At 40.9% G+C, this 57,521-nt stretch carries 56 protein-coding genes and 3 pseudogenes (2 of these 59 running past the window's edge); 25 read left to right on the top strand and 34 right to left on the bottom strand.

Features of this window, described 5'->3' with window-relative positions; genetic code table 11:
• The 5 genes and pseudogenes from NSTCB13_RS31195 to NSTCB13_RS31175 all read left to right on the top strand — a co-directional run.
• Nucleotides 1-239 carry the 3' portion of a hypothetical protein gene (locus NSTCB13_RS31195; RefSeq protein WP_445626649.1) on the top strand. Its footprint begins 1 nt before the window's first position, so 239 of the gene's 240 nt are visible here — the last part of the coding sequence; only part of the start codon is in view: it crosses the left edge, with 2 bases visible at nt 1-2; the stop codon is at nt 237-239.
• On the top strand, nt 220-405 hold the full coding sequence (locus NSTCB13_RS31190; protein ID WP_448274901.1) for a hypothetical protein: 186 nt from the start codon (nt 220-222) through the stop codon (nt 403-405). The genes NSTCB13_RS31195 and NSTCB13_RS31190 overlap by 20 nt, the downstream gene beginning before the upstream one ends.
• Entirely contained in the window at nt 402-803 is a 402-nt protein-coding gene (locus NSTCB13_RS31185; RefSeq protein ID WP_448274899.1) for a Calx-beta domain-containing protein, read from the top strand. Before NSTCB13_RS31190 ends, NSTCB13_RS31185 begins: the two co-directional genes overlap by 4 nt.
• A gap of 67 nt (nt 804-870) precedes the next feature.
• Nucleotides 871-1,230 carry a ParA family protein gene (locus NSTCB13_RS31180; RefSeq protein ID WP_448274898.1) on the top strand — a complete coding sequence of 120 codons (360 nt, stop codon included), beginning with the start codon at nt 871-873 and terminating at the stop codon, nt 1,228-1,230.
• Between the two features lie 55 nt (nt 1,231-1,285).
• A pseudogene (locus tag NSTCB13_RS31175) lies at nt 1,286-1,453 on the top strand (hypothetical protein); the annotation flags it as partial.
• 42 nt (nt 1,454-1,495) lie between these two features.
• On the opposite strand, the gene NSTCB13_RS31170 reads toward NSTCB13_RS31175, so the two are convergent.
• The 10 genes and pseudogenes from NSTCB13_RS31170 to NSTCB13_RS31125 all read right to left on the bottom strand — a co-directional run bounded on the left by NSTCB13_RS31170 (nt 1,496) and on the right by NSTCB13_RS31125 (nt 10,446).
• Nucleotides 1,496-1,687: a hypothetical protein gene (locus tag NSTCB13_RS31170; protein WP_448274896.1), complete on the bottom strand. Its 192-nt coding sequence runs from the start codon at nt 1,685-1,687 to the stop codon at nt 1,496-1,498.
• Nucleotides 1,671-1,790, bottom strand: a pseudogene (locus tag NSTCB13_RS31165) (reverse transcriptase N-terminal domain-containing protein); the annotation flags it as partial. The gene NSTCB13_RS31170 and the pseudogene NSTCB13_RS31165, both read right to left, overlap by 17 nt.
• 415 nt (nt 1,791-2,205) lie before the next feature.
• Nucleotides 2,206-3,258 carry a saccharopine dehydrogenase family protein gene (locus NSTCB13_RS31160; protein WP_448266460.1) on the bottom strand — a complete coding sequence of 351 codons (1,053 nt, stop codon included), beginning with the start codon at nt 3,256-3,258 and terminating at the stop codon, nt 2,206-2,208.
• A 19-nt stretch (nt 3,259-3,277) separates the two neighbouring features.
• The gene (locus NSTCB13_RS31155; protein WP_445626652.1) at nt 3,278-3,583 is read right to left on the bottom strand and encodes a putative quinol monooxygenase; all 306 of its coding nucleotides are present in this window, start codon (nt 3,581-3,583) and stop codon (nt 3,278-3,280) included.
• Between the two features lie 276 nt (nt 3,584-3,859).
• On the bottom strand, nt 3,860-5,500 hold the full coding sequence (locus NSTCB13_RS31150; RefSeq protein WP_448274895.1) for a lipoxygenase family protein: 1,641 nt from the start codon (nt 5,498-5,500) through the stop codon (nt 3,860-3,862).
• A 72-nt stretch (nt 5,501-5,572) separates the two neighbouring features.
• Nucleotides 5,573-7,006, bottom strand: a complete 1,434-nt coding sequence (locus tag NSTCB13_RS31145) for a c-type cytochrome (RefSeq protein WP_448274893.1) — start codon at nt 7,004-7,006, stop codon at nt 5,573-5,575.
• 88 nt (nt 7,007-7,094) lie between these two features.
• Nucleotides 7,095-7,505 (bottom strand): hypothetical protein, encoded by a 411-nt coding sequence (locus NSTCB13_RS31140; RefSeq protein WP_289798300.1) that lies wholly within the window; start codon nt 7,503-7,505, stop codon nt 7,095-7,097.
• A gap of 12 nt (nt 7,506-7,517) precedes the next feature.
• Nucleotides 7,518-7,889 (bottom strand): c-type cytochrome, encoded by a 372-nt coding sequence (locus tag NSTCB13_RS31135; protein WP_448274891.1) that lies wholly within the window; start codon nt 7,887-7,889, stop codon nt 7,518-7,520.
• Between the two features lie 19 nt (nt 7,890-7,908).
• Nucleotides 7,909-8,985 (bottom strand): cytochrome c, encoded by a 1,077-nt coding sequence (locus tag NSTCB13_RS31130; RefSeq protein ID WP_448274889.1) that lies wholly within the window; start codon nt 8,983-8,985, stop codon nt 7,909-7,911.
• Nucleotides 8,986-9,051: 66 nt separating this feature from the next.
• Nucleotides 9,052-10,446 (bottom strand): NADH:flavin oxidoreductase, encoded by a 1,395-nt coding sequence (locus NSTCB13_RS31125; RefSeq protein ID WP_445626657.1) that lies wholly within the window; start codon nt 10,444-10,446, stop codon nt 9,052-9,054.
• A 673-nt stretch (nt 10,447-11,119) separates the two neighbouring features.
• Between NSTCB13_RS31125 and NSTCB13_RS31120 the strand changes: the two genes are divergently transcribed.
• From NSTCB13_RS31120 to NSTCB13_RS31105, 4 genes are all read left to right on the top strand, one after another.
• On the top strand, nt 11,120-13,129 hold the full coding sequence (locus NSTCB13_RS31120) for a hypothetical protein (RefSeq protein WP_448274887.1): 2,010 nt from the start codon (nt 11,120-11,122) through the stop codon (nt 13,127-13,129).
• A 159-nt stretch (nt 13,130-13,288) separates the two neighbouring features.
• Nucleotides 13,289-14,302, top strand: a complete 1,014-nt coding sequence (locus tag NSTCB13_RS31115; protein ID WP_448274885.1) for an esterase/lipase family protein — start codon at nt 13,289-13,291, stop codon at nt 14,300-14,302.
• A 1-nt stretch (nt 14,303) separates the two neighbouring features.
• Nucleotides 14,304-14,762 carry a hypothetical protein gene (locus NSTCB13_RS31110; RefSeq protein ID WP_448274884.1) on the top strand — a complete coding sequence of 153 codons (459 nt, stop codon included), beginning with the start codon at nt 14,304-14,306 and terminating at the stop codon, nt 14,760-14,762.
• 122 nt (nt 14,763-14,884) lie between these two features.
• On the top strand, nt 14,885-15,676 hold the full coding sequence (locus NSTCB13_RS31105) for an SDR family NAD(P)-dependent oxidoreductase (RefSeq protein WP_445626660.1): 792 nt from the start codon (nt 14,885-14,887) through the stop codon (nt 15,674-15,676).
• A gap of 229 nt (nt 15,677-15,905) precedes the next feature.
• Here the strand turns inward: NSTCB13_RS31105 and radC are convergent, their stop codons facing one another.
• On the bottom strand, nt 15,906-16,637 hold the full coding sequence (gene radC / locus NSTCB13_RS31100; RefSeq protein WP_181928965.1) for a RadC family protein: 732 nt from the start codon (nt 16,635-16,637) through the stop codon (nt 15,906-15,908).
• A 224-nt stretch (nt 16,638-16,861) separates the two neighbouring features.
• On the opposite strand from radC, the gene NSTCB13_RS31095 reads away from it, so the two are divergent.
• Together NSTCB13_RS31095 and NSTCB13_RS31090 are read left to right on the top strand one after the other, a co-directional pair.
• On the top strand, nt 16,862-17,278 hold the full coding sequence (locus tag NSTCB13_RS31095; RefSeq protein WP_445626661.1) for a toll/interleukin-1 receptor domain-containing protein: 417 nt from the start codon (nt 16,862-16,864) through the stop codon (nt 17,276-17,278).
• 21 nt (nt 17,279-17,299) lie between these two features.
• On the top strand, nt 17,300-17,713 hold the full coding sequence (locus tag NSTCB13_RS31090) for a toll/interleukin-1 receptor domain-containing protein (protein WP_445626662.1): 414 nt from the start codon (nt 17,300-17,302) through the stop codon (nt 17,711-17,713).
• A gap of 294 nt (nt 17,714-18,007) precedes the next feature.
• Here the strand turns inward: NSTCB13_RS31090 and NSTCB13_RS31085 are convergent, their stop codons facing one another.
• Both NSTCB13_RS31085 and NSTCB13_RS31080 read right to left on the bottom strand, forming a co-directional pair.
• Entirely contained in the window at nt 18,008-18,946 is a 939-nt protein-coding gene (locus tag NSTCB13_RS31085) for a phosphoribulokinase (RefSeq protein ID WP_445632137.1), read from the bottom strand.
• 371 nt (nt 18,947-19,317) lie between these two features.
• Nucleotides 19,318-19,752 carry a CoA-binding protein gene (locus NSTCB13_RS31080; protein WP_445626663.1) on the bottom strand — a complete coding sequence of 145 codons (435 nt, stop codon included), beginning with the start codon at nt 19,750-19,752 and terminating at the stop codon, nt 19,318-19,320.
• A 448-nt stretch (nt 19,753-20,200) separates the two neighbouring features.
• On the opposite strand from NSTCB13_RS31080, the gene NSTCB13_RS31075 reads away from it, so the two are divergent.
• Nucleotides 20,201-20,863 (top strand): class I SAM-dependent methyltransferase, encoded by a 663-nt coding sequence (locus NSTCB13_RS31075; RefSeq protein ID WP_448274882.1) that lies wholly within the window; start codon nt 20,201-20,203, stop codon nt 20,861-20,863.
• Nucleotides 20,864-20,987: 124 nt separating this feature from the next.
• On the opposite strand, the gene aroA is transcribed toward NSTCB13_RS31075, so the two are convergent.
• Entirely contained in the window at nt 20,988-22,268 is a 1,281-nt protein-coding gene (aroA, locus tag NSTCB13_RS31070; RefSeq protein WP_448274881.1) for a 3-phosphoshikimate 1-carboxyvinyltransferase, read from the bottom strand.
• Nucleotides 22,269-22,462: 194 nt separating this feature from the next.
• On the opposite strand from aroA, the gene obgE reads away from it, so the two are divergent.
• Nucleotides 22,463-23,491 carry a GTPase ObgE gene (obgE, locus tag NSTCB13_RS31065; RefSeq protein WP_448274879.1) on the top strand — a complete coding sequence of 343 codons (1,029 nt, stop codon included), beginning with the start codon at nt 22,463-22,465 and terminating at the stop codon, nt 23,489-23,491.
• A 48-nt stretch (nt 23,492-23,539) separates the two neighbouring features.
• On the opposite strand, the gene NSTCB13_RS31060 is transcribed toward obgE, so the two are convergent.
• The 4 genes from NSTCB13_RS31060 to NSTCB13_RS31045 all read right to left on the bottom strand — a co-directional run bounded on the left by NSTCB13_RS31060 (nt 23,540) and on the right by NSTCB13_RS31045 (nt 25,808).
• Nucleotides 23,540-23,680 (bottom strand): hypothetical protein, encoded by a 141-nt coding sequence (locus NSTCB13_RS31060; protein ID WP_448274877.1) that lies wholly within the window; start codon nt 23,678-23,680, stop codon nt 23,540-23,542.
• An 82-nt stretch (nt 23,681-23,762) separates the two neighbouring features.
• Entirely contained in the window at nt 23,763-24,188 is a 426-nt protein-coding gene (locus NSTCB13_RS31055) for a hypothetical protein (protein WP_448274876.1), read from the bottom strand.
• A 216-nt stretch (nt 24,189-24,404) separates the two neighbouring features.
• Nucleotides 24,405-25,643: an acyl-CoA dehydrogenase family protein gene (locus NSTCB13_RS31050; protein ID WP_448274874.1), complete on the bottom strand. Its 1,239-nt coding sequence runs from the start codon at nt 25,641-25,643 to the stop codon at nt 24,405-24,407.
• Between the two features lie 6 nt (nt 25,644-25,649).
• Nucleotides 25,650-25,808 carry a hypothetical protein gene (locus NSTCB13_RS31045; protein WP_448274873.1) on the bottom strand — a complete coding sequence of 53 codons (159 nt, stop codon included), beginning with the start codon at nt 25,806-25,808 and terminating at the stop codon, nt 25,650-25,652.
• A 719-nt stretch (nt 25,809-26,527) separates the two neighbouring features.
• On the opposite strand from NSTCB13_RS31045, the gene NSTCB13_RS31040 reads away from it, so the two are divergent.
• From NSTCB13_RS31040 to NSTCB13_RS31030, 3 genes are all read left to right on the top strand, one after another.
• Nucleotides 26,528-27,283, top strand: coding sequence for a DNA-binding response regulator (locus tag NSTCB13_RS31040; protein WP_448274871.1), 756 nt, complete (start codon nt 26,528-26,530; stop codon nt 27,281-27,283).
• Nucleotides 27,284-27,296: 13 nt separating this feature from the next.
• Nucleotides 27,297-29,252, top strand: a complete 1,956-nt coding sequence (locus NSTCB13_RS31035) for a CHASE2 domain-containing protein (RefSeq protein WP_448274869.1) — start codon at nt 27,297-27,299, stop codon at nt 29,250-29,252.
• Nucleotides 29,253-29,328: 76 nt separating this feature from the next.
• On the top strand, nt 29,329-30,087 hold the full coding sequence (locus tag NSTCB13_RS31030) for a DUF928 domain-containing protein (RefSeq protein WP_448274868.1): 759 nt from the start codon (nt 29,329-29,331) through the stop codon (nt 30,085-30,087).
• Between the two features lie 77 nt (nt 30,088-30,164).
• On the opposite strand, the gene NSTCB13_RS31025 is transcribed toward NSTCB13_RS31030, so the two are convergent.
• The 3 genes from NSTCB13_RS31025 to NSTCB13_RS31015 form a co-directional block, all read right to left on the bottom strand.
• Complete coding sequence (locus NSTCB13_RS31025) at nt 30,165-32,873, bottom strand: CHAT domain-containing protein (protein ID WP_448274866.1); 2,709 nt, start codon at nt 32,871-32,873, stop codon at nt 30,165-30,167.
• Nucleotides 32,874-33,133: 260 nt separating this feature from the next.
• On the bottom strand, nt 33,134-33,358 hold the full coding sequence (locus NSTCB13_RS31020) for a hypothetical protein (RefSeq protein WP_445626679.1): 225 nt from the start codon (nt 33,356-33,358) through the stop codon (nt 33,134-33,136).
• Nucleotides 33,359-33,909: 551 nt separating this feature from the next.
• The gene (locus NSTCB13_RS31015) at nt 33,910-34,215 is read right to left on the bottom strand and encodes a hypothetical protein (protein ID WP_448274865.1); all 306 of its coding nucleotides are present in this window, start codon (nt 34,213-34,215) and stop codon (nt 33,910-33,912) included.
• A gap of 387 nt (nt 34,216-34,602) precedes the next feature.
• On the opposite strand from NSTCB13_RS31015, the gene NSTCB13_RS31010 reads away from it, so the two are divergent.
• Nucleotides 34,603-37,458 (top strand): two-partner secretion domain-containing protein, encoded by a 2,856-nt coding sequence (locus NSTCB13_RS31010; RefSeq protein ID WP_448274863.1) that lies wholly within the window; start codon nt 34,603-34,605, stop codon nt 37,456-37,458.
• Between the two features lie 61 nt (nt 37,459-37,519).
• A complete protein-coding gene (locus tag NSTCB13_RS31005; protein ID WP_448274861.1) occupies nt 37,520-38,302 on the top strand; it encodes an S-layer family protein in 783 nt (260 codons plus the stop codon).
• Nucleotides 38,303-38,464: 162 nt separating this feature from the next.
• Here the strand turns inward: NSTCB13_RS31005 and NSTCB13_RS31000 are convergent, their stop codons facing one another.
• Together NSTCB13_RS31000 and NSTCB13_RS30995 are read right to left on the bottom strand one after the other, a co-directional pair.
• A complete protein-coding gene (locus NSTCB13_RS31000) occupies nt 38,465-38,905 on the bottom strand; it encodes a hypothetical protein (protein WP_445626682.1) in 441 nt (146 codons plus the stop codon).
• A gap of 374 nt (nt 38,906-39,279) precedes the next feature.
• Nucleotides 39,280-40,995, bottom strand: coding sequence for a ShlB/FhaC/HecB family hemolysin secretion/activation protein (locus NSTCB13_RS30995; RefSeq protein WP_448274859.1), 1,716 nt, complete (start codon nt 40,993-40,995; stop codon nt 39,280-39,282).
• Between the two features lie 266 nt (nt 40,996-41,261).
• On the opposite strand from NSTCB13_RS30995, the gene NSTCB13_RS30990 reads away from it, so the two are divergent.
• The 3 genes from NSTCB13_RS30990 to NSTCB13_RS30980 are packed head-to-tail and all read left to right on the top strand — an operon-like array spanning nt 41,262 to nt 42,952.
• Nucleotides 41,262-41,867: a vWA domain-containing protein gene (locus NSTCB13_RS30990; RefSeq protein WP_448274858.1), complete on the top strand. Its 606-nt coding sequence runs from the start codon at nt 41,262-41,264 to the stop codon at nt 41,865-41,867.
• A gap of 59 nt (nt 41,868-41,926) precedes the next feature.
• Nucleotides 41,927-42,532 (top strand): vWA domain-containing protein, encoded by a 606-nt coding sequence (locus tag NSTCB13_RS30985; protein WP_104909152.1) that lies wholly within the window; start codon nt 41,927-41,929, stop codon nt 42,530-42,532.
• A 27-nt stretch (nt 42,533-42,559) separates the two neighbouring features.
• Nucleotides 42,560-42,952, top strand: coding sequence for a salt stress protein, Slr1339 family (locus tag NSTCB13_RS30980; RefSeq protein ID WP_448274856.1), 393 nt, complete (start codon nt 42,560-42,562; stop codon nt 42,950-42,952).
• 305 nt (nt 42,953-43,257) lie between these two features.
• Here the strand turns inward: NSTCB13_RS30980 and NSTCB13_RS30975 are convergent, their stop codons facing one another.
• Both NSTCB13_RS30975 and NSTCB13_RS30970 read right to left on the bottom strand, forming a co-directional pair.
• Entirely contained in the window at nt 43,258-43,617 is a 360-nt protein-coding gene (locus tag NSTCB13_RS30975; RefSeq protein ID WP_448274855.1) for a winged helix-turn-helix transcriptional regulator, read from the bottom strand.
• A gap of 282 nt (nt 43,618-43,899) precedes the next feature.
• Nucleotides 43,900-44,645, bottom strand: a pseudogene (locus tag NSTCB13_RS30970) (ferritin-like domain-containing protein).
• A 178-nt stretch (nt 44,646-44,823) separates the two neighbouring features.
• Between NSTCB13_RS30970 and NSTCB13_RS30965 the strand changes: the two are divergent.
• Nucleotides 44,824-45,390, top strand: a complete 567-nt coding sequence (locus tag NSTCB13_RS30965) for a thermonuclease family protein (protein WP_448274853.1) — start codon at nt 44,824-44,826, stop codon at nt 45,388-45,390.
• A gap of 97 nt (nt 45,391-45,487) precedes the next feature.
• Here the strand turns inward: NSTCB13_RS30965 and NSTCB13_RS30960 are convergent, their stop codons facing one another.
• Nucleotides 45,488-46,369, bottom strand: coding sequence for a carbohydrate ABC transporter permease (locus NSTCB13_RS30960; protein WP_448274851.1), 882 nt, complete (start codon nt 46,367-46,369; stop codon nt 45,488-45,490).
• A 25-nt stretch (nt 46,370-46,394) separates the two neighbouring features.
• Between NSTCB13_RS30960 and purN the strand changes: the two genes are divergently transcribed.
• Entirely contained in the window at nt 46,395-47,054 is a 660-nt protein-coding gene (purN, locus tag NSTCB13_RS30955; protein ID WP_448266425.1) for a phosphoribosylglycinamide formyltransferase, read from the top strand.
• 45 nt (nt 47,055-47,099) lie between these two features.
• Here the strand turns inward: purN and NSTCB13_RS30950 are convergent, their stop codons facing one another.
• The 5 genes from NSTCB13_RS30950 to NSTCB13_RS30930 all read right to left on the bottom strand — a co-directional run bounded on the left by NSTCB13_RS30950 (nt 47,100) and on the right by NSTCB13_RS30930 (nt 52,675).
• On the bottom strand, nt 47,100-48,278 hold the full coding sequence (locus tag NSTCB13_RS30950; RefSeq protein WP_448274850.1) for a GAF domain-containing protein: 1,179 nt from the start codon (nt 48,276-48,278) through the stop codon (nt 47,100-47,102).
• A complete protein-coding gene (locus tag NSTCB13_RS30945; protein ID WP_448274849.1) occupies nt 48,250-49,689 on the bottom strand; it encodes a GAF domain-containing protein in 1,440 nt (479 codons plus the stop codon). The genes NSTCB13_RS30950 and NSTCB13_RS30945 overlap by 29 nt, the downstream gene beginning before the upstream one ends.
• Before the next feature lie 567 nt (nt 49,690-50,256).
• Nucleotides 50,257-50,793 carry a bifunctional pyr operon transcriptional regulator/uracil phosphoribosyltransferase PyrR gene (pyrR, locus tag NSTCB13_RS30940; RefSeq protein ID WP_445626691.1) on the bottom strand — a complete coding sequence of 179 codons (537 nt, stop codon included), beginning with the start codon at nt 50,791-50,793 and terminating at the stop codon, nt 50,257-50,259.
• Between the two features lie 108 nt (nt 50,794-50,901).
• The gene (cbiB, locus tag NSTCB13_RS30935) at nt 50,902-51,873 is read right to left on the bottom strand and encodes an adenosylcobinamide-phosphate synthase CbiB (protein WP_448275045.1); all 972 of its coding nucleotides are present in this window, start codon (nt 51,871-51,873) and stop codon (nt 50,902-50,904) included.
• A gap of 361 nt (nt 51,874-52,234) precedes the next feature.
• On the bottom strand, nt 52,235-52,675 hold the full coding sequence (locus tag NSTCB13_RS30930) for an Rrf2 family transcriptional regulator (RefSeq protein ID WP_445626693.1): 441 nt from the start codon (nt 52,673-52,675) through the stop codon (nt 52,235-52,237).
• Between the two features lie 473 nt (nt 52,676-53,148).
• Between NSTCB13_RS30930 and NSTCB13_RS30925 the strand changes: the two genes are divergently transcribed.
• Entirely contained in the window at nt 53,149-53,562 is a 414-nt protein-coding gene (locus NSTCB13_RS30925; protein ID WP_322696373.1) for an AbrB family transcriptional regulator, read from the top strand.
• A 179-nt stretch (nt 53,563-53,741) separates the two neighbouring features.
• Here the strand turns inward: NSTCB13_RS30925 and NSTCB13_RS30920 are convergent, their stop codons facing one another.
• Nucleotides 53,742-55,646, bottom strand: a complete 1,905-nt coding sequence (locus tag NSTCB13_RS30920; RefSeq protein WP_445626694.1) for a chloride channel protein — start codon at nt 55,644-55,646, stop codon at nt 53,742-53,744.
• A gap of 179 nt (nt 55,647-55,825) precedes the next feature.
• Nucleotides 55,826-55,954 (bottom strand): hypothetical protein, encoded by a 129-nt coding sequence (locus tag NSTCB13_RS30915; RefSeq protein WP_445626695.1) that lies wholly within the window; start codon nt 55,952-55,954, stop codon nt 55,826-55,828.
• Nucleotides 55,955-56,122: 168 nt separating this feature from the next.
• Between NSTCB13_RS30915 and NSTCB13_RS30910 the strand changes: the two genes are divergently transcribed.
• Entirely contained in the window at nt 56,123-56,509 is a 387-nt protein-coding gene (locus NSTCB13_RS30910; RefSeq protein ID WP_322673143.1) for a hypothetical protein, read from the top strand.
• A gap of 237 nt (nt 56,510-56,746) precedes the next feature.
• Here NSTCB13_RS30910 and NSTCB13_RS30905 read toward each other — a convergent pair whose 3' ends face one another.
• On the bottom strand, nt 56,747-57,521 hold the 3' portion of the coding sequence (locus NSTCB13_RS30905) for a hypothetical protein (protein ID WP_448274848.1). It continues 230 nt past the right edge of the window; only the last 775 of its 1,005 coding nucleotides appear in the window; its start codon lies off the right edge, out of view; it ends in the stop codon at nt 56,747-56,749.

The raw sequence follows: 57,521 nt of genomic DNA, 5'->3' as shown, positions 1-57,521 counted from the left end.
TGACTAGTTCAATTAACCAACAAATCTTACTCAAAAGCCGTCCGATTGGAGAACCGAAAGAAAGCGACTTCGCCCTTGTCGAAACACCAATTCCAGAACCAGGGGAAGGCGAAGTTCTTAATCGGACGATCTGTCTGTCCCTTGACCCTTATATGCGCGATCGCTCATACGACCGCGAGTCTTATGCTGCTCCAGTAGAACTGGGGTCTGGGGTCTGTGATGGTCGGTGGCACAGTTAGCCAAGTGATGAAATCTAACCATCCCCAATTTTCAACCGGAAATTTTGTGCTTGGTTATGACGGCTGGCAAGCCCATGGCATATCGAAAGGGCGTTGTTGCATGAATAGGGAAAATGGTAAATTTTACCTATCGCCTATGTTCTCTCGCCGCCTAGCCCAACGATGAAGACGAAAGCCCAGTATAAAGTTCGGAATTGGAACGCTTATGATGCAGCACTCAAGCAACGAGGCAGTATCACCTTCTGGGTAAATGAAGAGATCGTCGACCCTGGCAACGATACCCTCACCTACACCATCAACCTCAACACCCCAAGCGGCAAACCCGTTAGCGTTAATTACACAACAGCCGACGGTACGGCAACTGTGGGAACTGACTACACACCCAGCAACGGAATAATTTCCTTTGCTCCCGGTGAAACCAGCAAAACCATTACAGTACAAGTTTTAGGAGATGCGATCGATGAATTCGACGAAACCTTCAAAATCAACTTGAGCGATGCCACCAAGGCTTATGAGTTAAAGGGCTGTAACTTTTATATCCAAGACGATAAGCTAACTGGGTAAGAGTTGGGGGAGGTTCTTCAAATAATGCTTGTTGCATTGCTGCTCTTGTAGCTTCTGGTTGCTGTGTATGTCCAATGTAGGTCATAACTGTTTAACTCCGTTATGGATGAAAGCGATCGCTGAAGAAACTCCGCTGTATATATGGGAAAAACCTATTCATGGGATGCACCTGGTACCAACAAATATCCAATTGGCAGGTACGGAGCAAAAAATTTTTCATGACTTGATCATCGACAATCGCCAACGGCTCAAGTTTGTGCTATCAAATGTACTTGACCAGTATGATTATATTTTGATTGATTGCCCGCCTTCTCTAGGAATTCTAAGCATTATGAGCTTAGTCGCTGCTTCACACGTTATTATTCCTGTTGAAACACAATACAAGTGCTATCTCGGCACCAACCAACTGCTAGAAACGACAACATAAGAAACCCCGGAATGGAGAATTAAGTGCAGAGCAAAAAGCCGAAAATAAAGTTTTTTCTAGTAATCGGATTTTTGTTGAACATCTGATTCGACTCCTCAAGGTTTTTCGGATAGCTTCTGAGAGATTTCGACTTCATTGTGATACCTACGAACAGATAATCCAGCACTTTGGGCAGAAATTGTACCGTTATGGAGTTCAACTAAGTGACGGGCGATCGCGCTAACCGCCTATGCCTCAGACGTTGCTCGGCAGCGGACACTGCAAGTCAGATTTCAAGCTCACCTGACCAAACCTGTTGAGCCAGAAGAGCTAGTAAGGGCGATCGCAAGCTTGCTGGAATGCAACTAACTTTCTGGCTTAGGCATCCAACTAGCGATGTTCGAGCGTTTTCGCAAAATGCTAAATGTGGATATAATTGTGGCAGCTTTCGTGGACGGCTATAAGGTTGTTTTGCCATCAATTCCTGGAGTCTTTTTCCCAGCGTTAAGCTGTGATACTTGACGGATTGCCAGTAATCTCGCTGAGGTGGATTTCAGAATGCTTGTTTGCAGTTTCGTTGCAATTATTGTGGTTTGGGCCGCAATTATTGTGGTTTTGAGACCACCTCTAGTTGCAATTTATTGTGGTTTCAAATTTGCCTTGATTGCAGTTTTGATGATTTATGTTTGCAGTTCGCCACACATAATGGTAACAGTCGTAGCAATAATTGTGATGCGGGCAGTTGGTATTTACATTCTCAGCAAATTGAGTACTAGCATCACCAAATCGGAAATTTTTTACCAAAACAAACTATCCTCTGGACTGAAAAAGATATCAAACCTATTCATGAATTGCCCCAGAGCGCGTATAGTTCCAATTTGAAAAAAGAATGCAACACATAGACCATTTGTAGAGACGCGATGAATCGCGTCTTTACCCAAGGATGTGTTGCAATCATCAATTGAATTGGTATTTAGTTTCGCGTCAGTCCTAATTTTACTCGAACCCAATAACTCCCGGAATTTCAAGGACAAAATCTGCCCCATATACAGATGCAGGAGTCTGGAATCCTACCTTAACTTCGCCTTTAATTACCCGTTTGATAACTGCTACAGCCGCCAATGCCGTAAAATCGTATGCTTCCGGCCCTAAGAGTTTTGCACTTACTTGTTGACCAGTTTCATCCTCAGCAATACCAATTACTCTAACTTGCCCCTTGGCTCGTTCTGCTGCCGTTGGCCCAGTGGGTAGAGTTTTAATTAAACTTGCTAAAGCACTTTGGAATAAAGACGAGTTAAATAACCATTCCAAATACTGGCTCAACTCCATCAGGAAGCGCACGGGATTAGGAAATACGGTATAAACCTCAATATTGGGAATACCCGTAGTCTGAAACGCAGTAATAATATCAGCACGCCAAGGGTTTGTTACTGCTGTCACGGGCCCATAACCAAAATCAACTTTACGTCTTTTCGATGCTGGACGAGATGGGATGAGCTTACCTGCTTCTCGAACTACCCCGATATGATGTAAAGTTGGCAGTACTGTATTTGCAGTTCCCTGAGATACACCGCCCACTGTTTCATAGATTAAAATCAGTCGCGTTGCAACTGCTAACTTATCTTTGAGGTAAGCAGCTACACAATCAGTAGGGACAACTCCAAATCCCACACCAGGGAGAAGCATTATCCCTGCACTTTTAGCCTCAGCATTTCGTGCTTGTAGCGCCTGAAATTCAGGTACTTCGCCAGCTATGTCTAAATAGTGAGTTTTAGTTTGGAGGCAAGCATCGACAAGTGGCTTTGAGGTTTTGGAGAAAGGCCCAGAGCAGTTGATGACAGCAATTATATCCTCAAGAGAGAGAGCGAGCGATCGCGGATCGTCTAAGCCAAAAACCCGAAAGTCCAAACTTAATTCATTGGCTACAGCTGCTAGTGAACTTTGATTGCGTCCAGCTAAAATTAATTCCAGTCCGTTATTTTTAGCAGATTCAGCAATGAGTTTTCCAGCATAGCCAGTTGCACCATACAATAACACCCTTGATGTCATTCTTATCACCAGCTAGGAATTAATTGTTCGCAATCTGCTGCCATAACCTGACTTCAGGTGGTTCAACCAAAAATTGTCCTGACTTTTCGTTCAAAGCTTTAATATACGGCTGCTCTAAGTGTTGAGCCAAAATTTCTTGGCTGACCCAGTTTTCATGCAACAGAAACAAAGATGGCTCTTCAACAGATTGATGTAAATCGTAATTAATACAACCTTCTTCTGCAAGTGTAAGAGCTATTACAGGTTGAAATTCCTGTTTGAATCCCTCCTCCAAACCTGGCTTTACTTTTAATCGAGCGGTGACTGTTACTTGCTGATTTGACATTGTTATACCTCTTTTTTATGAGATTAATTCAACGGGCCGCCTTCAAGATTCTCCAATTTCAGCGAAGAAAAGTTTTGGGTCGAAGTGTCCCCAATTCCTAATTCCCAATCCAATACAGTTCGGTTAAGGTTTTTGATGAAAATTCTAGCTCGCTAAACCCCCATCTCTAAAAAAATGATTGTAGAGACGGCGATTCATCGCGTCTGATGATTGTAGAGACGGCGATTCATCGCGTCTCTTGCCTTAACCAAAAAGTATTGATTCGCAATCCCCAGTTCAAGTATTAATGCTATTAATAATTTCCGAAGGTTTGAAGTAGTTATAAGGTATGGGACGAGTTTGATTTCTAATATCTATTTGCCGTTCTATTTCATGCAAGTTCTGTTGAAATTGCACCACAATTTCCTGCGCCAAGGGATCGGCAAATTCCTCATCATAAAAACCCAATTTATCATAGTGGTACGATGTTAAAATCTCAGTCCACATCACCTGATCGGCAGCTTGTTTAAAGGGAGGAAGTATCTTCATGATAGTTTCTAAATCCACACCCTTAGTTTCTGGAATTGGGTGGTAGGCTGCATAAGGCATATTGGGTACAAAAGCCATATATTCGTACTGAGAAAAATTCAAAGCAGAGTGTAGAGGAGCGCAAGTGAATACTACCACACTGATGATTTCAATCAGTTGTTCTAGAGTCTCAATCTTGGCTGGCATTCCCTTGACTCTACCACCATCTTGAGCTACTAATTCTCTAGCCCAATTTTGCAACTCATAGTCGTCACTGATATCCTGTGAGGTTTGGTAATAGAGTTGCAAGTATTCAGCCACAAACTTTTCGACGGCATTCCAAATTAATATACCATCGTCCCGGAAAGGAAAGTGCGGTAAAATTTCTGGATCGTCTGTTTGACGACTTTTTATTAATCGAGGGAAGGTAAACTTTTCCACACTCCATTCTTCATAAACCTTTGCCACAAATCCAAGAGACTCCGCCAATGAACCTGCCATAAACTCATCAACCGGGCCTCCAGGCTGTAAAAACTGAGTGCGTCCCAAATCGTTATCAAATAGCATGAAACGGAAGTGGGGTTTTAACAGTAAAGCAATGGGATGATTTTCTGCTAGTTGCCGCGCAGTGACAATCGCGAACGGAGCCATAACTGCATGGGTATAGGCGAAATGACTACCCAATTCTTGATGGTTGCCATCAGCAATTTGAACGCAGGTTTTTGCCAAAAACCAATCTAAATGGGGGTCATCTGGTGTATAAATTACACTTTTTGCACCAGAGTCATGATTAATCTGGATAGCAACAGGTACTAGAGAACCACCATTAGGACTATCACTACTTTGCCAATAAAATAGAGCTTGTGGCTTGGGAAGGTACTTTTTAACATTCTCATAGACACCACCTTTAATATCAGATAACAAAGGATAATCTAAGAAATACAGCTTGCCTTCCTTAAGTGCCTTTTCCAAAGTCAATTCTGTACCTGCAACCTTCTGAAAATGTGCATCTGTGACAGCAAAATTCTCAGGTAATACATCAATTTTTTGGATAGCTAATGGGTTCGCTCCAGAGAGTCGTTGTTCTGCAAAACAAGAGTCTGTTTTGTAATTTTTTATGACATCGGGCTTTGGTAGTAGTGACAAAAGCTCTTCATATTCTTCCAATTCATCTAATGGATCTAAAAAGTTTCTGGCTTTGGCAGCTAGCATATTTGGTGCAAGAGTTGCCATACTTGCCAAACGTTTAGCAGTATATTCCGCCGAGAATATTTCTTTATGAGGAACTTTATCAATTACTGGTAAAGGAGCTAGATAATCGTAATTAAATTTGTACTCTTCTCGATTTTTATCTAGCCAATTGATTCGGACATTAACATCAGGGTCTTTTTGTGGTAAATATGGTTTCACGATGATCTCCAATTCGGTTTTTGAGCGATTGCTAGTAAATGATTAACGTCAGGATTTAGCAAACAAACTTCATTACAGAGTTTTCAGATACTCAATCAAAGCTTTTTTATTCTCCTCAGATAAATCAGTGCCATAAATATGTCCCTGATTTGAATTAGCAGTTACCTTGGTATCGTATTTAAAACCTATAGCTTTGGCTTCATCTCCCTCAGTAATAAAACCAACTTTTTTCGGGTCGTAGACATCATATCCCCGATAGAAAACTTGAGGGCGATTCTCTGGTTTCTCGAACAAATCTTGTAGAGATGGGACTGAACCATTATGTAAATATGGCGCTCTTAACCATAATCCATCTAGGGAAACAGATACATACCCATTAGTTTTGCGTAAGTTTTTAAAGTCCCAAGGGTAGCCATCACCAAAATGATTGTAAGTATCTGCTCCTTCTTGCGTCCACATATCTAACCGATGGCGGTCAGTTCCCACTTCTTCCACAGGAATAACAGTACCCGTTCTTTCCCCACCAAAAGCGTGACAAGATGCACAAGTATTAGCAAAAATTTGACTTCCTTTTGCAGCCACTTGCTCATCAATAGCAAATGGATATTTAGGAGGTGGTAGTTCTTGAATAAAATCTTCTACTCGTTGTAAATCAGCTACAGGAAGTGATTTTTTCGTAGCACCATCACCAATTGCTCCAGTTTGAACAGTTTCTGTTAGTGAAGTTTCTAACCCATCCCAATGAAGTGCAAACCCTTTGTGCATCTTTTGATTCCAAAGAGGCATCATATCAGAGTTGCCGATAGTGTTATCTTTAGGCAACTTTAAAGTATTGAATTTAACTGGATTAAAAGGATCGATTCGACCAGGGCCCCAGTTAGGACGGGAATCTGTCCAACTATAGTCTTCTTTTTGTTGCAGCAGTGCTTTCTTAGTTTGAGGAATTAGCACATAGCGATAAAGTAAATTTTCTAACCAGGAAAGGTTGTAATTATATTTGATTTCGTCAAGGATATAATCTGCTGTAAATCTGGGATCGCCAGCAGTTGCACTCAAAAATCGTAAATAGCCTTGTGAATCAAACTTATTAGCAGGAGCCGCAGCTACAATTGTGGGTTTATCTTTCTCTGTTCTTCTATAGGTAGCAGTATGGCAAACAGCGCAAGTTATACCGACGCGAGGGAAGCCAATGGTTTTTTTCGTAAACCCAACTGGCATTTCTTTACCCTCTTCCCATGTGATTCCCAAGGAAGTATAACCACCTGCTCCTGGTAATTTATCAGGGAATATTCGTGGTAATACCAGCCAAATCCAATAGGGAACACCTTGTGCTTCTTCTGTGCCAATAGAACCATATTTAAAGTGTTCTTCAGACGATTCATAATATGTGGGAACCTCTCGAAAAAGGTTGTACCATCCCACATACCCAACTACACCAGCTAAAAGAACCACAATTAAAACAATGCTTGTGATTACCCTACCTATTTTATTTTTGAGTATTGTCATGGCACTCTTTTGCTCCTTTGCAGAAGAATCTGTTTGTAGTGCAGGAATATATCTACACTAGACTAGGGATAAAATTAGGAGAATTGCTTCACTGGAATTGCAGCGATTGCATTTTGCTACGCATTGCTAAGGTCAGAAGAATTAGTTCCGCTAATCCAAAAAACAGGTCTACAAAGGCAATGGATAAAAATCCTTTATCTTGCCCAAAGAAAAGTACTGCACAAATGAAAAATGTTGAGCCAAAAGCTCTTGAAGGAAATATTGATATCCAAGCAGTTGCCTGATATCGGTATGGATCAAGTGCCCCAGGAATATAAAATGCACTAATAATAAACAACAGCATTCCCGCAGCACGAACCCAGATAATTGGCTCTGGTATATGCATTTTAAGGAACGTCAGCATTAATTCTGGAAAGAAGCAAGAAGGAATGACAAAAAGCATATTAACAATAATGCCAACCCAAGTAACGCGACTAAACCATTTAGCGTAATTATTCATTTTTTTCTCCTTTTAAAGCTTTTTCATGTACTCAACTAGTGCATTTTTATCTTCTGTAGGAAGATCGGTACCATATAAATGACCGCTGTTACTATTTCCAGGTTTTGTAGTATCGAACTTAAAGTATTGCTTACCGTTTTCTACACCGACATCAGATACAAAACCAACTTTTGCTCTGTCAATCACATCGTAGCCACGATAGAATTCTTTAGGTCTATTTTCTGGTGTTTCTAGTAAATCCCGTAAGGTGGGAACTGAGCCATTGTGCAAATAAGGGCCACGTAACCAAACACCATCAAGGGGCATATTTGCATAGCCATTCGTCTTGCGGAAATTTTTAAAGCGCCACGGATACCCTGTATACAGAGTATTTTGGTTAGACATCGTTTTGTAGGTATATGAGTCAAGACGATGAGGGGTCTGTACCAATTTCTTGAATTGGGACAACTTTGCCTGTATATGCACCACCAAAAGCGTGACAACTAGCACAATTGCTTCCAAAAAGCTGTTCTCCCTTCGCTGCTGTAGTTTCGTTCACTTCGTAGGGATATTTTGGTGGTGGTAGTTCCCATAACCAATCGGCAACTCTCTGAATTCGAGGCAAATCAATTGTTGTCGGTGTGACTCCAGCGCCTAAAGCTGCACTCTTATTTCGTTCATCAACGGAAGTGTTATTACCATCCCAATGTAACTGCAATCCCTCACGGGGTTTTTGATTCCAAACTGAGGGAAAATCAGAAGTACCAATCAGTTCATCCTCACGCAATTTATCCATTGGGAAATGAAATTGAATTGCTTTATAAGGATTAAAAGTATCTACTCTTCCTGGGCCCCAATCTGGTTGTTTTTCAACGAAATTAAGTCGAGATGCTTGATTAATTAGTGCATCTCTAGTTTGAGGAATTGCAATGAAGCGATAAAGTAATTTTTCAATGGGATTAAGACCACCACTAATTTTTTCAATTTCTGGCAACATCCGGTTAGCAGTAAAGCGCTCATCTACACCAACTGCCGATAAGAATTTGATATATCCCTGCAAATTAACCACATTAGCAGGCATTGCCGTGATGACTTGATGTTCGCTATTAGGAGTATTTCGCAGCGTTCCTGTATGACATACAGCACAATTCAACCCAACTCTATCGATAAAGACTCGCCGTTGCGAAAAACCTATAGGTAAATCTTTGTCAGGTTCTTTGATAAATCCCAGAGAAGTATAACCTTTTCCAGGTAATTTATCTGGGAATAATTCGGGTAAAACTTTCCAAATCCAGTAAGGGATGCCATTGACCGGTTCGCTACCGATTGAACCATATTTAAAGTGGTTTTCAATATCAGCATAATCCACTGGGGAGTTGGACAAAACAGGCCAAAGGAAAAATACTGCTACTGCTACAATACCTACAATCACAACCCAAATCCGCTGGAAGATTCCCTTGATTGAGGTTGGAAGTAGGGTAGGGTTTGTTTGTTCAGTCATGAAACACTCCCCATATTTTCGAGATTATTTGTAAGCGAAATTGTCGATGCGATCCGCATCGCTTTTTTATCTAGATAAATTTGCAAACTGAGTTTCATGAAAGACTGACATTACTTCTTCCATCATCTCCTCATAGCTATTGAAGCGATCCTGCTCGTAACAACCCAAGGGATTTTCAATGACATTTAGCAGACATTTATTGCAATAAGTACAGGGTTTATCTGCCAAGTCTTTACCTGCTTGAAAAGATTTAACTAAGTCATTATTAGCAATTAGGGTACGAGCCATTGTCACCCCATCACAATAATGTTCGCTAATTGCCTGACGAATATAAGAAGCTTGCTGTAAACCACCTGTACATAATACCGGAATATTAACGTGCTTTTTAATTTCTCTGGAATCTAGTAAGTTTCTACCTTGGTTCTCTATTAGTAGCTGCTTGATTTTAGGGTCTTTTACATCGTCACCACTAAATGCTTGAGGAGGCAATTGCTTTTTCACGCGATTCCATAAAAAACTAAACAGTGGATGCAAAAATGCTTTGCGAAATAAAATGTAGTTGCGTGTAGTTTCGACACCACTTGACAACATGGAATCATAGGTTTTAGTAATGATATCGAAATTAAAATCACCAATGGGATTGAGTGGGTGAGGAAATAAGCTACCAGTTGACACATGCACGGCATCAGCCCCAGCTTCTTCTGCCCATTGACAAACTTGGATAGAATCTTCTATGGTATTACCTGGTTTTTCCCAAAAGGTGACGGCGTTGTTATAGTCAACGGCACTAATTTTGAATTGCAGATGAAAGTCGTTGCCTACTTCTTTGCGGATTGCTCTAATTACATCTAGCAAAAACCGCGCTCGATTCTCTAATGAACCACCATATTCATCTTGACGGTCGTTAATTCCAGAACTGAGAAATTGATTAAAAAGATATCCATTAGCACTGTGCAATTCCACCCCGTCCAAACCTGCTTCACGGGCACGTCTAGCACCATCGGCAAAATATTGAATTGTTTCTTTAATCTCTGTTAGTGTCATCGCTTGACACAAAAAGCCGTGGAATGGCTCAGTTTGGCTAGTGGAACTTAAGGCTTTTTTTCCTAAGTTTTCTACACCACCAATATCTTGCTGTCGCCCTGAATGACTTAATTGCAAAATAAATTTACAGTCATATTCGTGGACTCTTTCTCCTACTTTTCGCCAAAATGGAATGCGCTCATCACAGTTAATGGTGGCGTAATTGGGCATAATTCGTCCCCGGATGGCGACTGGGACAAAGGAACTAATAATCGCTCCTACACCACCACGAGCAAACTTTTCTTCCCAGTTGATTCGGGCTTGAGTACCTGAACCATCATAGTTATCCCATCTGCCAGAAATACTAGAGCGAAATATCCGATTTTTTACTGTGAGATTACGGAATCTCAATGGCTCAAATATAATATCGTTTTCCATGTGTTTCTCTGTGTTTCTCTGTTGTTTCGGCAATAAAATTACATATCGAAATTATTCGTAGCGCTAACAGTCTCGCCAGAGAACTATTATTTCTAGTGTCTCTGGGAGAGCAGTTTTTTATGTCTACAAATCTACAGTGGAAGTTTTCGGATGGGAGCGCTAAATATTAAGTTTTTGTTACTTAAATTTACTTAACCAGTTTCAGCATGGATATTTATCCTTATTGGTTTTTACAGTTATATAAAGACTTTTGCAATTTGTAAACCTACGGTATTTACAGAGCAATTCTTAAAAAAAGTCAAAATTTCCGTCTTTTATTTTTCTTAAAAGGTTAAGGCAACCTTAAAAGTAACTAAAAGTAGCTGCTAACAATTTGTTACAAACCTAACCAAGTAGGTAGGAAATCGATATAACCATAGCAAATTGGTTATTGAAGACCATTGTAAATTTACAAATTTTTAAAGTTTTGATTGAGAAATGTATAAAAGTTTATTGATGACGTTTTACAAATTTGTGTAGTAACTTCATATATAACGAACCTCAGTAAGGTACATTAATCATCAAAATATCCCAAGACTAAATCTGGAAAATGGGAAATTGGTGATGAAGCATTAGTGTACCTCTGCAAATGTGAGGTGCAATGGAAAAGGTTTAGTTATAACCAGAGAGTTTTATGAAAAAGACAAGTCTAATTTTTAAGGGCTGTCTGCTCCTCCTATTCGTGACTGTGTTTATAGTCTGCGGCTTTTATGGAACGCCTACAGCTCTAGCCGATGAGTATAGTGAAATACCTACGTCCATAAGTACCGAGTATTCAGATACGGGTGTATCTGAATATCCTGATAACTGCGAGGGTATCGGTTATCTCCCAGAGTACACAAAGGAGAATTTGACAGATGCCGAGAAACAGGGTCGTTGCACTTGGTACTTATGGACTGGCGGTAATTCTAAGTACTATCGCGATTTAGCCAAGCGAACGCATGGTGGTGTCGATCTGTTAAAGCTGATTGACTCGCGCGTGCATGACGAGCGATTGCAACGTTATGGTGCAATTAACGATCCTGGATGTGAAAAGGCGACAGCACCAGATGAATACGGTTTGTGGCTAGATAAATGTAAAGATCCGCTCTCAACTGGCGTTATTGGGTTGCGTAAGTTCCAAAACCCCAACTTCGACTCGACAAAATGGAACCCTGTTGAATATGCCAAAACTTCACAAGTTGAGCCTCCATACGTAATCGGGCAGTCCTGCGCCATCTGTCACGTAGCATTAAATCCCCTCAATCCACCCAAAGACAAGGAACATCCAAGATGGGAAAATTTGGTACCAGCATTGGGTAATCAGTACATCAAGGAAAACAAATTATTTGGAAGCAGCGTTGCGGATAATAGTTTTATTAAGCAAGTACTTGACTCTCAAAAACCTGGTACATCTGATACTTCTCGGATTGCCACCGATCATATTAACAATCCGAATGCGATTAATGCCATTTTTAATTTAGGCGATCGCCCCAAATATCCAGAGGTAATGAACGATGGTTCAACCAAGGATGTTAATCATATTCTCAAGGATGGTGCGGACTCTACAGGAGTGGCAAATGCCTCACTACGCGTTTACGTCAACATTGGGATGTGCGGCGATTACTGGACAAGTCTCCATGAGCCTTTATTAGGCAGAACTCCCCAAAAACCTTTTGATATCGAAAAAGCGCGGAAGGAGTGCGAAGGCTGGAGACAGACAGAAGCACGCATGGCTGATGCCGAAGCATTCTTAAAAACCATCAAGCCGATGCACCTGAAAGATGCACCAGATGGTGAAAAGTTCTTGACTAAAGATGAAGAAGTTCTCAAACGTGGCAAGCTAGTTTTTGCCAGCACTTGTGCTAGTTGCCATTCCAGCAAAAAGCCACCTGCTGAAATTGCTGCTGACCCCGAACAGGCTCAAAAATGGTACGAAGAGTCTGTACTCAGTAGTAATTTCCTCGACCACAACTTCTTGTCTGATGACCAGCGTTATCCAGTTACTTTAATTGGTACTAATGCGGCGCGATCGCTAGGGACAAATGCCGCTAAGGGGCATATTTGGGATCAGTTCTCCTCGAAGACGTTCAAAGAACTGCCATCACCAGGGACTTTGACGCTGTACAACCCCTTCGATCGGGAAAAACCCATCGAATTTAAGATACCTGATGGCGGTTTGGGATATTACCGTACACCTTCACTAGTGAGCATTTGGGCAACAGCACCACTTCTTCACAACAACACACTAGGACTTTACAACGAAGATCCTTCAGTGAAAGGACGTGTAGAAGCCTATACGGATGCGATGGAAAAGCTGCTGTGGCCTGAAAAGCGTGAGGGAATTATCAGCAGAACATCTCAAGATACTAAATTAGAGCTTCCCCCAGGAGATCCGAATCCGAGATTTAAGCTTCCTGTTCCTAAAGGTACACCTGTGAATTTGCTGGCAAGCATCAATATGAGAGAAGCGATTACATCTCTCAATCTCGGCAACCTTTTTCAAGACTTGAAACCAGGTGGTGGAATTAAGGGTAAATTGGCACGTGTACTTTTAAGAGCCAACAAATCTCCTGACTTTGTAGAAGATGAGGGTCATTATTTTGGCTCAAATCTCCCAGATGAAGACAAGAAAGCCCTAATTGAGTTCGTGAAAACTTTCTAAGTACAGCTCCCATGTAATATCGTAGTGTTTTAAACGCAGAGAATTCGCTACGAATTAATAAAATGTTTGTACTAAGACAACTTGTCTTGATATTCTGCACTCGTTTCCAGGTTAAATCTGGGAACGAGAAAAAATATTGATTAAATAGCAAGGATATATATGCAGTATTTACCAATCGTCTTCGTTCGTGGATATGCAGGTACACAAAAAGACGTTGAGCAAACAGTCAACGATCCATTTTATGGATTCAATAGTGGTTCAACTCATATTCGAGTAGATGAGAAGGAAAATCCTCAGAAGTTTTTTTTCGAGAGTCCATTGCTGCGGCTAATGACCGATCATGGTTATCAACCGATTGTTGATAATCAGAATGTGAGCAATCAAATTAAAAGATTGTCCGATCGACTTCATAAAACTATTTGGATCTATCGATTTTATGATATATCTACACCTAGCTTTGGCTCCTCAAGTGTAGTCCGGCAGGAGATGGAGGAGATAGCTAAGGGTTTAAGAGACTTGATCCAGAATGTCAAAAAAACGACGGGTGCTAATAAAATTTATCTGGTTGCCCACTCAATGGGCGGCCTTGTTTGTCGCAGCTTGATTGAAAAGATTTATCCAGAACAAGGCGAGCAAGCTGCCGATAGCATTGACAAATTCTTTACCTACGCTACACCTCATGGCGGTATTTATTTTGAGGTCGGGGGTGGCTTAATTGAAAATCTCAGGGACAGATTTCAATTGAATAATTCTGATGACTTTGGCCCTCTGCGGATGTACCAGTATTTAACACCTAATATTAAGTCAACGGCTGAGTTACCCGATAACTTTCAGCTACAACAATTACAAAGTATAGATCCTGCATTTTCGCCAAGCCGCGTTTTTTCTCTAATCGGCACGAATGCACATGATTATGAAGAAGCTTTTGGTCTTTCACGCAATCTTGTTGGAGTGAAAAGTGATGGTCTAGTTCAGATTGATAAAGCTTATATCCTTGGATCTCATCGTGCTTATGTTCATCGCTCTCATGGTGGGCCTTATGGCATATTGAACTCCGAAGAAGGTTATCAAAACCTGCAACGATTTTTGTTTGGTGATATCCAGGTAAAACTCTCTCTGAGCAATGTTGAGTTAAAAGACCCTGGACAAAAACTTTTATCAACTGGAAACTAGAGTGGCTTTGCGTGGTCTTCCTATTCCAATATATGAGCAAGCGATCGCTCATTATTGCCCAATTACACAAGAGTTAACCCGAACAGATAAACCTATTCCGCTATTTACAGCTTTCTTAATCCCCAGAAACTCAGTCAATGATGATAATACCTGTAGATATGCCCTGCGTTTAGCACTGCATTCCTTTACAAAACAAGAGACGAATTGGTTACGCGACCATCATCTCGACCAAGTACCTTTGTGGTCTGACTATCTAATTACTGATGTTGCCGAATCAAATAGCACTTATGAGGCTAAATACAGTTGGAATTCTGAAGATAAAGAGCCAGTAACAAAATTAAATCCAACTTCCGAATCTAGTTCAGATGTATATGTTGCGTATGTTACTTTACCTGAACGCGGTCAAAAAGTTTTAGGAACAAATGCAGCAGTTCGCTTGGAAATTTCCCAATGGCAATGAAGGGAGCAGGGGAGCAGCACTTCTCTGCGAGACGCTCCGCGAACGGCTACGCTCAGTGAACGAGGAGCAGAGGAGAATAATAAATAACAAATGACAAATAACAAATAACAAAAGGAAAAATTATGCAGACTAATCGCAAACAAACGGCTCTTATTACTGGTGCATCTGGCGGCATCGGTTATGAATTTGTGAAATTATTTGCTCAAGATGGTTACAATCTTGTGTTGGTAGCTAGAAGCCTGGAAAAGCTGAATAAAATTGCCGATGAATTGAAAAAGAAATTTGGCATTGATGTCAAAGTTATTTCCAAGGATTTGTCTAACCCATCAGCCCCAGAAGAAATTTTCACTGAGCTAGAACAAGCATCGATTAATGTTGATGTGTTGGTGAACAATGCCGGGTTTGCTACCTACGGATTATTTAATGAAATTGACCTGAATGCTGAAATGCAATTGCTACAAGTCAATATCTTATGTCTGACACATTTAACCAAGTTATTTCTCAAAGGTATGGTTAAACGGGGGTCTGGAAAAATATTAAACCTGGCTTCCACGGCTGCTTTTCAACCGGGCCCGCTGATGGCAGTATACTACGCTAGTAAAGCTTATGTCTTATCATTTTCAGAAGCGATCGCAAATGAATTAGAAGGTACAGGCGTTTCTGTAACGGCGCTTTGTCCAGGGCCTACCGAATCTGGTTTTCAACAAAGAGCCGCAATGGAAGACTCAAAGCTAGTAAGCGGTCAAAAAATTATGACTGCGGAAACAGTAGCCGAAATCGGCTATCGTGGTCTATTTGAAAACAAAACTGTTGTCGTTCCTGGAATTAAAAATAAGTTACTTGCTGAATCTGTAAGATTTACTCCCAGAAAGCTAGTGACTAAACTAGTTAGAAGTATGCAGGAAAGTAAGTAATAAGTAGGTCGGCGTAAATAATTAAAGCAGGGGGAAGAGGACTTAGAGACAAGGAGAATTGGGGACAAGGGGAAAGACTTGTTGCAAGTTCTCACCTTTCGTCCCCTTATCCCCCTGTCCCCCTTGTCTCCCTTGTCCCCCCTGCCCCTCTGCCCCCCTGCCCCTCGTTCACTGAGCGTAGCCGTTCGCGGAGCGTCTCGCAGAGAAGTGCTGCTCCTCTGCTTTTTCACTAATCCCCCTGTGGATGCTCATCCCACAAGGTTGTCAGTTCCCGTAAACTTTGATGATTGCCATTGCCCAAAATCAGATGATCTAGTACTGGAATGCCCAAAAGCTGCGCCCCTGCTAATAACTGACGCGTCAATTCTATATCTTCCTGGCTGGGTTCAAGGTTCCCAGAAGGATGGTTGTGGGCAACTATTACCCGCGTTGCGCCTTGACGAATAACTTCTCGAAAAATATCACGGGGAGAGGCTAGGGTTTCAGTTGCAGTGCCAATGGTAATTACTTGCGTACCCAATAAGCGATTCTTGACATCTAACAGCACCACTGCAAAACGTTCTTGTATCTGCCACATTAAATCTTGGCTGAGGGTAGCAGCAGCAGCAAGTGGGCTATCAATTAATGTGCCATCATTGGGACGTGATTGAAAGGCGCGTTTACCCAATTCAATTGCTGCTAAAATGCTTGTCGCCTTCGCCGGGCCAACACCAGAAATTTGCATCAATTCAGCAGGGCTAACTTCTCGCAGAACTACCAAAGGATCGCGTTGGTGTTTGGCTAATTCGCTCAAGATATATTGTCCCAAACCCACAGCAGATAATTTTCCTGGCCCTTGACCAGTGCCTAGAAGAATTGCGATTAACTCGGCTGTGGCTAAAATTTTTGCACCATGCGTCATTAATCGCTCACGCGGACGCTCATTTGTAGGTAAGTCGGCAATTCTGAGGCAATAGGTCATATTAAACTAAGAAAATAGCACCACACATCGAACTATCCTTAGTTATCCCTCGTTTGCTCTCAAAATCATCTTTATTTGAGAAAATCTTTAATTTTGGGGAGTTTTACCTCTAGTTCCTATGTAGAGATACCTTTGATAACACCATCTTCTCAAATACTTGCCACAAGATTTAGATAAAATTGGATTTAGTCTATTAATCGAACATACTTGAGATAGGAGATGAGATGAAGGTATTTATCAGCTACAACTCTCAAGATAGAAAGTTAGCTTGGCAAATTGCTGATGCTCTGCGAAATGCAGATTTCCAAGTTTGGGACGATACTCAATTCTTTCCAGGCGATAACTGGGCAGAAGTTATTGCTAATGAGCTTCGAGAGTCTGATGCAATGGTTATTTTACTAACGCCTAACTCAGTTTCTTCTCCCTACATGAATGCCGAAGTAGGCTATGCTCTAGGCGAACAGGGCTATAAAGGTCGGGTAATTCCTGTCCTTGCTGCTCCTTCTGAACAAATTTCTCAATTAGAACTAGAAATTCCCTGGATTCTGAAGAAATTTGGGATAATTTACTTATCAAATCTTGAGCATGATGAGGAAGGTTTGAGAAATATTACCCAAGCTCTCAAAAAAGCTGCTGCTTAACAGAAGTGGATTTTCTAAATAATGATACCAAGTGAAGCTTTTCTTTCCCATTCAAGCCAAGATCAAGAATTTGTTTCTAAATTAGCAGAAGTTCTACGTCATCATGGCATTCCAGTTTGGTACAGCAAAACGAACATTTTAGGTGCACAACAATGGCATGATGAGATTGGAAATGCACTAAAAAGATGTGATTGGTTCCTTGTAGTACTTTCTCCAAGCTCAGTAGGTTCAATGTGGGTTAAGCGGGAGTTAATATTCGCCCTCCAACAGAATCGTTTTGAAAATAAGATTATTCCAATTGTCTATCAAGATTGTGATTATGAGCAGCTTTCTTGGGTGCTATCGAGCTTTCAAATGATAAATTTTCAAGAAGCTTTTGAAGATGGTTGTCGTAATATTTTACGTATATGGGGTGTAGGCTACCAGTTACGTTAGTAATCCTCTGGCTACAGAATCAGTTCATAAAGGTCAAGCATCCCGCTATTTTATACAGAGGATTTGATGCAGAAAATCGATACTAGGTTATAAAGTTATAACTTGTTCAAATTAAGAAGAGGCTCAACTCTGGTTGCTAGAAGATGAGTATGAACCAATTAAAGGACGCGTTTCTGCATCTGAACTTTGAATAGCGTCAGCAAAGGGCATAGTTTACCGCCGTAGGTATCGCATAATTCAGTAGCCAACACTACACGCGATCGCAAACCATTTAAACCCCTTTCTTTTCGCTAATTACTGATGAATTTGCGTTGCTTTGAGCATGTGGTAGGTAATGATCAACTGAGTCAAAGCCAGAGGATAACTTTGCAGTGTTTCTCCAGTTGTACCAGCAATTTTACCCAGTTCTGGGTTACTTTCGCGATCGCAAATACTTCTTAAATGGGGCATATCAGAACAAATAATATGCTCTAGCTTATTCACCTGGTCTAAGGTGGCATGACCATCAACTTCTAAGACATCTACAGGCTTACTCATATCCCTGTCTAACCCTAGACGGATCGCTGAGTCAGAATTACCATAGCCAGAGTTGACAATCTGGGTAAAATCTGGGTGGGGAATTGTTGGACGAAGTACCAAACGTACATTCAGGTGTCCATTGGTTTCATCATCTTCCCCAGTGGGTGGATAAAAACTAATGACTATATCAGACCATTGTCGCTGCGGACGGATAAACTCTGCTGAGTCTGGTTCGCGCTTTTCTAATTCTGCTAGCACCTGTTCATCTGTGTAGCCGCGCTTTTGGGTATCCCGCTTGACTTTCCACTTTCTGCGTAGTTCTTCAGGGGGTGCAAGGTAAACTTTCACATCGTAGGAATCACGAGCACCACGGGTAGAATAACCGAGTAACCCCTCAATGATTACGAATTTATTGGGCTTGATATACTGCGGTGGCTCGAATGTGCCGGTTTTATGGCTGTAAACTGGCTTAAGAATTGGTTGTCCTGTACGTAGCAGCGACAGATGTTGCTGCATAATATCTAAATGATTGCAATCGGGGTGGAGAGCAGTGATGCCAATTTCTGCACGTTGTTGGCGATCGTAACGGTGATAATCATCTGTACAAATGAGCGTGACATTTTCTGGCCCGAGTACCTGAGCGATTCCTCGCGTTAGCGTTGTTTTACCAGCCGCGCTGTCGCCGACAATACCAAGAATTATTGGACGGCTCATCATAACCTCCCACAATAAAAACAACTTTAGTAATAAAATTACCTACAATAGTTTTTATTCTAGAAGGGTTTAAGCAAGTAACTCAAACAAACACTTGGTATGCAATATCTCTACACATACATAGAATAGACCTCTTGCAAAAAGCACTTTTGCAAGAGGGGGAAAAGGGTAAAGGTTAAAGGGGAAAGGGACTTTTGCAGAACCTTTTCCCCCGCCCCTTATCCCCAGAGGGGACCCCACCTTCCCCTTTTCCCTTTTCCCGACAAATGCCAAGAAGTCTAATGTTTGTGAGATGCCTACGGCGGTAAATTACGCTTTTTGCATAAGAATTACAATCTAAATGATTGTTAGAATATCTGTAGGCATAAAAACTAAATATTCCCTGTTAATCCTACTCTCAGCCGCAGATATTCAATTTTGATACAAGCATCCATAACCACATTAAGTCCTGCATCTATAGCTTTTTGTGCTGATGGTTGATGCCAGATACCCAGTTGTGTCCACACAGTTTTAGCAGTGATGGAAATTGCTTCATCTACAATTTCTGGCAAGTACTCAGAACGACGAAACACGTTAACAATATCCACAGGTTCGGGTAATTCTTGGAGTGCAGCATAACTGGGTTGACCGTCAATTTCTTTAATTTGCGGGTTGACGGCATAAACTGTATAGCCTTTGTGCCGCAAGAATTGGGCGATTTGATAACTGGTGCGTTCGCGTTTATCAGAGTGACCCACAACAGCGATGATTTTGGCTTGGGTCAACACCTCGCGCAGAGCGTTATCATCTTCTTTAAGGTTTGGCATGATTTAAAATATCCTGAGCGTAGGCGTAGCCCGTTGTAGACATCGTTTTGTTTATCATACTGAGTTGCATTTAAATATAATTTTGGCTTTAAAAAAATCATTTACGAATATCAAAGACTCGTCTACGAGTAAAAAAGATTCGTCCACGAGTATCAAAGACTCGTCCATGAGTATCAAAGACTCGTCCACGAGTATCAAAGACTCGTCCATGAGTATCAAAGACTCATCCACGAGTAAAAAAGACTCGTCCACGAGTAAAAAAGACTCATCCACGAGTATCAAAGACTCATCCACGAGTAAAAAAGACTCGTCCACGAGTATCAAAGACTCATCCACGAGTAAAAAAGACTCATTCACGAGTATTAAAGACTCGTCCACGAGTATTAAAAACTCATTCGCTATTCTCCATGCCCAATGCCCAATCCCTAATGCCCAATCCCCAATTTCCATGACAACTAAAACACTAGGACTCGAACAAAACCTCCACGACTATTTACTGTCAGTCTCTCTTCGAGAACCGGAAATTTTAACCCAACTCAGACACGAAACAGCCCAGTATCCCATAGGTAGAATGCAAATTGCTCCCGAACAAGGGCAGTTTTTGGCATTACTGGTGCAATTGTTGGGAGCTAAGAAAACTTTGGATATTGGGGTATTTACAGGTTATAGTTCCCTGGTGGTGGCATTGGCATTACCGAGCGACGGTAAGGTAGTAGCCTGCGATATTAGTGAAGAATTTACAACGATCGCTAGACGTTATTGGCAACAAGCTGGAGTGGCGGATAAAATTCAACTGCATATTGCCCCAGCTTTGCAGACTTTGGATCGGTTACTGGCAACAGGAGAAGCAGAAACTTTTGATTTTGTCTTCATCGATGCAGATAAGAGCAACTATGATGGCTATTATGAGCGATCGCTGCAATTAGTGCGTCCGGGGGGATTGATTGCGATCGATAATGTTCTCTGGTCAGGTAGGGTTGCCGACCCCGAAGTGCAAGATAATAGAACTAAAAGAATTCGTGCTTTTAATCAAAAGCTGCATCAAGACCAGCGAGTTAGTCTTAGTGTAGTAGCGATCGCAGATGGCTTAACTCTGGCACTGAAAAAGTAATACCAATAAAAAAAAGAATGCGACAAATACACCATTTCTTGTAGAGACGCGATTCATCGCGTCTTCACCCAAGAATGTATTGCAATCATTAATTGAATTGGTATGCGTTTAGCGAAAATAGCTCTTATTGCTCTAACATTTGGAAAAATCGGGTAAAGTAATCTGGAAAAGTCTTGGCTGTGCAACCAGGATCTTTAATTACAATCCCTGGAATCTTCAAGCCAGTGACAGCAAAAGCCATCGCCATTCGATGATCGTGATAAGTTTCAATGGCTGCTGGGGTAATGGGGCCAGGCTCAATTTTCAGTCTATCTGCGAATTCTTCAACTTCAACTCCTAGCCGCCGCAACTCTGTAACCACAGCTTTAATTCGGTCGGTTTCTTTATATCGAATATGTTCTACATTCCGAATGGTAATTGGTGAACTGGCGAAGGGGGCGATCGCTCCTAATGTTTGCACTAGATCCGAGATATCATTCATATCAATATCGATGCCTTGCAATTGCTTCGGCCCCGTCACTTCGGTGTAATCATCCCCATCCTTAATTTCGCAACCCATCTGTTCTAAAACATTCAGCCAGAGAATATCACCTTGACAAGATTGTTTGGTCAAATGTTTTACCCGCACCCGTCCACCCGTGACGGCGGCGGCGGCAAAAAAGTAAGAAGCATTTGATGCATCGGGTTCTACAGTGTAATGTCGAGCTTGGTAACGTTGACCTGCTTTAATCTGAAACTTATTATCGCCAATTTGGATCGCTTCCACGCCAAAATCTGCCATCAAACGACAGGTCATTTTCACGTAAGACTGAGAAACCAGCGTACCTTCAACCTCAACAATTGTGTCTTGTTGAGCATAAGGCGCAATCATCAGTAATGCCGAAAGTTGCTGACTTGTTTGGTTTGCTTTCAAGCGAAAATTTCCGCCAGCGAATTGCCGACTATAGACGGTGTAGGGCATAAACCCGGAGTTTCCTTCAAAGTTAACAGTTGCTCCACCCGTTTGCAGTACCGTCAACAAGTCGCCCATCGGTCGTTCTCGCATCCGGGGAACGCCATCTAAGCGATATTCACCATTCCCCAGTGCCACCAGCGCCGAAATAAACCGTGCTGCTGTACCTGCCAAACCCACAAATAAATCTGCCTGTTTAGCTGGAATTTCGCCTCCCCTTCCCGCCACTTGAATTTGTGCCAGTTGAGGATTCAAAGTAATGGGAATGCCCAATTGCTCTACGCATTTAGCAAAATACTCGCTGTCTTCACTAAATAAGGCATTTTCTAAAATGGAGTCACCTTGCGCCAAAGCTGCGACAAGCAACGCCCGATTGGTAAGACTTTTAGAACCAGGAATTTCTACCGTGGCATCCACTGGCCGATTTAGAGCAGGAATTGCAATGGTATCCACTTTAAACCTCTACGTAGGCAGTTAGCTACAACTTTATAATATTCCCATATCTTGAGCAAAAGGAGCAGGGGAGTAGGGAGTGTGAGTTACAAGTAAAGTAGTGAGGAATAAGATTTTAAAACTTATAATTTATAACTCGCCTATAACTCAGCACTGGCTCAACGCCAGCTATCCGCTAACAGGACTCTAGAAAGATGCAATTTATCGATCAAGCAAAAATTGAAGTTGAAGCTGGTAAAGGCGGCGATGGGATTGTCGCTTTCCGGCGAGAGAAATACGTGCCGGCTGGCGGTCCCTCTGGTGGTAATGGGGGAAGAGGTGGTTCGGTATTTTTTGTTGCCGAACAAAACCTACAAACTTTGTTGGACTTTAGATACAACCATCGCTTCCAGGCAGAAAAGGGTACTCGTGGCGGGCCAAATAACTGCACTGGGGCAGCCGGAAAGGATTTAATTATTGAGGTTCCCTGCGGTACAACCATTTATGATGCTGAAACTGGCGAACTGCTAGGGGATTTAATTGAACCTAAGCAGACTTTGCTGATTGCCCAAGGTGGTAAAGGCGGACTGGGAAATCAGCATTTCTTGAGCAACCGTAACCGCGCCCCAGAATATGCCCTCCCAGGATTACCAGGAGAAATAAAGCAGCTGCGCCTAGAGTTGAAACTTTTGGCAGAAGTGGGGATTATTGGCTTACCAAATGCTGGTAAATCCACTTTAATTTCATCTTTATCAGCAGCACGTCCGAAAATCGCAGACTACCCCTTCACTACCCTGATCCCAAATTTGGGTGTAGTGCAAAAACCTACAGGTGATGGTACTGTTTTCGCCGACATTCCCGGACTAATCGAGGGCGCGTCTCAAGGTGCAGGACTGGGGCACGATTTCTTGCGCCATATTGAGCGCACGCGAGTGTTACTTCACTTAATTGATGCTACTAGTGATGATGTGGTTAGAGACTACAACACAATTAAGGAAGAATTACAAGCTTATGGACGGGGTTTAGCAGAACGTCCGCAAATTTTGGCGCTGAATAAAATTGATGCAGTCGATCGCGAAACTGTCGATTTGGAAGCATTAGCTACCCAACTTAATCATCTTTCCTACGCGCCGGTTTTTGTGATTTCAGCAGTTACTCGCACCGGGTTAGAGCCGATGTTACAAGAAATCTGGGGAATTCTCGACCAAATGAAGGTTCCTGAAGAAGTGGAAGCATTTAGATAATTTGTAATTTGTAATTCGTAATTACTACTTTGATATGAATTATAAACGCTACGCAAATTTAGCTGACTGCCACCTTGGCTTGCTGTTGCCATACCGCGTCTGCATACAATAACGTGTCGAAGTCCGGCGAAATGTTGCCGCTAGCGATCCGGGCTTCGTGTAATGACCAGTCAGCGAAGAACAAGTCATGGCTGATGCCTGCCACTACTGCTGGCACATCGCGTCGGATGCTGGGTACGTCGCCGATGGGCAGACCGAAGCTTACGAAGCCTTAAAATCTAAGTCCAGCCTGTTTCAATAGTGGTAGAACGCACTTACCGAAGAAATCCAGATCGGGTTCAAAATCATAAAAGGCAAGCTGGAAACCATCGACACCAGCTTTATTTAGTTGCAAAAGTTGTTCGGTGATTTGTTTGGGTAAACCGATTAACTGCACATTACCGCCGATCGCACTACCAAAGCCATGACGCAGATTTCCCTTTTGATGCCCCCTCCAGGCATGTGCATCGCTGCTAATGCTAGAACGTGCAGCAATTGACTGATAATCGGCACGATCGATAATCGCCTGAGCATATTCTTCTGCTTCTTTTTCAGTTTCCCACACGACAATAAGCGGATTTAGGAGAGTGCGGACAAGTCTACCATTAGCGATCGCCTCTTTACTTGCTCTCAAAGAAGTAGTATCAATTGCACTCATAGTTCCTCTCAACGGTTTCGGTTGCCAGCAAGATCCCCGACTTCCGATCAATTGCTACAAGTTATATCATGTCCGCCTAATTAGTTATAATTCGCACATTTGTGCAAAAACCAGGAAACCCTCTTTCCCCCTGCCCCCTGCTCCCCTGCCCCCCTGCGATCTTAATGATAAGTCTTTAACGGGACACGATATTAGAAGTCAGGGGTCTGAACAAAATTAGAAGAATCCGCGTTGCGGCAATGGTGTACCGTTTATCTCGTAGTCGCCGATCGCACGAGCCTTAAAATGATTTGGGTTGTGTGAGGATAAAGTGCGGGCGTTGCGCCAATGACGATCAAAGTTGGAGCTTTTCTTTGTTGTAGAAGCCCCACCCACTTCAAACAACAAAGTAGCCGAACGTAGAGCCAAATCATCGACAATCAATTTGGCTTTGGCTGCACTCAGAGAAGCTGCCAGTGCCGCAGCCGTTTCTGCCTCTTCACCCTGAGCTTGGGCAGCAGGGAGGCGATCGAGAGCATCAGCTGCTGCCAAAACGATTGCTTCGGCAGCAAAGGCATTGGCGGCAATCTGTCCGACAGTCTGCTGCAAGATTGGGTCTTCTGAGGCTTGCTCGGATACAGCATGGTAGAAAGTCCGGGGTCTGTTACGGATGAGGGCTGTTGCATCGCGCAGAACGCTGCGAATAATGCCGGCGTTGATTGCAGTCAAGAATAATTGCGGGACGATGTTGTAGGGTAGGTTGTCTTTGTCTGTATCTGTCTCAAAAATTACTTCATCTGCCTCTACACGTGCATTCGTGAAGGTAGTCGTTCCCGTACCTGTGAGTCTTTGTCCAAAGCCGTCCCAGTCGTCCACAAGGTCAATCCCCTCGCGGTTAGTAGGAATCAGTATAAACGCTTTAGTGCCATCAGGTACTAGTACACGCACAAAAATCAAGTCTGCATAAAGGCTGCCAGTGCTGTAATACTTCGTCCCATTTAGACGATAGCCGTTGCCATCGGGTGTTAATTTTGTATTCGCGACTTGACCACCACCAGATCGCTTGACTTCTAGTTCGGTGGAAGCGAGTCCAATAATCGCGCCATCAGCAACGGCTTTGAGCCAGCGACGATTCCTTGGGGTGCGTTCTGAACGCAAAATCCGCTCTGTGACAGAGAAATGATTCCGCACAATGTGAGCGACGTTCGGATCGGCATCCCCTAAGCGAATTACGACCTCGAATAGTTCGCGTGCGGTGCTACCGCCACCACCTTCAGCTACGGGGATTCGCAATGCACCTAATCTGGAACGCCGGATCAATTCAACCACATTATAAGGAAGGATGCGATCGCGATCGCGCTCACTTGCTCCCAAAGCAATAAAATCAAAAAGCTGCTGGAGTTCCGGCGAGTTTGCTCTCACCGGAGCCGAAAACTGAATTGTCGTATCTGCAAGTTTCTCTGGACTCTTAATCATTAGTTTCTATCTCCGAATATCCTGTGGAAAATCTATGTTGGTGAGTGGTGAGGCAATTGCTATTTCTAGGTGACGCGACTTTAGCACTGCAAAATTGAAGAATGTTTCCAGCCTTGAGGCGATTACATCTGGTAACATACTCAAGCCACCGACTGCACTCGACAAAAACCAGCCCTCTGTAAGGGTTTTAGATGTATTTAAATCTTATAAAATACTAAAAATCTACCTACTTGCCGTAGATTGATACTCCCAAATTTTCCCCAAGTTGTCAATATGTTTTATGCCAAATTTGTGAACTTCTTCAAGGACAATTTTTATCCGACTCGAAGGAGCAATGCTGAACTGGTGGGAGAAAAATTTTGCAAATTGTGAGTTAGGCGATAAGCCTGACGGCATGGCTTCGCTTACCGCCGATTAAATGAGCGTGCAATAGACCTCTTGGCAAAAGTGCTTTTTGCCCTCTTGGGGAAAAGGTTTTGGTTAAAGGGGAAAGGGACTTTTGTAGAACCTTTTCCCTTTCCCCTTTTCCCGACTTATGTCTAATGTCGAGATGAAAGAAAGGCGGTACAAATGGCGAAAGTCAAAGTTAGGTGTCGTCTCCAGAATTTATTATCTGAATAATCTTAGTAAAAAATGCACTTTTGTGCATACGCTGTTAAGTTTATCTCCGATAAGCTATTGAGATAAAGAAGAATTCAGTTATTCTGAATTCAGGAGCAAAGCCGGAGACGTTTCCGTTGCCCAGGTCAGAATCAATTGAGTATGGTTTTAGACCACGCTTAATTGTATACCGTCTATAGAGTCAGGGGTATTAAACCCTTTTTTTCATTTACTAGTTACACAGAATAATCAACTGAAATTTTTAAAGTAGGAGTATAAAATTTATGGTTGAAATTGGTGTGAATAAGTTAGCAAAAAACCAAATACAATTAGAGTCTCAAAACTTCAAATCCCAAAAAATATTGGTTGTCGATGACCATCAAATGATTTTAACTGGGACCCTCGATGTACTGAAGCGACAATATCCAGACACAGAATTTCTTCAGGTTAAAACTGCACGAGATGCTTTAGAAAAAATAGCTCAAATACAAGTAAAACAGGAAGATAAAGAGCAGGAAAAAGCACCTTTGAATTTGATTGTGGTCGATTTATCGATTCCTGCGAGTGAGGGAATTACTGCGACTACTGATACTGGAATTGAACTGATCAAGCAGCTACTCAAACAATATCCAGAGCAGAATTTTTTGGTACAAAGCAGTTATGTTAAAGCTTTAGTGCGGATCAAACATGAAATCGACAATCATCAGGGGGGATTTGCGATCGCAGATAAAAATTTGCCCGAATCGGAAATGTTAATCCGCACGAATTTAGCACTCCAAGGTGGAACTCATACTAAAGATATTAAAACAGCGATTGAACTGAAACCGGACTGGTTGCAAGTTTTGCGTCTGGCATTTGACGAAGGATTAATGGATAAACCGATTGCCGACCGGATGTATAAATCGGAACGTGCTATTCGCAATTACTGGACGAAGATTCAGGATGTACTTGGTGTATACCCAGAAGATTGTAAGGAAAATGGAAAAAGTTTGAGAATCCAAACAGAAATCCGGGCGCGTGAAGAAGGATTAATTGATTAGGAGATGAGAGTAAATGCGTAGAGGTTGGGATGAAATTATCACAGAATTAAAGATATGGCGCTATGCAGCACTGCCAGGAATTATTGTGTTGATACTGGTTATCCTTGCTCGTATGGTTGGTTCGCTACAAGTTCTAGAATGGATGTTATTCGATACATTTTTACGTCTGCGTCCACCCGAACCTGTTGATGAACATGTAGTAATTATTGGCATTGATGAAGACGATATTGCTAAAGCCGGAGGATATCCTATACCTGATGGTGAAATTGCATATTTACTAAACAAGTTGGAAACTTACAAACCTCGTGCGATCGGACTCGACCTTTTCAAGAATGTCCCTGTTGAACCAGGTCACAATCAACTTGTGAAAACTTTTCAGGTTCATCCTAATATATTTGGTATTGAAAAAAATCAGAAACCTCAAATCCCAGCACCCAATTTTATTCCTCAAGAAAGGACTGGAATAGTAGATATTCACAGCGATAATGATGGGAAAAATAGACGCTACATTTTATGGACACCCAATTCCAAGAATCTTCAAGAAGACCGTTTTTCTTTAGGTTTTAAACTTGCTCAATTTTACCTAAATTCGCAGGGAATTAATGATGATAATGGCGCCAAAGACCGAGATACAATACGGTTTGGTAATATTGAATTACCCCGTGTAATACCAAACTTTGGTGGATATATTGATAAAAAAATTACAGGTGAATTACAAATATTAATCAACTTTCGGCAGAGAAATCAGCCATTTCGCATTTTTTCACTAAATGATATTAAAACAGGTCAGACATCAGAAGGTAAGATTGACCCTAGTTGGTTGCGTGACAAGATTATTATTGTTGGTAATTTATCTCCCAGTGTCGGAGATAATTTGTATACATTAGCAATTCCTGGTAGGAAAATAACTGGACAAATATATGGAGTTGAGTACCACGCACACGCAACCAGCCAAATTGTTAATGCTGTTTTAAACAATCGCCCGATGTTGAAGTCTTGGACAGAACCTTGGGAATATATATGGATAGTAATTTGGGGAATTACTCCGATCGCAATTGGACGCTTTACCCAATCTATTATGAAAAATCTGTTGGCTGTGACAGTTGTGGGTTTGGGCGTTACTGGTAGCGGTTACATCAGTTTGCTATTATGGGGAGTTTGGATTCCTGTGGTTCCTAGTTTGCTAACTTTGGCAATGAATGGCGTGGGATTAAGTGCATTCGCATTTTTTCAGCATGATAAACTGTTGCGTGAAAAAAATGATCAACAAAAGCGCACAATTGAATATACATTTAATCTTATTCATAATGGACCATTGCAAACCCTCGCCAACGGATTACAACAATTAAGGAAGCAGAATCTACCCAATGAGCAATTAATTTATCAGTTTGAAAAGCTTAATTCTGAGATTCGTGAAATTGGTGAATATTTAAGAGTAGAAGCACTGACTAATTATGAAAGTTTAAGATTAGGAAGTGGATTAAAAATAGATTTAAATCGTCAGATACATGATTTATTTTACGAAGTATATTCCAGCACACTTGAACGCTACGATCTAGAATATTTAAAAACTCTTAAAATAAAAACGCGCACATTTGAGCCAATTAATGATAAATATTTAAATATGGAACTTAAGAGGGAACTATGCTTATTTTTAGAAGAAAGTTTATGTAATGTGGGTAAACATGCACGAGGAGTAAAGTCTATAGAAGCATCTGGGATTTGCGTAGACGGTGAATACTCACTCTGTATCAAAGATGATGGTTCTGGGTTAACTGCACACAGCGAAAACAAGGGTACAAAACAGGCTCAAAACCTTGCTAGAAAATTAAATGGCAGCTTTAAACGCGAGACTGTAAAACCACGAGGTACACTGTGTGAATTGATTTGGAAATTAACTATAAACGTCCAGCAAATAAACACTCACAAACCTGATTTGAATAAGAAAGAATTCAGAATACAGAATTAAATTCTGAGTTCTGCTTTAAATTTTTCATGTCTACTAGCTTGATAATTAACAACAAATAAAAAACTAAGAAATACCTATGAAACTTCGTAATTTTTCGTTGTTTCAATCGTTGTCTGCAAAAGCTAATCAACAGCGACTGGTAAGTATTTTTACTTTGAGCTTGTTTCTGTGGGTTACGCCAGAAGCGATCGCTAAATTTAAACCTCGCACTCGTAACCCTCCTAGCCCATACTCTCGTGGTGGTGGTTCGCGAGGATGTCCTGATGATGGAGGAATTCCTCTGACTTTACTAGCACCGCAGACTTATGTGGGTGAAACTGTATCCAAGCGTCCTACATTTGCGTGGTTTATGTCAACAGCAGGTACCGTTGATTTCATGTTGTTTGAGGTGAAACCAAAGCAACTACCGCAGATAGTAATGAAAGCAGAGGGATTAAATTCATTACCAGGAGTGAATAAATTTGTAGTTCCTTCTACGCAACCGGAACTTACGGTAGGAAAAAAATATTTCTGGCGAATTTCGATGCTTTGTCCCCCCAATGGTTTAGCTTTTGAAAGCGCAGATTTTCAAGTTATAGACATACCTTTGGCATTCAAAGGAGGTATTAAATCTGCTAGTAATTCAACTCAAAAAGTTACCTATCTGGCAGAGCAGGGACTTTGGTATGATGCGTTTGCAGAAGCGTTGAAATATTCCAGTCAAGGTAAATTAGGTAAATTAGGTTCTAATTTAATCCAGGAACTAATTGAGAATGAAAGGGTAGAAGATAAACCTAATGATAGGGAAGCAATTAATAGGTTTATCAAGAATTTACAACTGATTTATCAGCAATAAAATTGATAGCAATCGCGTTATTTGTAGAGATATTGCATTGCAAATTCTCTACATGGTGAATGGCGATCGCTAATCAATTAAACCCAATTACCAATCAAAATAAACGGCGACCAAAATGCTGGACTTGCAAACACCGATTGCTCTCCAGTTAACTCGATCATCTTAATTTGTGCTTGACGTAAAGCTTCAACTTTCGTCATCCCTGGCTTTTTCAAATTACGATAAAATTCCTCAACTAAAAGCGCTGTTGATTTATCCTGAACTGACCATAATGAAGCTACTGCACTTTTAACACCAACTTGTAATGCAACTCCCGCTAAACCCAATGTAGCGCGATCGTCTCCTAGTGCTGTTTGACAGGCTGTGAGTACTAACAATTCTAATGCATTTGCTCTACCGCGAAGGTTACTTAAAGCAGCTTCGAGTTCGCTAATTGTGAGTTTACTATTATTTCCCGTGACAATAAATGTATCTTCAGGAATTGTGCCAAATTGTGCGTGACTGACTATATGAACGACAGGGAAAATGTTTTTATTACCTAGTTCTGTTTTAAGAGTTTCTGGAGTAAATTTTGTATCAAGAAAAAATCTACTTTTAGGAAAAACTTGTTTTACTGCTTCAATTTCCTTTTCAGCATAGTCTAATGCTTGAAACTCTTGTTTATCTATAATTGCTGCTTTCGTTAAACCCAAAATTAGAGCTTGTTCTAGGGGGCGAGCGCTCGATTTTGGTGCAGTCAAGCGGATACTGGGAGTAGTTCCAACTGCGTATTGTTGGATTAAATATTTTTGTGCTTGAGCGTCGTAAAGTGCAGCCATTGGAATGCTACGTAGAAAACCATCTTGAACAAACACTAATGTTTTGATATTTGCTGCTTTTAAATTTTTTCCAAAAGGACGAATTATCAAATCGTAGAGTTGACTTGCTAAAGTGCGATCGTAACCATCGGGACGAGCTTGACCTAAGATTAGCGACTTTTGAAATGCTTTAATCTGGTTTTGTAATTCTTCTTTTGGGAGGATTTGATTATTTGCTTGCACCCAACGAGTCAGCGTTTTTCCCGCTTGATTTCCCCCTGGTGGTAAAGTAAGTAGCAGTGCTATCTTATCATCAAAAATAATTGAACTCAAAACTGCGGTGTTCTTATCTACTATCTCATCTACTCTCTGAGGATTGAGTACATTAATAATACAATCACCACCGAAGTAATTTTGTAATTCTGCCAATTTCAGAGAATCAATTGTTTCTAAAGCATCCGATACACCAGATTTTGATATATCTGACTTTACTGATGCTTGCAATATTTGCTGAAGTTGAAATTCTGCCAGTTCGCGGTACAAAGGTTGAACAACATCACGAAAGTCAAATTGAACATCACGTGTAGTTGTCATAATATCACTGCGAATTGCTTCTAAAGTTTTAAATGCTCTTTGGTATGCTTCTAGTGACTCTTTTTCCTGATTCTGCTTTTTCAATATTCTTCCTGCTTGCCATTCCCACAAATACAAGCCATCTTTTGCTGCTAATTTTTGGTCTGCTGCTATCAGTGCTTGTTTGGTATACTTGAGTGCTTGTGCTTCATCACCTCGACATTCCCAGAAATGTCCTAATGCACCATAAGTATATGATTCAATACGAGAATTTTGAATTTTTTTACTGATAGTAATTGCTTTATTTAAAATATCAATAGATTCTGTATTTGATAGTTTACCTAATCCACCTGTTTTCGAGCATTGGGCGATCGCAGAAGTAATTGTGAAATCACTTGGTAATAGAGCTAAATCAATTGCTGCGTAGACTTTTGTCGAAGAATCGGGGACTTGTTCAATTAAACTTACAGCTTCTCGGATTTTACTATCAATTGTCGCGTTAGAGATAATATTTAAACCGTGGCTTCTATAACCAACTTGAATTGTGTTAAGTAAAGCTTGAAGTTGCCCAAGAGAATTGTTTTGTTTGCGTGCTAATTCTAAACTAATATTAAAATAACTAATTGATTTCTTAAAATTTACTATAGCATTTTGTTTAAATTCTCCAGCTTTGTAACCATTAGTTTGTTCTGCGGACTTTGACCGTATGTACCAAAGTTGTCCTAAATTGATATGGACATTTCCCAAACTATTATTGATGAGAATTTCATATCCCGAATCTTCGACTTTTGCTGCGTATTCTAAATATTGAATCGCTAAATCATAACTACCTACTAAACGCAGTGCTTCACCTAAAATACCTAATGCTGCAACTTCTGTATGTCTATCTTTATTTTTCAGAGCAATTTGTAATGCACTATTGGCATCGCAGGGTTGTTTTTTATCTGACTTAATATCAAATTTATTACTGCACAATAAAGAAATTGCTTTTCTTACTTGTCCTTGGTTGTTGTATGTCTGCGCTACTTCCGTCAGCATTCGTCCTACCTGACGCAAATCCTTAGCTGCACTGTAGTGGGTTATTGCTTCATTGAAGAATGCGATCGCCTCTTTTATATCACCCAATTGCCGATAAGCCCTAGCAAGATTTTCGCTGACAATCGCTGCATTCTGGACATTGTGAGCTTTTTTATAAGTCTCTAAAGCTTTCTGCCAAGTCTCTATAGCACCTCGAATATCTCCTGCTTCATAACTTTTAACACCTTGTTCCACCTGTTGGCTAATATCAGTATTTTGTGATGTTGCAATATTTGCCATCAAAGGTAGGTGAGTCAACCAAGTAAAAAATATGAGGCTGCACAAGAAGAGAAATCCAAGAAATCGACGCTTGTTAAATTGGCGATCGCGATTTGACACAGCCTAACTCCTGCAATATCCTACCTCAGATTCCCGACTTCTTTGAGAAGTCAGGAATCTTGTTGTTTACAAGCTCATTCATTCAGTATTAATTCTTGTTTAACAGAATACCAAATTTTTGGGTGTTGCTGAATTTATATATGATTCAGGATTTTTCAGAATATCCAAACCTTTGCAGAAACATGAAATTTTGCGTTTCCATACTCAGATTCATACTTCAAATCAACAACGCTATAGATCCGGCTCAAGAATTACCAGTGTTAGGGAAATAATGAGGCTATCTGTAACAACAATATAATTGCTGCATGAGCCGCATAGGCTGGACTGAAAAGAACTAGCAGAAAATACACAAGTCCTAATACTACTACAAATGTTGTCGCTATCAATAGTAATGGCGGAATAATTATTCCTATTATGGTTAAGATAGCCAAAATTAGATCGATAATTGGCATTCCGAAAAGCCATATCAAAAACTGGTAAAGCATTCACTTACTCCTAAATAGCAACATCTCAATCATTAGATTCTTCTTTCATAGCATTTCTCCAAATAGTTGATACTTATTATTTTCCTCAGTTCCCCTAAAAAAGGAGGACTAAGGGATATGATATGTTTCAAATTTCAAGATAAATTGTTTCAGTTAAGGTAAAGTTACTAATACTTCTGAAACTTCCATTCATTGCTTTGTCTGTCCAATTCGCAAGTTGCTGAATTTGAACCAAACGTCTTGCACAATTCTGATTGTCTATTGTAGAAGAAGAACCACCACACAAGGAGTACTGCAAGGATGGCTAGAGGTACGTATGTTTTATTCATAGAAAATTGCCTCATTACTTGATGAACAGGGGTTGTTGTATCTAAACCGTTCACTGATTAAGGGATAACGTCCGCGTTATGCAAATGACTGTTTTCTAATTCTTGAGCGCGATCGCATTTAGTACTACAATGATTTAATTGCGAATTCATGGTGAATATTCGTCACTTTGAGAAAATGTAGTAAACTATGAGTGCGAAGCACACGCTGCTTTAGAATCTTTACTATTGACCAATCACTTGTCTTTGAGCAATGTAATTATCTAGATTTGCAAAGTAGTTCGTATACTGTAACTCCATAGCGTAGCAAGTAGAATCGGGAATGTAAGGGCTGTTGTAGCAATTTGCTACTACAATATTTGCTTGTCGCAACTGTTCATTTCTCAAGATTATTAATTCTTGCAATGATAGTCTATCAAGTTGTTCGCGTGTAACAGTTTGTGCATTTGCGGACATTTGCATATTAAAAGAAATCCCAATAATTGCTAAAGAAACTAGTGCTTTTTTGACATGATTAAAATGCAAAGCCATAGTGAATGTACCTCATGTTTAGAAAAATCCGATATTAGCAAAAACTAAAGACAAGTCTGCAAAATCAACCAATTTTGATATTTAAGTTGTCTAATGGATTGCTACCAGAGAAAATTGAAGTAAACAGAGTGATTCCAAAACGATTAAGTCCTTTAAAATTAGGATGATTTATTAATCGTTCCTGATAGTTTTTAGATTAAACTGATTTTCAAAAAAAATCCTTCAACTCGTTGCTCATGTAATTGCAGATTTTGACTAAGCAGACTGCATAAAACTGCACTTATAAATGCGCAGAAAATTTCTGTCATGAATTTCCGAGAAGAAAATCACAAATCTCTTCTCTAAATAGCGGTATACTACAAATCAAATTAATTATTTTCATCACATATGATAAAGCGATCGCCACAGCGTCAAGTTATTACTGTGCAACTATCCCCATTGATAACAACACAATCTTTTAATCAAACTGCTGCGGGCGACAAAAAATTTTTTAATCTGTGTTTGAAAATAGTAAGTGCGTGGAGTTTATATGGAATAGCCGCATTTGTTCCAACTCCTGTTTTTGCCCAAAGTGCGATTGCCCCCGACAACACATTAGGATCTGAAAAATCCCAAATTTTAACAAATTTTAACGGGTTCCCAGTTGAAGTAATTACTGGTGGTGCGACTCGTGGAATCAATCTGTTTCATAGCTTCCGAGAATTTAACGTCAGCGAGGGACGGGGAGCTTATTTTTTCAGTCCCAGTGCAGATATTCAGAATATTTTGGCACGGGTAACGGGAGGAAATCGTAGCGAGATTTTGGGAAGATTGGGTATTTTGGGAGAATCAAAACCCAATTTGTTCTTGATGAATCCCAATGGAATTATTTTTGGTCAGGATGCAAGTTTAGATTTACAGGGTTCGTTTGTGGCGACTACAGCTAATGCTATTGGATTTGGGGAGAGAGGAAATTTTAGCGCAACAAATCCCCAAGCTCCAGGTTTATTGACGGTGAATCCGAGTGCATTGTTTTTCAATCAAATCACCCGCAGTGAAATCATCAACCGCAGTCCTCAAATTGGCATACCGGGAAGTTTGTACTTAGTTGGGGGAGATATTACGTTTGACAGTGGTATAGCGGGTTCAACTGAAAATCGTTTGGAATTAGGTGCGGTTGCAGGAACCGGAACTGTTGATTTGATTGGTAGCGGGAATCAAATGCAGTTAGGCTTTTCTGAAGGTATATCAAAAGCGGATATTGTGCTGAAAAATAACTCGTTTGCTGTGACAACTGGAGGAGGTGCGATCGCCATTAATACAGAGAATCTAAATCTTTCTGAGAATAGTTTAGTTGTTTCTGGTGGAACATCAAATGCGTCAGGAAAATCAGGTGATATTAATATTGGAGCGCGTAATATTAGCTTAAATAATCAATCTATAATTAGTTCTGCAAACCTTGGTCAGGGAGAGGCGGGAAAAATTACTTTGACAGTTCAAGATTCTATTTTATTAAGTAACGGAAGCAATATTAACAGTAGTTCTGTGGCATCTACAGTCGGTGGAGTTAACAACTTACCTAGTGGAAATATTGAAATAAAAACAAAAAATCTAGTACTTGATGGTAATAACACTTTTATTAGCTCTTCAAACCTTGATCGCGGTAGTGGTGGTAATATTAGAATTTTTGCAGATGATTCAATTTTATTAAATAATTACGCTTCAATTTCCTCTTCTAGTGATGGTCAAGGCAAAAGTGGAAATATTGATGTAAATACGCGATCGCTTACACTTTCCAATGGTGGAAAAATTGGAACTGACTCATCTGGAGGTGGCGACAGTGGTGATTTACTCGTTAATGCATCAGAATCAATTAATTTGAGTGGAATAGCAACATTAATAAATCCACAAACTGGAGGAGAATTTACTATAGGAAGTGGATTAACGACTAGTGCATTTGCTGCTGGGAGTGGTGGCAAATTAACAATTAATACGCCAAGATTGAGGATTAGGGATGGCGGATATATTACCACTGCTAGCTTTCAATCTGGTCGAGGGGGAGATTTAACTTTAAATATCGGAGATTCGATGGAAGTAGTTGGAGGTTCCCCCAGTGGTTCGAGTACTGTTTCCACTAGCGCAGTTGGTTCTGGGAATTCTGGCAACCTCAAAATTAATACCGATCGATTAAGTATCCGCGATGGAGCAACAATTACAACCTTAGCACGAGGGTCAGGTCAAGCTGGAGAGTTAAGTATAGATGCGAAAAACTCCGTAGAGGTTATTGGAGGTGCCAGTATTATCTCTGCTATTGCTTTTGTTGGAGGTGCAGGAAATATAAAAATTAACACTGGTAGTTTCCATCTTATTAATGGAGGGCAAGTTGCTACTTCAACTTTTGGTAGAGGTAGAGGAGGTAATTTGATAGTCAATGCAAGTAATGCAGTAGAAGTAATAGGGACATCAGGGAATGGTTTTATCAGTAGCTTGAATACTGGTGCAAGCCAAAATTCGAGTGGAGATGCAGGAGACTTGACAATTAATACTCGAAACTTACTAGTTCGCAATGGAGGAATTGTTGTTAGTGCAACACAAGGTGCTGGTAAAGGAGGAGATTTGATTGTCAATGCTTCCGAAAAAGTTGAAGCGATCGGTACATCACCAAATGGTCAAACTTTGAGTGGATTGAGTAGTTCAACAAGAAATTCAACTGGAGATGCAGGAGATTTGACAATTAATACTCCAGATTTGCTTGTGCGTGATGGGGCACAAATTGACGCTAGTACATACGGTAGAGGTAAAGGCGGTAATTTAACTGTTAATGCTGCAAACAAAGTACAACTAATTGGTACATCTGCTGATGGTCGCATTCTCAGTGGTTTGGGAGCTTCTGCTCAAGCTGGTATAACGGGAGATGCAGGAAGTTTAACGGTCAAAACCCAAGATTTACTCGTGCGCGATGGAGCAAGGGTATTTACTGGAACACTTGGTACGGGTAGAGCAGGAAATTTAACAGTCAATGCAAACAATAGTATACAATTGATTGGCGCATCCCTTAGTAACCCGAATTCTGTAAGTGGCTTAGTAGCAGCTTCTTATGTCAATTCCACGGGAGATGCAGGAAATATTGTCGTCAATACCCAAAATTTGCTAGCACGAGATGGGGCACAGGTATTTAATGGTACATTTGGTGCGGGAAAATCGGGAAATTTAACTGTAAATGCTTCACGTCAAATTGAATTAATCGGTAGGGTCTGGCAATAATATTTTTCCCAGTGGTTTAATCGCTTCTGCCGAGCCAAATTCAACTGGAAATGCAGGAGATATGGTAGTTAAAACTCCCCAATTAATTGTAAGGAATGGTGCAGAGGTGTTAGCCAATGCTAAAGGAACGGGTAACGCAGGTATTATGACCCTAGACACCAATACCATCCGTCTCGACAACAAAGCTTCCATCAACGCTAACACCCGCAGCCCAAATAAAGACCCCAACCGTGAACAAGCAACTATCAACCTCAACACCCAAAATTTAACCCTCCGTCGCAACAGCAGCATTACTACCGAGGCCACAGGCGAAAACGTCATTGGTGGTAACATTAACATCGACACTGATTTATTAATCGCCCTCGAAAATAGCCGTATTAGCGCTAACTCAGATAATTCTCGTGGTGGTCGAGTTCAAATCAACGCCCAAGGCGTATTTGTCGGTACTCAACCCAGTGATGTCTCAAAATACATCACAGCCACTTCTGGGGTCGGCTTATCAGGAACTGTTAATGTTAACTCGCCCGACAACAGTTCAATTCAAAATAGCCTTACCGAACTCCCTACAAATGCGATTGACACCAACGCGCTCATTGCTAATAGCTGCGTAGCCCGCGTCAATAAAAAACAAGAAAATAGCTTCATCATTACAGGTGGAGGTGCTTTACCTAACCGTCCCGGTGATATATTAATGTCCAACTATTCTACAGATAGAGTGCGCGGTGTCAATAATGAAAATACATCGCGTCCTTGGAAAAAAGGCGATCCAATTATTGAACCAACTGGTGTATATCGACTCTCAAATGGTCAATTAGTAATGAGTCGAGAATGTCAAAATAATTGATAAAGTATCATCCTACTATAAACGTTACTAAATCGAAGTAAGAATTAGGATGCAGAAACGTTACATATAACGTCTCTGCAAGGATTTTATTATTACGTAAAATTAGTTGGCAGTAACCGCCCAAAGCTAATCTCTTCGAGTTTCATTGTGTTTGTCTTCGTACTATTGTCGTACAAACCAATCTATAAGCTTTATAGCACCGTCGATTATAGCTTTTCTATTTTGTTGTGCTTTTTGTTCCTGTCTATCTGCTTTAAGTTGATCGTTCTCCGATTGTAAGTAGGCCATCTTACCTTTGAGTTGGGAAAGCATAATTATCATCGCAACTATTATCAGACCTAAAATATATGGAAGCCCATTTTCCGCAATTCCCAAAGATGCGATCAGCCAGTGACAGAATGTAGCAATGCCATTGAATAGCCACTGTAAGGAAGTAATTAACCAGTAATATGCTGCGATCGCTACTCTCACTACAACAATATATAGAAAGTAAACTATAGAAGCGATCGCCTGTACACAAATAATACTCCAACTCAATATACTTTCCAACGCACTGACCAGCCAATGTAGGGACATATTAACGAAATCGGTTAAATTTTCCATTGTGTTGAGTTCCTATCTATTTTCATTCAAGCTTGCAATTAGTTTGCTGAAAATATACTTCTAGAGGCTGTATTCTTTATCGAGACTAGCTTCTTTTAGTATGCGATCGCACTTAGCGATACTGATAAACAGTAATATCTCTAAATTACAGAATGGCTTGTTTGAGTTGACATTTGTTTCTTTTTGATTTGAGTAATTTAATTAGCAACTCAATTGTTTTTGCTTTACTTGTAGATTACAGTTATCGGCAAATAAATTCATGCACAATTTCTGCTTATTAATGTGTATAACTTTACTACTTTAACTGCAACTTTATGCACATCAATATTTAATAGCAATAAATAGTTGGGCAAGTTTTTGAAAATTTAAAATACTTAAAAAGGTTGATATTGCAATGAGAAATTAAATCCATTATCTTGCAGAGAGTCACCTTTATTATCGACTCCAAATAGTGGAATTCCGTAGTCTGCGCGTAAATTTAAGCCTTGAAATGGTTGCCATCGCAAGCCTAAACCCAAGCTTGTAAGGGTTTGAGGACTAGGATTACTCATGCGATTATTCCACCCAGTACCAAAATCGAAAAATGGTACTAACTGTAGGGTATTAGTGTTAGATGTCAGGGGAATACGAGCTTCAATAGAGGCAATTATCCCATTGTCAGTAACGACTTGATTCTGGTTATATCCGCGAACTGTTTCAACTCCGCCAATGCTAAATTTTTCTAAAGAAAGTAGAGAGTCACCAGTTAGTTGCGCGTCAATTTTTGCTAGTATAATCGTACGAGGAGATAATTTTTGCACCCATTGAAATTGCCCCAACCAAGTTAAAAATCGCCCGTCTGTGCCTGTATCATTTACTGTTGCGTCGAATGCACCTATACCTATATTAAATTGCGATCGCGCAGCTAAAACCCTATTTGCATCTCGCTGCAACCAATCCTGAGAAAACCGAATTACTGTAACTTTCGATTCTCCTTCTTCGGGGCCTTCAGAAAATGAGAAGGGGATATCATTAAGTAAGAATGTCTGACTGCGACGTAAATCAAATGCTAAACCAAGGGCAAATTCGCTATTGGGAGTACGCTGTAACGGTTGACGAATATTAAATGAAAGGGTACGACTTTCGCTGCGAATATTTAAATCACGAAAGTCGTCTTCAATAATTTTACTATCACTGTTGTTATAACGGACACCAATTGTTCCATCTAAAGCGTTAAAAGGAACATTGTAGCTGAAATCGTAGAGGTTTAACCCTTTAGTAATTCCATATTCAGCGTAGAATCTATCACCAAAACCCAGTAAGTTTTCATGTTCGATGAATACACTTCCTTGTTCAGAACCGATGCTGGAAGATTGGCTATTAGCAACTTCTATTCCAGCGTGAAATGCAGGTGCTTCTTTGAGTTGCAAGCGTAAAATATTGCGCCCAGGAGTACTTCCAGCTGTCAGTTCGGCCTTAACTTGTGCAATTAAAGGGTCAATTTGTAATAATTGCAATGCTTGTTCAAGTCGTTTCTGATTGAGGGGTATCTGCGTAGCGCGAGCAATTCGAGAACGCACATATGCTTCTTGAAGCCTTTGCAGTCCGCTTATTTCTACAGCTTCTAATTCCCCTTCGACTATTTGGATTTTAACTATACCACTATTAAGATTTTGGTTGTTAAGGAGAAATGCCCCACTAGTGATGTAACCTTTTTTGATGTAGCGTTGGGTGATTTGCGATCGCAATTCTAACAACTGCTCGAACCGAATGTATTTATTTTCTAGCGATCGTTTTAATGTAGTGATTTCTTCTTTTAAAACAGTATTGCCGATAATTTGAATTTCTTTCACAAAAAAGCTTTCACTTGTAGGAATTATATCCAATGGATTCTCAGTTGAATTTGGAGATAGAATGGGATTACTAGGAGATGGGGGAGTGTAAATTGGTGATGGGGTCGATTGGGGAATTGTTTGTTCGACTTTACCGGGAGTATTAGGAGGAATAGTTACACCTGATGGAGGTGTAGATTGGGCAAATATTGGATGGGGATTATTAATGCATGAAAAAAATATTAAAACAATAGTTTTAACTCTGAGATATAAATTCATTTTTGTTTTTTGAATTACTTTTTTAATTTTAATTTGAATGGTTATTTGGGGTTGACGAACATAATATCAGTGGCGAGGCTGATTAAGTATAAATTTTACTCTTCTTACTCGAACTTCACCAGTTTTTACCAAGACTTATGCAACTGGGATAAGCAATGGCGTGGCTTTTGGGAGTAGCACAATTGATACAAAACCTTAAAATGCTTGCGGTATCGTCAAATTCGTAGATTAGACTAGAACCACAGGGTAACAATCAAAGGAAGATTATGATGAGCGATCGCGACTATACCTTAATCATTGACAAAAGCGGTAGTATGTCTACACCCGACCAAGTGGGTGGTAGAAGTAGATGGGAAATCGCTCAAGAGTCTACTCTTGCTTTGGCCAGAAAGGCCGAACAGTTTGACCCCGATGGCATCACCGTTTACGTGTTTTCTGGTAGATTTAAACGCTACGATGATGTCACCTCAGCCAAAGTCGCCCAGATATTTCTCGAAAATGACCCTGCTGGCACAACAAATTTAGCTGGTGTACTCCAGGATGCCCTGAATAACTACTTTCAACGCAAAGCAGCTGGTAAAGCCAAGCCAAACGGAGAGACAATTTTAGTGATCACCGATGGTGAACCAGACGATCGCAAAGCTGTGTTTGAAGTCATCATTCATGCTACTCGCCAAATGGAACGTGATGAAGAATTAGGAATTTCGATTATTCAAGTAGGTTCAGATGCCCAAGCAACTAAATTCCTCAAAGCCTTGGATGACCAGTTACAAAGTGTTGGCGCTAAATTTGATATTTGCGATACCGTCACTTTAGACGACTTAGAAGAAATGAGTCTTGTAGATGTATTGACGAACGCCATAACTGACTAATATGTTTGGCGATCGCCCATAGTTCAGTAACTATTAATTCTTAATTGGAGAACCGAATAATGCTAGAAAATCGTGATTATACCTTGATTATTGACAAAAGCGGTAGTATGGCAACCCAAGATCAAAAGGGTGGTAGAACTAGATGGGTTGCAGCCCAAGAATCAACTTTAGCTTTAGCTAGTAAATGTGAGCAATTTGACCCAGATGGCATTACTATCTATGTATTTTCTGGCAAATTTAAGCGATACGAAAATGTCACATCCAGCAAGGTGTCACAAATTTTTCGAGAGAACGATCCCTCTGGTACAACTGACTTAGCAGGTGTGTTAAAACATGCAACTGATGATTACCTTCAACGCAAAGCAGCCGGTCAAACCAAACCAAATGGTGAAACAATTTTAGTAGTTACTGATGGTGAGCCGGACGATCGCAAAGCAGTCATGAGGGTAATTATTGAAGCTTCTCGCCGCATCGATCGAGATGAAGAATTAGCTATTTCTTTTATTCAAGTTGGCACAGATCAACAAGCTACCCGCTTTCTCAAAGTCTTAGATGATGAACTCCAAAGTGCTGGTGCTAAGTTTGATATCTGTGACACCATTACTATGGAAGACATGGAAGATTTGAGTCTATCGGAAGTGCTACTCAATGCTATTAATGACTAGCTATACTATTTTTTAGGAATTGCAAAAATGGATTCCCTTGATAAGCTGTTAGCCCAACTCGAAACTGAATACAAAGAAGTACAACCCCAACCGCAATCAAAATCAGCCACAGCCAAATCGTTTATTCCACCATTGCCCAAGTCGGCATCTTTCATGGATAAACTTTTAGCAGAAGTTCAGGCTGATTTTGCCCAAGAGGATGCTGCTATTGAATTAAAAAAACAGCAAGAACTAGAACAAGAAAGGATTCGACAAGAACAACTCAAAGCTAAACAACTAGAGGCTTTGAAAGTGCAAGCAAAAGAATGGTTATCCAAAGTAGATCCACTTTCATCCGAAGGACTTTGGTTTGAAAGGTTTGCTGAAAGTTACCCTTCAAAATTAGAGGCAGCGATTGAATATTTAAAAAGCAATGAATAAACTTAAAATTCAAAATTTAAAACCCCGTAGATAAATCTGCTCGCTAAAATTGGAAATTAGCAAATTTAATTGAAGTAAGCGCAAATAATTCTACCAATTTGAAAAACGAATCCGACAAATAGACCATTTGTAGAGACGCGATTCATCGCGTCTTTACCCAATGATATATTGCAATCATTAATTGAATTGGTATTAGAAGATGTGTTGGCTGTACCGCATTAGCGTAACGCACCGACAACCTCAAATGGTGAGTTACGAAAGCCATAAATTACCATACATATCAAAGTTAAGTTAGCAATTATTGTTTATTCACTATAATCAATATTATGGTGATTTGTTCTAGCTAAATGCTGGACAGCCCATTCATGCATAGCATAGAGAATTGGTTGCAAAGTTTCTCCTAAAGGCGTTAGTGAATATTCTACCTTGGGTGGAATTTGGGGATAAACTTCTCGATGAATAATACCGTCTTCCTCCATTTCTCTGAGTTGCTGGGTTAGCATCTTTTGCGTAACTCCAGGTAAAGCCCGTTGCAGTTCACCAAAGCGTTTGACACCAGTCATTAATTCTCTAATAATCAAAACCTTCCAGCGTCCGCCAATCACTTTTAGGGTAGTTTCTACTTCACAAGTCAGCCTGAGATGGTTTTCTGCTTCAGCTTTCATAGTTTTTTTATAGGAATAACCAGAAGGAAGGTTTGCTCGGTATTACCGCTAGTTATCTGATTATTACTTGTTTTATGTCTTTCATAATTAGTGTAGCAGCTGCGGGAATATGAAAAGTTTTCACAAGGCTAGACTTGTTCCTGCTTTGCCTGTTGTTAAATAATTGCAACTTCGCAAAGAAGCTTCAAAAATCTCAGATTATGCTAGAGAATATAGAAATCCCTGGCTAACGAAAGTTTGAGCCAGGGGTAGTCGATCGTTAAATACTCAGCATATCTATAGTTACGTAGCTACCAACTCAGAATCAATTTCCGACGGCGCACTATCTTGAACTAGCGATCGCGTTTCGCCGTTACGCTGGAGGATACCGCCAACCATTGCCAACAAAGCATTCACCTTGCGGGTTCGCCACATATCTACGAGGTTTTGCACTTCAGTTGCAGACATCCGACGCATCATCGCTTCGTAGAGATAAGCAGCATGTCCAGTTTCATCTTGAGCAATACTTAGCATTCCTAACTTCAAGTTACGAGCGGTTGGCTCGTTGTCAGGTAATACTTTCGCCATTCGCGCAAAGTCTTTACTAGCATCTAACTCCAGAATATATGTGCTAGCCATAAACACATCCCAGTCAATTACAGCTGGTTTTAGCTGTTCTTGAGTGTAGCCTTCATAGAATGCTGCGAAAAAGGGACTACGCTGTTGTGATTTTTTTGTAGATGTAGTTTGGGGTTGACGCTTAAAATCTATAACTTGTTTATTCAGCTGTTGTAAAGCGTGGGCAAAAATTTGACCATGCCTAGTTTCATCTGATGCATGTTTTGCTAGTTTTTCGGCTAGCCATGTATCGCCTTCAGCAGCTGCGCGATCGCTAAGTGCGGATAAAAATGGCACAGAGCCAGATTCCGCCAACTGAAACCCCGCAAGGATGTTGGGGGACGGGTTTTAGAATCACGAATTTGAGCAGCAGAGTAATAGGCAAAGACACCTGAACCAGCTAGATGCAGAAGGTTAGTCAAGAAGTTCATCAGAAATTCCCGCCGACAATTGGAAGGTTACAATTCTTATACTAATCCGCATTTTCTATTCCTTTGCCGCCAGAGGGTTTTATAATTTTGAATTGCCTGTGGGAGTATCTCAACAGTTAACAAATATATCTTTTCATTTTGTTAGTATCATCCCACAGAGATAATTTGGTAATTTTGGATGGAGAAATTAATTAAACCAGTGCGATTTTGGCTTTGTGCAACTATCATAATTTTAAATTTGATGGGCTGCGATCGCCTTATCGGGAATTCTGGAGAACCAGTTGAGCGAGTCAGTGATGGCGATACTTTAGTAGTAAAAGATGCTGATGGTAAAAATCTGACAGTCCGCTTTGCTTGTGTAGACGCGCCAGAAATAGCTCATACTAACAAAGAAAAGCAGAGTAAACGTACTAGCGATCGCAATCAATTTACTTGGGGTGTAAAAGCTCAAGAACGGGTGCAACAACTGGTGCAACAAGGAGGCTCGCGCGTAACTTTGAATATCACCGATAGCGATCGTTATGGACGCAAAATTGCCGAAGTCCGTTTAAAAAATGGTACTTTTGTGCAACAGGTATTGTTGCAAGAAGGTTTAGCAAAAGTCTATCGTCCCTATTTAAACAAGTGTCCTAGTAAAGATTTAGTTCAACAAGCCGAAGCTAAGGCTAAGGAGCAACGGCTCGGCGTTTGGAGCGATACTAAATTTATAAATCCTTGGGAATATCGCAGTCTATATAAGAAGTAGAAACTCGGCATTGCATATTTGCGCAATAAATTAGCAACTTTCTTTCATTCCCCCCTGCCTCCCCTGCTCCTCTGCCTCCCCTGCTCCCCTGCCTCCCCTACTCCTCTCCCCAAGTTTGCAGTTGCAAATAAACTAGTACCAGCGTCACTGCTAATAATACAGTCGCTCCTGCTGCTGCATAACCAAAATCAAATTGACCAAAAGCCTCTTGGTAAATGTAGTAAACCAGCAGATTAGTTGAATTTAGTGGCCCACCGCCAGTCATCACAAAAACTTGCTCAAAACTCCGCAATGTAAAAATTGCGGTAGTAATGACTGCAAATATTATAGTCGGGCGCAATCCAGGTAAAGTAATATACCAAAATTGTTGCCAAGCATTTGCTCCATCTAAGTCTGCTGCTTCATAACGACTGGGAGGAATTGCTTGCAACCCTGCTAAAAAAACTACCATATTGAAACCCAGTTGTTTCCAAATACTCATTAAAATAATTACCGGCATTGCCCAAAATGTGTCTCCTAGCCAAGGTATTTCTGAAATGCCAAAAAAATCTAAAAGTCCGTTAACTGGCCCTGATGTCTGAAACAGCCAGCGAAATCCCAAACCCGCTGCCACAATTGAAATAATTGAGGGTAAAAAATAAGTACTTCGCAGGATGCCCCGCAAGGGAATGGAGCGGTTTAATAGTATTGCCAATGCTAAGGAGATAACTAAACTAGGAATGATGGTGGCAACGGTAAAATAGAAGGTGTTACCTAGAACTTGCAAGAAGTCGGGGTTGAGTAGCAAGCGCCAATAGTTTTTTAAGCCTATCCAATAAATACCTTTTAAGGTGAAACTACCAGCAGTGAAACTGAGATAGAACAAATAGGCAATCGGCCAAATGATAAAAATACCCAGCAAAATTAATGCTGGTGTGAGAAAAATCCACGCGGCTACTGTATCATTATCCAACCACGACTTAGTATATATTTTTGGCATCTATAATTTTCCCTCTTAGCTGTTTATGACCCTGTGCCCTGATTCTACCCTTAGCTTGGTGTCTCCCAGTATTAGCGATGTGTATCAACAAGTCGCTCCTTTAAAACTGGGAATTATGGCTTCTGGAAATGGCAGCAATTTTGATGTAGTTGCCCAAGCTATCGAAGATGGGCGGCTAAATGCCCAAATTCAAGTTTTAATTTACAATAACCCCTCGGCGAGAGCAGCCGTCAGAGCAGCGAATAGAGGTGTAGAAACTGTTTTATTAAATCACCGCAACTATCAAAACCGAGAAGAGTTTGACGAAAAAATTGTGCAGACATTGCGGCACTACGATGTAGAATGGGTGATTTTGGCAGGGTGGATGCGACTATTAACGTCAGTTTTCATTGATGCTTTTCCTGAGAAGATTATCAATATCCATCCTAGTTTGTTACCTAGTTTCAAAGGAATCCATGCTGTAGAACAAGCCTTGGCATCTGGGGTAAAAATCACTGGTTGTACAGTGCATATAGCTTGCTTAGAAATGGATAGCGGTCCAATATTAATGCAAGCCGCAGTACCAGTACTGCCGGATGATACAGCAGAAACACTCCACGCCAGGATTCAAATTCAGGAACATCGAATTTTACCATTAGCGATCGCTCTAGCAGCTTCGTCAAAAGTTACACTAAGCGTAACGTAAAAATACATATATCAATTCAGGCGCACAGCTAGCTGCGCGCCTTTACTATTCCTCAGAGTTAGCTTCAGCAGTTTGATACGCTTGTAGGAGCCTAGCATGATCGAGAGTAAATCCGACTTGCATCGCTATCTGGGCAAATAAATCAATCTCAGATTGTTGCCAATCGCGGGGTTCAGAACACTGATGTGCAATTAACAAGCCAAATAGCTGCTCATCTTTGATAATTGGTGCTACTAAATTTGCTTTCACACCAAAAGATTCGAGCAGTTTAATGTGACAATCAGCCAAACTAGACTCATAAATGTTGTTGATTGCGACAACGCGACCAGATTGGTACTTTTCTACATAACTTTCAGTAAAACAAGGGTCGTGAATTTTAGACCGCAAAACTTTGGGATAACCCGGAAGCACTGATTCAGCAATAATAATTCCGAACCAATTAGCGTAAAAGCTATAAATCAAAACTCGGTCAGTACTAAGTGCTTTGCGAACCTCTTCCACAGTAGTTTTGATGATATCCTCTTCCTTGAGGGATTGGCGAATGCTGCGGATAATATCCACTAGTAACTGACTTCGCATTCTTTCTGCTTCGATTCTTTGCAGGAGTCTTGCATGGTCGAGAGCAAATCCGACTTGCATCGCTATCTGACCAAATAAATCAATTTCAGTTTGTTGCCAATCGCGGGGTTTGGAGCATTGATGTGCAATTAACAAGCCAAATAGCTGTTCATCTTTAATAATGGGGGCTACTAAATTTGCTTTCACAGCAAAGGATTCGAGCAGGTGAATGTGACAATCAGCTAAACCTGCTTCATAAATGTTGTTGATTGCCAGAACGCGACCAGACTGATACTCTTCTACATAGCCTTGACCGAAACATGGGTCTTGGATTTCAGCTCGTAAAACTTTTGGGTAGGTGAGAACAACTGATTCAGCAATCACTGTTCCAGACCAATTACCATCAAAGCTATAAACCATCACTCGGTCAGCACTCAGAGCTTTGCGAACCTCTTCCACAGTGGTTTTGAGGACATCCTCTTCGTTGAGTGATTGGCGAATAATGCCGATAGTATCTGCTAACAACTGACTTTGCACACCCTCAGCCTCGATTCGTTGCAGGAGTCTTGCATGGTCGAGAGCAAACCCGACTTGCATCGCTATCTGAGCAAATAAATCAATCTCAGATTGTTGCCAATCACGGGGGTCTGGAGCAATGATGGGCAATTAATAAGCCAAATAATTGTTCATCTTTGAGAATTGGGGCGACCAAATTTGCTTTCACAGCAAAGGATTCGAGCAGGCTAATGTGACAATCAGCCAAACCTGCTTCATAAATGTTGTTTGTGGCTACAACGCGACCAGACTGATACTTTTCTACATAACCCTGACCGAAACAGATGTCTTGAATTTCAGACCGCAAAACTTTGGGATAACCTGGAACCACTGATTCAGCAATGATAATTCCAGACCAATTAGGGTAAAAGGTATAAACCAGTACTCGATCGGTACTTAAAGCTTTGCGAACCTCTTCCACCGTCGTTTTGAGGACATCCTCTTCGTTGAGCGATTGGCGAATGCTGCGGGTAATTTCGATAAATACTTGAGCTTTATCTGCCTTAGTATCTACTTTTTGTAGAAGGTTGCCGTAGTCAAGGGCAAATCCTACTTGCATGGCTATCTGAGAGAACAAATCAATCTCAGATTGTTGCCAAGAGCGAATTCTAGAACATTGATGTGCAATCAACAAACCGAATAGCTGTTTGCCTTTGAGAATAGGTGCGACTAAATTAGATTTGACAGCAAATTGCTCCAGGAACTCAATATCAGCATCACTGAGATCGGCTTGATGGATATTATCAATAGCATGGATGCTACCATTCTGATATTTGTCTATATACCCTGCCTCAAATCCCGGCTCAAAGACTGTAAACCCTAATATTTTTGGTAAACCAGGTGCTACTGATTCGGCGATAAAGGTTCCAGTTCCATTATAGTTGGAGTCGAAGCAAAAGATGGTAACGCGATCGATGCTTAAAGCTTTACGAATTTCTTCTGAGGTAGTTTTGAGAACATCTTCTTGATTGAATGATTCTCGAACCCAACGGGTAATTTTGATTAATATTTGGGAATAATCGGCTTCGGCTTCTTTGTCTTGTACCAAAACCGAAAGCAGGTCTGTGAATAAGGTAATGTTTCTCTCTAACATCACTAATTCATCTTGGCTAGCGATGAAGACTTGAGTAAACTCGCTGTCTGGACGTAGCCTCTTTTTAATATTATTAGAAATTGTAGCTGCCTTGCTGACTCGACTCATAACTCGATTCGTCACAAAAACAGCGATCGCACCTGCTACAATTGCTGTCACCCCCATACCAGTTAACAAGAGTGACAATTGTCTTTGTAGAGCAAGTTCAGTTTCTGTTGAACTTTCTGTATTCTCTTGTCTGATTTGCGGAGTTTGTATGTTAATTAAATTAATCCCATAGTTGTAAGTAGCTGTTCCAATTGCAACTACAGGAAGGACACTGATACTTAGTGCCCAAATTATTGCTTTAGTCTTTAAACTCCATTTTTGTTGCCAGAGTCTCTGTTGACGATTTCGTCTTGCTTGGTTTTGAGAAAAAGACTGACTCATAAATGAAACCTGGATTGCTGCAAGTGAGAATCAAGTAAATAACCTCACCACCAAATTCTACATAAAACTTATAAAACAAGGACTGGCTTTCAGGAGTATTTTAAGGCACTAATCTTCTAGGTCATGTCCCATAATGCTTTTGTTTGCTTAAAATTCAAAAAAATTGGGTCTGATTAACAGGTTTGTCAACAATTTTATCGCGATCGCTTGGTTGTAATGCCTTATTTTCTCATTAGGAGTTGTAGTTTGCTGGCAAGGCAGCCAAACAATCTTTATTTTTTAACAAGGTTTACAGACTTCTCACAGTTGCCTTTACCCGTAGTATCCTTTTTGCTTGATTACTGACAGCAGTTTTCAAGTAGATCAGATCGAGAGTGCTGTACATGGATAGCGGGGCGTTGAGCCAGTGCTGAGTTAGGAGTTAGGAGTTAAGAGTTAAGAGTTAAGAGTTAAGAGTTAGCAGTTAGGAGTTTTGTTTATCTCCTTGTCCCCTTGTCCCCTCACTCCCTCACTCCCGGTTGGTGAGCGCAGTCGAACCACATCTCCCTGCCCCCTGCCCTCTATAGCCTAATCTGCAATCAACTCTACTGCATCTCGTCCATCACTATTTTGTAAGTAAACTTTGACAATTTCTTCTTTAGCTGTAGGCAACCTCTTGCCAATAAAATCTGGGTGAATTGGCAATTCTCGATGGCCTCTGTCTACTAACACAGCTAAACGAATCACCTCTGGCCTACCGTAATCGTTGACTGCGTTCAAAGCCGCGCGAATCGTCCGTCCTTTGAAAATCACATCATCCACCAGTACAACCGTTTTCCCCGTAAGATCGAAAGGAATTTCGCTTTTCGTTGGAGTCCGCAATCCAATTTTGTCGAGGTCATCTCGATAAAATGTAATGTCCAAAGCACCCACTGACACTGCTACACCTTCTAGCGTCTCAATCTGACGCGCCAATAATTCGGCTAATAACGCACCCCTGGTATAAATACCAAGAAGCACCAGTTGAGACAAATCACGCGTCCTTTCGACAATTTGAGAAGCAAGACGAGTCAAGGTACGACGGATTTCTTCTGATGAGAGAATTTCAACTACTTTGGCAGACATAGCGAGTGATAAGTTAGGAGTGATAAGTTAAGAGTTAGGAGTTTTTATTCTTAACTCCTGTACAGACGCGATTAATCGCGTCTCTAACTCCTAACTTTATATTTCTCATTACCTATTTGGGAACATTAAGAATATTGCGATCGCTATCCCTAACCATAGCAAAAAACAATATCGAGTCAGCTGTAAAGCATTCTGAATAGAAGTTGCAGTAATGGCATAAAGAGCATCTCCTAGCAGTGGTTTGTACTTAGCTACCCCCCGATACCAATTTGTACCCCCCATCTGCACGCCTAAAAATGCAGCATAGGCGCACTCACTCCAGCCAGAATTGGGACTAGGATCTTTAATTGCATCCCGACGACAAATTTGCCAAATATGCATCGGTTTACCTGATAGCAGCGCCACAGTCACGACTGTTAACCGACAAGGTAGCCAAGTCAAATAATCTTCTAACCGCGCACAAAACCACCCTAAATAAGTATAGGGTGCTTCCCGATAGCCCACCATTGAATCAAGGGTACTGCTGGCTTTATATGCTAAAGCTAAAGGAGTTGGCCCCACAACTGGTATAAAAACACCAACAATTGCATAAAAAAGCGGAGCCATTACCCCATCGGTGGCATTTTCTGCAACCGTTTCTAAAACAGCTCGGTAAATTTCTGCTTGTGAGAGGTTTTGGGTATCTCGACCAACGTAATTACTTAAAATCTTTCGAGCCTTCTCTAAATCTCCGACTGTTAAAGGTTGTAAAACAGCCTCCGCTGCTACTCGCAAACTTTTGCCAGCAAAACAACTAGCCAAAAGAATGCTATCTATGGCAATTCCTAAAAGTGGATGAACCCATCTGGCAATTTGAATCATCAAAAAGCCAACAAGACCGCTACCAATTATCAAGATAATGCCTAGTACAATTCCAGCTAGGCGTTGTGTTAGAGAATTTTGACAGAAGTGGAGAAAAAATTTGGTCAGGCGAGAAATTACCCACCCCATAACTTGTACTGGATGAGGCCAATCCCAAGGATCGCCAATTAAGTAATCTAAAAATGCTGCAATTATTAAGATATAGATATTATTAGTCATAGTCACGAGTCTTGGGTTAAAAGTCAAGGGTCAATATTTAGACCTAGCGATTTTAGATTTTAGATTTTAGATTGTTTCGGTTCATGCCCCGCCCGTTCGCGTAGCGTCTCGTAGAGAAGTCAAGCGGAATAAATTCAAAATCCAAAATCCAAAATCTTCAAGCCTTGTCCCCTACTTCGACTACGCTCAGTACAAGTTGTCGGCGAGGTTAATCCAAAAGACGCTCTCTACGAGACGCTCTTGCTAGCTTGCTTCCCTGTAAGGGTACGCGGACTCGCTTGCCGCCGACACTATCGCAAATCCAAAATCTAAAATTGGTTGACTATTGACCGGAGGCGGAGCGTCTTTGCTTTGCTCTTGACTAAACCACAAAACTAGCTTCTTCTCCAAGGGAAGCTTGCCGACTGCGAGCATCGTAATAAAGGTCTGCCAGGGTAATACTGTATAAAGCTTCTTTGAGCTTTTGGTTGAGTCTGTGCCAGAGGCTAAACGTTACCCAATCTTCAGCTTGTGTCGGTGCTGGGGTGTGATGAGGTAAATGGCTAGTCTCGCCAACAGCTTCTAAAATTTCTCCTATAGATATTTGTGCAGGCTCTCTTGCCAATTGATATCCGCCGATGCTACCACGAATTGATTTAACTATTGACGCACGACGCATTTCTATTAGTAGTTTTTCGAGGTAAGGAGCGGGGATATCTTGGCGTTTTGCGATCGCTCTCACAGATGCAGGCCCATATCTTGGCTGTAAACTTAAATCTAGCAACGCCTTTACACTATAGTGTCCTCTGGTAGTTAATTTCATTTTGGCAAGTTTTGTTGTTTGTCCTTTGTCTTTGTTGGCACTGCATCTCCCTGAAAAGAAATTCTGATGGTCGGCTTCCGACTCTGAGACTTCTTTAGTTTGTCGTTTCTAAATAACCAATGACTAATTACCATTGACCAATCACTAAGGATCAGTTTTGCTTATCATTTTGTGACTCAGTTCTCATCCTTCAGAAATAGAAAACCTCTTGAGGTTAGTTTAGAAAACTTAAAACTTATATGGTCTAGCAGTAATTCACAAACTATATATATAGTTAAGTTATCAGCATTGCCAGCATTTTCTAAAATAGATTGTCTTGCCAATATTGGTAATGGCATAACAATTGTGCATCTGAGTGTAATATACTTGGCTAGGTTGAGATAAAAACTAAAGGATTATGTTCCTGTTAGCTCAACCTCAGCTAAAATAAAATCGATTCAAACACTTCAAACATTCATTTTCGACCTAAGTTGATGCCTAAACAGAAAAAAATTGAACCCTTACTCGGCGAAGAACTGCTCAAAAAAGTCAAAGAGCTAGAGAACGAGAGCAAAGAAGACAAAGCTAAGAAGTGCGGCTACTATACCGTTACCAAAAATGGTATAGAGCGCGTCAATATGATGAAGTTCTTAAATGCCCTAATTGATGCTGAAGGCATTCAGTTAGACAGTACACCCAGTGCTAATGGGCGTGGTGGACGTAGTGCTAGCTATAGAATTAGTGTGCAATCGAATGGTAACTTACTGATAGGTTCAGCTTATACAAAACAGATGAATCTTCAACCAGGAGATGAGTTTCTGATCACTTTAGGCAAAAAGCACATTCGTCTGAGACAGGTAGATCCAGAAGATCGTGAAGATGATGAAGCCATAGAAGCCACGGCTTAATAAATGGTCATTAGTCAATTCTCCTTTGTCATTTGTCACTTGTACTGAGCGAAGCCGTTGGCGCAGCCTCTCGTAGAGAAGTATTTGTCTTTTGTGAAAAACAATGACTATAAACAGTCATTAGTCAAGCGTCCTTTGTGAAAAATAATGACTAATGACTAATGACCAATGACCAATGACTAATGACTAATGACTATATCTGTAGTAGGTAAGACTGGTAAATAGTGGCGAAGTGCCTTGCGCGTAACTGCTAAATTACAGGTTAATGCAATTTGCTCTTTTTCTAATAAACCCAAAATGCGATCGGGTTTGTCTCGTGCTACCACTGGTAATTGATGTAGACCTCGAAGACTCATCCGGTCTAAAGCCTCAGATAAAAGTTCATCTTGCCATGCATAGAGAATTTCAGTAGTACAAATGTCTATGAGGGTTTGACTAGATAAATTATCGGGAATTTCGGTTAGGGGATTTGGATATGTTTGCCAAATAGCAAGGGCACGGTTAATATCTTCCAAAGAAAGTATACCAACTAATTGCTCTGCTTGATCGAATACTAAAGCACTACGAACGCGATCGCGGGTCATTTCCACAGCAGCATCTAATACTCCCAAAGTTGCAGGTAACTTTTTGGGACAAGGGTACATGGCATCTTCTACCAAAATTTGCTGCACAATTTCCGATTGTTCATCTTTCAATTCCGAAAGACCAATTTGTTGTAGATTAGAGTTAGAGTTAAAAGTTGGTTTAATCCTTTCTACTAGCCAAACACTTAAACCCACAGCTGCCATCAACGGTAAAACAATTCGATAGTCGCGGGTTAATTCAAACAGCATTAAAATAGCCGTTAACGGCGCTCTCACACTAGCAGCTAATACTGCTGCCATTCCCACCATTGCATAAGCTGGGGGAGCCGCCATTTGATCGCAAATTGTCGGGAATGCTACAGCCAACATTTTGGCGTAAGCCGATCCAAAAGAAGCACCTAAAAACATTGCTGGTGCGAACAAACCACCAATGAAACCACTACCTGCACTAATTGCAGTCATCAATAATTTCACCACCAACAACGCCACCAATAAATAGAGTGGAAACTCCACATCTTGAAGCATTGCTTCTACAGTTTCATAACCAACGCCTAGAATTTGCGGAAAGTGTAAAGCAACAGCGCCAATAATCGCACCGCCAATAATTGGATGAATCGGCTCAGGAATTCGTCCCAAAAAGGCAAAACCTGGAACCTTCCCAGCAAAGCAAGCTTTTGCCAAACGAATTAATTGAGTATAAGCCAGAGAAACTAGGCTGGCCCCTAAACCTAAGCCAAGGTAAAGAGGTAATTCCAAAGGACTGCGAACCTGGTAAACAGGTAAATCAAAAGCAGGTTGGGCCCCCAAACCAATTTGGGCAATTAATGCTGCTACCACCGCAGCTAAGAGTACCACACTGACAGCAGAAGTAGCAAAAGATGTCGCTCCCATCACCACCTCTAGAGCAAAAAATACTCCAGCGATGGGAGCATTAAATCCCGCCGCCAGCCCCGCCGCCGCGCCAGCACCCAACAGCAAACGTTGTCGTTCCTGAGATACATTTAGGATCACAGATAACAACATCCCAAAATTTGCGCCAATTTCGACACTCGGCCCTTCTGGCCCCAAAGAAGCACCGCTCCCCAAAGTAACAGATGCAGCCAGCATTTTGGTAACTGGTCTTAGTGGTCGCTTAATCTCTGTTCCCTGAGAAGCGGCGATGAGAGATGAAAGTCCAGGCCCAAAGTCTTGAGTACGCCAGCGCATCAAGCCAACAATTAATCCGCCAAGGGTGGGAACGCAGGCTAAAGTCCATGCACCCCAGGCCCCAATTTGACCCATTAAATTTTCCAGCATCAACTGGTGAACCAACTGGATTAAATAGTGAAAGGTGACTACACCCATACCAGTACCACCGCCAATGAGCATGGCTAAAAACAGCACAACTGTTTCTGGGGATGGTTGAAAACGATTAATTAAGTGAGCTAAACGAGCGGAAGGTGTAGGAAAGGCAGGTTGTTCCGTTACCTTCCTCAGTTGAGTGGGAGGCAAGAGAGTCATTGAGAGGCGGGGTAAATGTAAGAAAAAATTTAAATTTTTATCTGTTATTTATCATTGTGAGCCATTATTTAGCAACCGGACAAGTAGACTTTATTTGCTTAACTTACAAAGCTTTAGCGAAAAATGTCATTGTGCAAAATTTGTGTGGGGAGAACGGTTAAATGAGAGAGAATTATTATTTAGGGGTCAGCAATGCCTAAGTTGGGCGTAGCTGCGGCTAATAGAGTGCGAACGAGCACCAACACTATTTTTTCTAGAGACAACAAAGTTTTTTCGATTGGGTGGACATATCCGTAAACATTAACCATGAGTCATCCTTGTTTAAATCTAGCTATACTCGTGTTGCGACTATTGAGGCATCCTTGGTAGTAATAGAATGTATGTATGATTGATGCCTGATGTCAGATCGGACATTGACCCCAATTCAATATAGCTATTGTTATAGAGCGAGTAAATGGACTAGGCGGATGAGGTAAATGAATATACACACTTTTGATAATCATTATGTTACTTGCCCAATTTGCCAAAGAAATGCCACGCCAAAACCAGTTAAAACACGCATGGGTTTGTTTTGCTGTCCCTATTGCCAGGAAAGGCTAGTAGTTTGCCAAAGTGGTCATTATGTCCGCGATCCGTTTACTTGGAGACAATTGATGATGTCTTCATCGCTACGTCGTCAAAGCCGACCTTTAGCGAGGATTCTCAGAGATTTTATCCTACTCAAGCGTCCCATGGTAGCCTTGGCTGTAGGTAGTGCGATTTTCTTTGGTGCGATCGCTCTGACCCAAGAAAAGACAAGTTACGACCGCCAAATTCTTCCCACAACAGAGAAAGTTAATGAACCAGGAAACAAATCCCAGTAAATCGATTACTTTGGTATAAATCAAATTCTACTTTGATTTTTGTAATATTATAACTAAATACTTCGAGCAAACCGTGTCTTCTTGCCCCAAATAAGACGCGGTTTTATATGATGTCCGCTTAAAAAGCGATCGCTGATTAAGTAAGTAGTTTCAGCACTAAAGTGCTAACTACAAACTATTGTTTATTTATACTTATCTAATTATCATATCGATTTGAGAATCGGGACACTACAAAATCTAAGATTTACTGTCCGGCAAAACTTGGGGTGAAAACATTGCCTGCAACGACTCATAGTAAGCGAGAAAATAAGCAGCCTGTTCTGGTTCAAAACGAGAGCGGATTTCAGTACCGAGCAAGTAAATTAATTGCCGCACCAATTCCCAGCGCACCTTTAATCGAGGATATAACATGACACACAGAGGAAATAGCTCTTGTTGTATAGCACTAATGTTGTTCTCCAAAATACAGACCCATAGATATACCTGGAACATCTCTATATCACGGACACTGGAAATGTTAATGTTAGTATCACTTAAGCGACCTGTATGGCATTGATAGTTGGGATACATCTGCATCACCCGTTCTGCAATCTTGGTCGCAATCTCGCTGCACAAGGGCAAAAGTTGCTGGACAGCTTGTAATGGTGGCGCGTCGTAAGCATATTCTGCTGCTGCCTGGTAAGCACGCTGGAGCGGCATATAGAGATGATCGTCAATCACTTTGAAGTAATCCCTCAGCGATGCTTGCTGCACTGGTGGTGTTAAGTTCAGTAGTATTTGTCCGCTGTAGTGAAACTGCATACTAATGAATCCAATTACTCTAGGATCGTCTACTGTGTATTTGTGTCGAATTTTCCCCAAATCCCTAGCAATCCATGTAGAAAACTTTGCTGGGGAAATCTGTTCAGCATAGGCTGAGAGGGCAGTTTGATAAATCTGGTGGGTATCCTTTGCAACTTCCCACGGATCGATTAATTCAGGGTCAATTTGATGCCGAATCACCTCTTGAGAC

The organism is Nostoc sp. DSM 114160 (assembly GCF_053470305.1).
This window is presented reverse-complemented; position numbering and strand designations above follow the sequence as displayed.

Excerpts from the sequence above, each read along its gene's own strand:
- NSTCB13_RS31130 (WP_448274889.1), bottom strand. The coding sequence starts at position 8,985 with ATGACTGAACAAACAAACCCTACCCTACTTCCAACCTCAATCAAGGGA.
- NSTCB13_RS31105 (WP_445626660.1), top strand. The coding sequence starts at position 14,885 with ATGCAGACTAATCGCAAACAAACGGCTCTTATTACTGGTGCATCTGGC.
- NSTCB13_RS31030 (WP_448274868.1), top strand. The coding sequence starts at position 29,329 with ATGAAACTTCGTAATTTTTCGTTGTTTCAATCGTTGTCTGCAAAAGCT.
- NSTCB13_RS31140 (WP_289798300.1), bottom strand. The coding sequence starts at position 7,505 with ATGAATAATTACGCTAAATGGTTTAGTCGCGTTACTTGGGTTGGCATT.
- pyrR (WP_445626691.1), bottom strand. The coding sequence starts at position 50,793 with ATGTCTGCCAAAGTAGTTGAAATTCTCTCATCAGAAGAAATCCGTCGT.
- NSTCB13_RS30995 (WP_448274859.1), bottom strand. The coding sequence starts at position 40,995 with ATGAATTTATATCTCAGAGTTAAAACTATTGTTTTAATATTTTTTTCA.
- NSTCB13_RS31190 (WP_448274901.1), top strand. The coding sequence starts at position 220 with ATGGTCGGTGGCACAGTTAGCCAAGTGATGAAATCTAACCATCCCCAA.
- NSTCB13_RS31010 (WP_448274863.1), top strand. The coding sequence starts at position 34,603 with ATGATAAAGCGATCGCCACAGCGTCAAGTTATTACTGTGCAACTATCC.
- NSTCB13_RS31005 (WP_448274861.1), top strand. The coding sequence starts at position 37,520 with ATGGTAGTTAAAACTCCCCAATTAATTGTAAGGAATGGTGCAGAGGTG.
- NSTCB13_RS31145 (WP_448274893.1), bottom strand. The coding sequence starts at position 7,006 with ATGACAATACTCAAAAATAAAATAGGTAGGGTAATCACAAGCATTGTT.
- NSTCB13_RS30975 (WP_448274855.1), bottom strand. The coding sequence starts at position 43,617 with ATGAAAGCTGAAGCAGAAAACCATCTCAGGCTGACTTGTGAAGTAGAA.
- purN (WP_448266425.1), top strand. The coding sequence starts at position 46,395 with ATGACCCTGTGCCCTGATTCTACCCTTAGCTTGGTGTCTCCCAGTATT.
- NSTCB13_RS30960 (WP_448274851.1), bottom strand. The coding sequence starts at position 46,369 with ATGCCAAAAATATATACTAAGTCGTGGTTGGATAATGATACAGTAGCC.
- NSTCB13_RS31075 (WP_448274882.1), top strand. The coding sequence starts at position 20,201 with ATGACAACTAAAACACTAGGACTCGAACAAAACCTCCACGACTATTTA.
- NSTCB13_RS31015 (WP_448274865.1), bottom strand. The coding sequence starts at position 34,215 with ATGGCTTTGCATTTTAATCATGTCAAAAAAGCACTAGTTTCTTTAGCA.
- NSTCB13_RS31170 (WP_448274896.1), bottom strand. The coding sequence starts at position 1,687 with ATGGCAAAACAACCTTATAGCCGTCCACGAAAGCTGCCACAATTATAT.
- NSTCB13_RS31000 (WP_445626682.1), bottom strand. The coding sequence starts at position 38,905 with ATGGAAAATTTAACCGATTTCGTTAATATGTCCCTACATTGGCTGGTC.
- NSTCB13_RS30910 (WP_322673143.1), top strand. The coding sequence starts at position 56,123 with ATGAATATACACACTTTTGATAATCATTATGTTACTTGCCCAATTTGC.
- NSTCB13_RS30945 (WP_448274849.1), bottom strand. The coding sequence starts at position 49,689 with ATGAGTCAGTCTTTTTCTCAAAACCAAGCAAGACGAAATCGTCAACAG.
- cbiB (WP_448275045.1), bottom strand. The coding sequence starts at position 51,873 with ATGACTAATAATATCTATATCTTAATAATTGCAGCATTTTTAGATTAC.
- NSTCB13_RS31095 (WP_445626661.1), top strand. The coding sequence starts at position 16,862 with ATGAAGGTATTTATCAGCTACAACTCTCAAGATAGAAAGTTAGCTTGG.
- NSTCB13_RS30915 (WP_445626695.1), bottom strand. The coding sequence starts at position 55,954 with ATGGTTAATGTTTACGGATATGTCCACCCAATCGAAAAAACTTTGTTG.
- NSTCB13_RS30980 (WP_448274856.1), top strand. The coding sequence starts at position 42,560 with ATGGATTCCCTTGATAAGCTGTTAGCCCAACTCGAAACTGAATACAAA.
- NSTCB13_RS30930 (WP_445626693.1), bottom strand. The coding sequence starts at position 52,675 with ATGAAATTAACTACCAGAGGACACTATAGTGTAAAGGCGTTGCTAGAT.
- NSTCB13_RS31090 (WP_445626662.1), top strand. The coding sequence starts at position 17,300 with ATGATACCAAGTGAAGCTTTTCTTTCCCATTCAAGCCAAGATCAAGAA.
- NSTCB13_RS31060 (WP_448274877.1), bottom strand. The coding sequence starts at position 23,680 with ATGACTTGTTCTTCGCTGACTGGTCATTACACGAAGCCCGGATCGCTA.
- NSTCB13_RS31120 (WP_448274887.1), top strand. The coding sequence starts at position 11,120 with ATGAAAAAGACAAGTCTAATTTTTAAGGGCTGTCTGCTCCTCCTATTC.
- NSTCB13_RS31135 (WP_448274891.1), bottom strand. The coding sequence starts at position 7,889 with ATGTCTAACCAAAATACTCTGTATACAGGGTATCCGTGGCGCTTTAAA.
- NSTCB13_RS30965 (WP_448274853.1), top strand. The coding sequence starts at position 44,824 with ATGGAGAAATTAATTAAACCAGTGCGATTTTGGCTTTGTGCAACTATC.
- NSTCB13_RS30920 (WP_445626694.1), bottom strand. The coding sequence starts at position 55,646 with ATGACTCTCTTGCCTCCCACTCAACTGAGGAAGGTAACGGAACAACCT.
- NSTCB13_RS31080 (WP_445626663.1), bottom strand. The coding sequence starts at position 19,752 with ATGCCAAACCTTAAAGAAGATGATAACGCTCTGCGCGAGGTGTTGACC.
- obgE (WP_448274879.1), top strand. The coding sequence starts at position 22,463 with ATGCAATTTATCGATCAAGCAAAAATTGAAGTTGAAGCTGGTAAAGGC.
- NSTCB13_RS30990 (WP_448274858.1), top strand. The coding sequence starts at position 41,262 with ATGATGAGCGATCGCGACTATACCTTAATCATTGACAAAAGCGGTAGT.
- NSTCB13_RS31040 (WP_448274871.1), top strand. The coding sequence starts at position 26,528 with ATGGTTGAAATTGGTGTGAATAAGTTAGCAAAAAACCAAATACAATTA.
- NSTCB13_RS31050 (WP_448274874.1), bottom strand. The coding sequence starts at position 25,643 with ATGATTAAGAGTCCAGAGAAACTTGCAGATACGACAATTCAGTTTTCG.
- NSTCB13_RS31055 (WP_448274876.1), bottom strand. The coding sequence starts at position 24,188 with ATGAGTGCAATTGATACTACTTCTTTGAGAGCAAGTAAAGAGGCGATC.
- NSTCB13_RS31185 (WP_448274899.1), top strand. The coding sequence starts at position 402 with ATGAAGACGAAAGCCCAGTATAAAGTTCGGAATTGGAACGCTTATGAT.
- NSTCB13_RS31085 (WP_445632137.1), bottom strand. The coding sequence starts at position 18,946 with ATGAGCCGTCCAATAATTCTTGGTATTGTCGGCGACAGCGCGGCTGGT.
- NSTCB13_RS31035 (WP_448274869.1), top strand. The coding sequence starts at position 27,297 with ATGCGTAGAGGTTGGGATGAAATTATCACAGAATTAAAGATATGGCGC.
- NSTCB13_RS31180 (WP_448274898.1), top strand. The coding sequence starts at position 871 with ATGTCCAATGTAGGTCATAACTGTTTAACTCCGTTATGGATGAAAGCG.
- NSTCB13_RS31115 (WP_448274885.1), top strand. The coding sequence starts at position 13,289 with ATGCAGTATTTACCAATCGTCTTCGTTCGTGGATATGCAGGTACACAA.
- NSTCB13_RS30985 (WP_104909152.1), top strand. The coding sequence starts at position 41,927 with ATGCTAGAAAATCGTGATTATACCTTGATTATTGACAAAAGCGGTAGT.
- NSTCB13_RS31155 (WP_445626652.1), bottom strand. The coding sequence starts at position 3,583 with ATGTCAAATCAGCAAGTAACAGTCACCGCTCGATTAAAAGTAAAGCCA.
- NSTCB13_RS31160 (WP_448266460.1), bottom strand. The coding sequence starts at position 3,258 with ATGACATCAAGGGTGTTATTGTATGGTGCAACTGGCTATGCTGGAAAA.
- NSTCB13_RS30925 (WP_322696373.1), top strand. The coding sequence starts at position 53,149 with ATGCCTAAACAGAAAAAAATTGAACCCTTACTCGGCGAAGAACTGCTC.
- NSTCB13_RS31125 (WP_445626657.1), bottom strand. The coding sequence starts at position 10,446 with ATGGAAAACGATATTATATTTGAGCCATTGAGATTCCGTAATCTCACA.
- NSTCB13_RS31020 (WP_445626679.1), bottom strand. The coding sequence starts at position 33,358 with ATGCTTTACCAGTTTTTGATATGGCTTTTCGGAATGCCAATTATCGAT.
- radC (WP_181928965.1), bottom strand. The coding sequence starts at position 16,637 with ATGACCTATTGCCTCAGAATTGCCGACTTACCTACAAATGAGCGTCCG.